This is a genomic window from Helicobacter pylori (genome assembly GCF_014496965.1).
Taxonomy (GTDB): domain Bacteria; phylum Campylobacterota; class Campylobacteria; order Campylobacterales; family Helicobacteraceae; genus Helicobacter; species Helicobacter pylori_CZ.
Map to the genome: position 1 here is coordinate 1 of NZ_JACTCR010000004.1, position 57,084 is coordinate 57,084.

The following is a 57,084-nucleotide window of genomic DNA, read 5'->3' on the forward strand; positions in this document are numbered from 1 at the left end:
TTGCTTAGTTTTCAAAGATCGTTTGCTTTATCAGCTATCCTTGTAAGGTATCAAGCGGCTTTTTAAAAGCCCTTGCTGAAACAAGGAAATGAAAGTATAGTCATATAAAGCTTAAGGTTTGCTTAAATCTAGGGAATGTTTGGGAAAATATTTTGATTTTTTAGAGCGCTTAAAAATTGCACGATCTTTTCTTTAGGGATAATCACTAAACTTTCGTGGTTTTCTAAAGTGCTGCTAGCCATTCCCATAAACTCCCCCACTTCGCTAAAATAAGGTCTCCCTCCCCACAACACGCTCCCCTTTTTAAAAGAACTATCAAGCGAAAGAAACTTTTTAGATTTCAAAAGTTCAGCCACAGAAATGTCCGTTGTCTGTATAGAAAAAGAATTCCCCTCATTTAACGCTGGGTAGTAGAGATCAGAGTTGGGTGTTTTTTGATTGGTATAAGGATTTGAACGAAAAGTTTGAGCGTATTTGGCATAAATCCTCGCATGATAGTAGCTCTCTTCTCTTTTATGGCAATAATCGTCTCTAAAATCGGCGGTTTTTAAGAGCGAAAGCCCTTGATCCCTATCTATCGCCTCAAGGTGCAAGCTGGCTATGCAAATCAGCTCTTTAGCGCTGCTGTCTTGCATTTTGGCTAAAATCATTTTAGGATACAAGCCATTAGAATAGAGCGTTTCAGAAGAAGCGATATAACGCCCGTTTTCTAGCAAAGTCGCATAGCCTTCTTTATAAGTCCCATCGCTAAAATACACTTTCAATAACGCAACAGAATAAACCCATGCAGGGAGCGTTGGATCAAGAGACGGATCGTCTCTGACGATTTGAATGCTATTAGCGTTCATCATGCATGAAAATAAAACGATACAACAACCAACCGCTAATCTTTTATGCCAACGCACCATTACCCAACTTACCGCTTAAATTTTAAAAGTATCCTACGACACTATCGGCTAAAATACCATTTGTTTTAATTTGTTGCTATAATAGAGCATTTGAATGACAAAAGCTTAATCGCAAAGGTTTATGATGAAACCAATTAAAATTTATGATATTAAAGAAGAAGAGCTTGCAAAAACCGCTTACGCTACGATCAAAACCAATAAAGGCAATATCACCCTAGAGCTTTTTTACAAAGACGCGCCCCAAGCGGTCAGTAACTTTGTAACTTTGGCTAAAGAGGGTTTTTATAACGGGCTTAACTTCCATCGTGTGATTGCCGGCTTTGTGGCTCAAGGAGGTTGCCCTTATGGCACAGGCACAGGCGGGCCAGAGCATCGTATTAAATGCGAAGTGGCCCACAACCCCAACAAGCACCAAAGAGGCTCTATCTCTATGGCGCATGCCGGGAGAGATACAGGAGGGAGTCAGTTTTTCTTGTGTTTTGTGGATTTGCCCCATTTAGATGGCGAACACACCGTATTTGGCAAAATCACTAGTGCAGAAGGCCTTAGCGTTTTGGATAAGATCAAGCAGGGCGATATTATAGAAAGCGTTGTGTTTAGCCCTTCTCTATAAGGAACAAGAGATCAGACATGCTCATACTCAGCCGCAAAGTTAATGAAGGGATTGTTATTGATGATAACATCCACATTAAAGTCATTTCCATAGATAGAGGGAGCGTGCGTTTGGGGTTTGAAGCGCCTGAAAGCACCCTTATTTTGCGCACTGAACTCAAAGAGGCCATTGTGAGCGAAAACCAAAAAGCTTCTGCGTCCGTAGATGAAAGCCTGTTAGAAAACATCAAAAAGGTTATTAAGCCTTGACGCATGTTTTTGAGGTTTATCCTAAAGTCAATGTTTTTTTAAAAATCCTTCACAAAGAAGGGGCTTACCATAAGCTCATTTCTCGCATGTGCTTAGTCAAAAATAAGCTCAAAGACATTATCAGCGTTAAAAACGCCTTATCTTTCTCATTAAAAGGGGATTTTGACTGCCCTTTAGAAGAAAACTCGCTCTTTAAAGCCCTCCAAGTTTTAAAAAAATTTTTAGCGCAAAAAAATTCCTCTCACTCTATCATCAAATCCCTAGACACCCTAGCGATTGAAGTGGAAAAAAACATCCCCACTCAAGCCGGGTTAGGCGGTGGGAGTGCTGATGCTGGGGGGCTGTTGTATCATTTGAATCAAATGTTTGATTGTCGTTTGAGTTTAAAAGAGCTTTATACTATGGGGTCTTTAGTGGGTGCGGACACCAACTTTTTCATCTCGCAATACAAAAGCGCTAACGCCACTTCTTATGGCGAAGTCATTGAAAATTTTGAAGAAGAGCCTTTAGAAGATCGCCTAGAAATCTATGTGCCAAATCATGTTTCTTGCAGCACCAAAGCCGTTTATCAAGCTTATAGGCCTGAAACTTGTTTTTCTCAAGCTAAAGAGTGGCTTAAAAAGCCGAGTTTGGAATGCCTAAAAACTTGCGACAGAAGCGAACTAAATGATCTTTTAAAGCCGGCTTTACGCACTAACCCTGCCCTCAAAGATATAGAAAGCCAACTCAGTAAGGAGTGGTTTTTTAGCGGGAGCGGGAGCGCGTTTTTTAGGCTCAAGCCTGTGCAAAAAGAGGGCGAATGAAACTCATTGCCAGCAATAAAAAAGCCTATTTTGATTATGAAATTTTGGAAACTTTAGAAGCAGGATTAGCGCTTTTAGGCTCTGAAGTGAAGGCTTTGAGGCAAACTAGGGTGAATTTAAAAGATAATTTTGTTAAAATAATCAAAGGAGAAGCTTTTTTATTTGGTGTTCATATATCATATTTAGATACAATCCATGCGTATTACAAGCCCAATGAAAGGCGAGAGCGTAAGTTGCTTTTACACAAAAAGCAATTATTGAAATGGCAGATTGAGACGTCTAAAGAACGCTTGAGTATTGTAGGATTGAAATTGTATTTTAACCAAAAAAATAGAGCTAAAATCCAAATTGCTTTAGTGAAAGGAAAAAGATTGCACGACAAAAGACAAAGTCTTAAAGAAAAAGCGCTCAATAAAGAAATTCTTGCTGATTTAAAACACCACTTTAAAGGATAATAATAATGAAAGAAATGGTAGATTATGGGATTATAGGGTTTTTGATCTTTTTATCAGTCATCGTTATAGCGATCGCAATAGAAAGATTGTGGTTTTTTGCCACTCTTCGTGTAGATGACTACACAGACAGGCGTAAACTGGAATTAGCCTTACACAAACGACTGACTTTAGTGGCCACGATTGGCTCAAACGCCCCTTATATCGGTCTTTTAGGAACGGTTATGGGGATCATGCTCACTTTTATGGATTTAGGCTCCGCTTCTGGCATTGACACTAAAGCGATCATGACTAATTTAGCCCTTGCTTTAAAAGCGACTGGCATGGGGCTATTGGTAGCGATCCCTGCGATTGTGATTTATAACTTGTTAGTGAGAAAAAGCGAGATTTTAGTTACCAAATGGGATATTTTCCACCACCCGGTTGACACGCAATCCCATGAGGTTTATAGCAAAGCCTAAGGATTGAGCGGTGAAAAAAGTAGAATCCATGAATGTGGTGCCTTTCATTGACATCATGCTTGTGTTGTTAGTGATCGTGCTTACAACGGCGTCTTTTGTGCAAACTTCAAAGCTTCCTATTAGCATTCCTCAAGTGGATAAGGATAGCACTGATTCTAAAGACGTGTTGGACAAGAAACAAGTTACGATCGCTATTTCTAATAAGGGTTCTTTTTATTTTGACGATAAAGAAATCAGCTTTGAAAATTTAAAACACAAGGTTTCCACTTTGGCTAAAGACACCCCTATTGTCTTGCAAGGCGATAAGAAAAGCAATTTGGATAACTTTATCAAAGTGGTGGATTTATTGCAAACGAACAATCTGAAGCAGCTTTACATTCTTGTTGAAGATAAAAAGAATCAAAAAAATTAGTTTTAGTCAATTTTTAGCATTCTTTAGCTAAAATCTGTGCTTATGTTTAATTTTTATCAAGGGAGTTTTAAATGAAACGCACTTACCAACCACACAACACACCAAGAAAGCGAACCCATGGCTTTCTTGTGAGAATGAAAACCAAAAACGGGCGCAAGGTGATTAATGCCAGACGAGCTAAGGGCAGAAAAAAGCTTTCCGTCTAAACCCTATGACTCTTTAAAAAACAAGAGCGAGTTTGATAGGGTTTATAGAAAAGGTTTTAAAAAACACAACCCTTTTTTTTCGCTCTTTGTTTTGGATTTGTCAAAAGATCCGCCAAAAGGAAAAGAGGGTTTTAAAGATCCGCTCTTTTGTAGGCTTAAAGACAAAAAAACGCTTTATTTATTAGGCTTGAGCGTGTCCAAAAAAGTCGGCAACGCCGTGAAACGAAACCTTATCAAACGCCGTTTGCGTTCGCTTACATCAAAGCATGCCGCTCTTTGTCAAGGGCTTGCTTTGGTGTTTGTGCCTAGAAGCGATTGTTACCATTTGGATTTTTGGGCTTTAGAAAAACATTTTTTAGAAATGCTAACTTCCATTAAAAACTATATGAACAAAGCCTTAAAAGACTTGAAAAAAGGAATAATTCATACCTATGCGAAACAATAAAACGCCTTTTTTGAGCGCGATTTTTACGGCATCAATTAGGGGTTACCAACGCTTTTTTTCGGCTTTCACCTTTTCAAGCTGTCGGTTTTACCCCACTTGCTCCAACTACGCTCTGTGGTTGCTTTATTTTGAAAGCCCTTTGAGCGCTATGGGTAAAATCGCTATAAGGATACTCTCATGCAACCCTTTTTGCTCTGGGGGCATTGCTTACCCTACTACTCGCTTGAAACGCCCAAGCTTGATCCAATCTCATAAAGATTCTAATCGCAATTTTAAAACCATCACTTTTTGGCTCGTTCCTACTACAAAAAGCCGCACAACTTACTACATCATTAAGGTTTAATCACAATGGATAGAAACAACAATAATAATCTCCGCTTGATTTTAGCGATCGCTCTGTCTTTCTTGTTTATCGCTCTTTATAGCTATTTTTTCCAAAAACCAAACAAAACAACAACCCAAACCACAAAGCAAGAAACAACCAACAACCACACAACAACAAGTCCTAACGCACCCAACGCCCAACATTTTGGCACCACTCAAACAACCCCACAAGAGAATTTGTTAAGCACGATTTCTTTTGAGCATGCCAGGATTGAAATTGACTTTTTAGGGCGCATCAAACAGGTTTATCTCAAGGATAAAAAGTATCTAACCCCCAAACAAAAGGGCTTTTTAGAGCATGTGGGCCATCTTTTTAGCTCCAAAGAAAACGCGCAACCCCCCCTAAAAGAGCTCCCCCTTTTAGCAGCCGATAAACTCAAGCCTTTAGAAGTGCGTTTTTTAGACCCCACGCTCAATAACAAAGCGTTCAACACCCCTTATAGCGCTTCAAAAACCACTCTTGGGCCTAATGAACAGCTCGTTTTAACCCAAGATTTAGGCGCTCTTACTATCATTAAAACCCTGACTTTCTATGATGATTTGCATTATGATTTAAAAATCGCATTCAAATCGCCCAATAACCTTATCCCTAGCTATGTGATCACCAATGGTTACAGGCCGGTGGCTGATTTAGACAGCTACACCTTTTCAGGCGTGCTTTTAGAAAATAACGACAAAAAAATTGAAAAAATTGAAGATAAAGACGCTAAAGAGATCAAACGCTTTTCTAACACCCTCTTTTTATCCAGCGTGGATAGGTATTTCACCACCTTGCTTTTCACTAAAGATCCTCAAGGTTTTGAAGCCTTAATCGATTCAGAAATCGGGACTAAAAACCCCTTAGGCTTCATTTCCCTTAAAAACGAAGCGAATTTGCATGGCTATATTGGCCCTAAAGATTACCGCTCTTTGAAAGCGATTTCACCCATGCTCACTGATGTGATAGAGTATGGCTTGATCACTTTCTTCGCTAAAGGCGTGTTTGTTTTACTGGATTATTTGTATCAATTCGTGGGTAATTGGGGTTGGGCTATCATTTTTTTAACGATTATCGTGCGCATCATCCTTTACCCCTTAAGCTATAAAGGCATGGTGAGCATGCAAAAGCTCAAAGAATTAGCCCCCAAAATGAAAGAACTCCAAGAAAAATACAAGGGCGAACCCCAAAAGTTGCAAGCCCACATGATGCAGCTTTACAAAAAACATGGGGCTAACCCGCTAGGGGGTTGTCTGCCCTTGATCTTACAAATCCCGGTATTTTTTGCGATTTATAGAGTGCTTTATAACGCCGTGGAATTGAAAAGTTCAGAGTGGGTTTTATGGATCCATGATTTATCCATCATGGATCCGTATTTTATTTTACCGCTTCTTATGGGAGTGTCTATGTATTGGCACCAGAGCGTTACGCCAAACACCATGACCGATCCCATGCAAGCAAAGATTTTTAAACTCTTGCCCCTATTATTCACGATCTTTTTAATCACTTTCCCTGCAGGGTTAGTTTTGTATTGGACCACAAACAACATCCTTTCGGTGTTACAGCAACTCATCATTAATAAAGTCTTAGAAAACAAAAAACGCGCGCATGCTCAAAACATAAAGGAATAATAAAGGAAAATTGATGCAAAATCCTATTGAAATCAAAGCCAAAACCTTAGAAGAAGCCCTCATTCAAGCTTCTATCGCCTTGAATTGCCCCATCATTAATTTGCAATATGAAGTCGTTCAAACGCCCTCTAAAGGTTTTTTAAATATAGGTAAAAAAGAAGCCATTATTTTAGCGAGCGTTAAAGAAAGCGTTAAAGAGGTTAAAGAAGAAAGCGTTAAAGAGGTTAAAGAAGAAAGCGTTAAAGAAATTGACACGAAAGGAATCCATCAAAGCGCAGAAGAAAAAAAACAAAACTTAGAAACAGAAACACCGCAAGAAGAAAGAATCACCCCTAAACCCCCTAAAAAAACCCTTAAAGAAGAATCTCATGGCGGAGACAAGCTCCATGAGATTAAGCAAGAATTGAAAGACTTATTCTCCCACTTGCCTTATAAAATCAACAAAGTGGAAGTGAGTCTTTACGAACCGGGAGTTTTATTGATTGATATTGATGGCGAAGATTCCGCCCTTTTGATTGGCGAAAAAGGCTATCGTTACAAAGCCCTTTCTTACTTGCTCTTTAACTGGATCCACCCTGCTTATGGCTATAGTATCCGCTTAGAAATTTCCACTTTTTTACAAAACCAAGAAAAGGTCATGGAAGCACAACTCCGAAGCACGATCATGACCGTGCATGAAGTGGGTAAGGGGCAGATGAAAGCCCCTGATGGCGTTTTAACCTATATCGCTTTAAAGAAACTACGAAAAGCGTTCCCTAATAAGTATGTTTCTATCAAAACCAATTTAAACGATGAAAAATACATCGTCATCAACGACTTTAACAATGAATGACACCATCGCCGCTATCGCTACCCCTTTAGGCAAGGGAGCGATTAGCATCATTAAAATCAGCGGCCATAACGCCCTAAACATCCTCAAACAACTCACCCAAAAACAAGACTTCACCCCCAGATACGCTTACGTGTGCGACATTTTTTCTAATGGCGTTTTATTGGACAAAGCGTTAGTCATTTATTTCAAAGCCCCCTATAGTTTCACCGGTGAAGATGTGTGCGAAATCCAATGTCATGGAAGCCCCCTTTTAGCGCAAAATATCCTTCAAGCTTGCTTGAATTTAGGGGCTAGGCTCGCTAAAGCGGGGGAATTTAGCAAAAAAGCCTTTTTAAACCATAAAATGGATTTGAGCGAGATTGAAGCGAGCGTTCAGCTCATCCTTTGTGAAGATGAAAGCGTTTTAAACGCTCTAGCCAGGCAGCTTAAGGGCGAGTTAAAAATCTTTATTGAAGAGGCGAGAAATAATCTTTTAAAGCTTTTGGCGAGCTCAGAAGTTTTGATTGATTATAGCGAAGAAGACATCCCTAGCGATTTTTTAAAGGAAGTGTCTTTTAATTTAGAAAAACAAATCGCCTCTTTTAAGGATTTATTAGACTTTTCTAACGCGCAAAAACAAAGGAATAAAGGGCATGCTTTAAGCATTGTTGGCAAACCCAATGCCGGCAAAAGCTCCCTATTAAACGCCATGCTTTTAGAAGAAAGGGCTTTGGTGAGCGATATTAAAGGCACGACAAGAGACACCATAGAAGAAGTCATTGAACTAAAAGGGCATAAGGTGCGCCTGATTGACACCGCTGGCATTAGAGAGAGCGCGGATGAAATAGAGCGCTTAGGGATTGAAAAAAGCCTTAAAAGTTTAGAAAATTGCGACATTATTTTAGGCGTGTTTGATCTTTCTAAACCCCTAGAAAAAGAAGATTTTAACCTTATGGACACCCTTAATCGCGCCAAAAAGCCTTGCATTGTCGTTTTGAATAAAAACGATTTAGCCCCCAAACTAGAGCTTGAAATTTTAAAATCTTATCTTAAAATCCCTTATTCTATCCTAGAAACCAACACCCTAAATTCTAAGGCTTGCTTGAAAGATTTGAGCCAAAAAATCAGTGCCTTTTTCCCCAAACTAGACACCCAAAACAAGCTCTTGCTCACTTCCCTAGCCCAAACAACCGCCCTAGAAAACGCCATTACTGAATTGCAAAACGCTAAAAGCCATTTAGACACTTTGGAGCTTTTTTCTTATCATATTTTAAGCGCGATAGAAAACTTGAACTTGCTCACCCGCCCTTATGAAACCAGCCAGATGCTTGATAGCATGTTCAGCGAATTTTGCTTAGGCAAATGAAATCGCTTAAAGCATGGATTAAAACCCCTTTAGCGCTACTTTTTAAGACTTTTTTACCCATTAGCACCGTTTAGTATCCGTATTTGCAAAAACCATACTGCCATTTTTCAAAAAGGGGTAAAATAGGCTAGTTTAAAATATATACATGCTATCAACTACTTTTGAGTAAAAATGTTAAAAAAGACCATTAAGGAGATTCCATGCTAAAACTCGCCAGTAAAACGATTTGTTTGTCCCTAATCAGCTCATTCACCGCTGTAGAAGCCTTTCAAAAACACCAAAAAGACGGCTTTTTTATAGAAGCCGGGTTTGAAACCGGGCTATTACAAGGCACACAAACTCAAGAACAAACCATCGCCACCACTCAAGAAAAACCCAAACCCAAACCAAAACCCATTACCCCTCAAAGCACCTATGGGAAATACTACATCTCCCAAAGCACCATTTTAAAGAATGCGACTGAGTTGTTTGCAGAGGATAATATCACCAACTTAACCTTTTACTCTCAAAACCCTGTGTATGTAACCGCTTATAACCAAGAAAGCGCTGAGGAAGCAGGCTATGGTAATAACAGCTTGATTATGATACAAAACTTCTTGCCTTATAACTTGAACAACATTGAGCTGAGTTACACGGACGATCAAGGCAATGTAGTCAGTTTGGGCGTGATAGAGACTATCCCTAAACAATCTCAAATCATTCTGCCCGCAAGCTTGTTTAACGACCCGCAACTTAACGCCGATGGCTTCCAACAACTCCAAACCGCCACCACACGATTTTCTGATGCCAGCACGCAGAATCTGTTTAACAAGCTCAGTAAGGTTACAACCAATCTTCAAATGACTTATATCAATTACAACCAATTTTCTAGCGGTAACGGCACTGGTTCTAAACCCCCATGCCCCCCATACGAAAACCAAGAAAATTGCGTGGCTAAAGTGCCGCCTTTCACCTCTCAAGACGCTAAAAATTTGACCAATTTAATGCTGAACATGATGGCGGTGTTTGATTCTAAATCTTGGGAAGACGCCGTCTTAAACGCTCCTTTCCAATTTAGCGACAACAACCTTTCAGCGCCATGTTATTCTGATTATTCTACATGCGTGAACCCTTACAACGATGGGCTTGTTGATCCTAAATTGATCGCTAAAAATAAAGGAGATGAATACAATATAGAAAACGGGCAAACAGGCTCAGTGATATTGACGCCGCAAGATGTTATCTATAGCTATAGAGTCGCTAATAATATTTATGTGAATCTCTTGCCCACAAGAGGAGGGGATTTAGGGTTAGGGTCTCAATATGGTGGCCCGAATGGCCCAGGCGATGATGGCACCAATTTTGGCGCTTTAGGGATATTGTCTCCTTTCTTAGACCCTGAAATACTATTTGGCAAAGAATTGAATAAAGTCGCCATCATGCAATTAAGAGACATCATCCATGAATACGGGCATACTTTAGGCTATACGCATAACGGGAACATGACTTATCAAAGAGTGCGCATGTGCGAAGAAAACAATGGGCCAGAAGAGCGCTGTCAGGGCGGGAGGATAGAGCAAGTGGATGGGAAAGAAGTGCAAGTGTTTGACAACGGGCATGAAGTGCGAGACACCGATGGCTCTACCTATGACGTGTGTTCTCGTTTTAAAGATAAGCCCTATACAGCGGGCAGCTATCCTAATTCCATTTATACCGATTGCTCTCAAGTCCCCGCCGGGCTTATAGGCGTTACCAGCGCTGTTTGGCAACAACTCATTGATCAAAACGCCCTACCGGTGGATTTTACTAATTTGAGCAGCCAAACCAACTATTTGAACGCCAGCTTGAACACGCAAGACTTTGCGACCACCATGCTTAGCGCGATCAGCCAAAGCCTTTCATCTTCTAAATCTAGCGTTACAACCTATCGCACTTCAAAAACCTCACGGCCCTTTGGAGCCCCCCTATTAGGCGTTAATCTTAAAATGGGCTATCAAAAATACTTTAATGATTATCTAGGGTTATCTTCTTATGGCATCATCAAATACAACTACGCTCAAGCCAACAACGAAAAAATCCAGCAATTAAGCTATGGCGTGGGAATGGATGTGTTATTTGATTTTATCACCAATTACACTAACGAAAAGAACCCTAAAAACAATTTAACCAAGAAAGTTTTCACTTCATCTCTTGGGGTGTTTGGGGGGTTAAGGGGCTTATACAACAGCTATTATTTGTTGAACCAATACAAAGGGAGCGGTAATTTAAATGTAACCGGCGGATTGAATTACCGCTACAAGCATTCTAAATATTCTGTAGGCATTAGCGTTCCTTTAGTCCAGTTGAAATCTAGGGTCGTTTCTAGCGATGGTGCAACCACCAATTCTATCACCCTCAATGAAGGGGGCAGCCATTTTAAAGTGTTTTTTAATTATGGGTGGATTTTCTAGGAGTTAAAAATTGGCTTTAGCTCCCTATTGACTCTAAAACGCTCTTTTTAGCGTCTGTTATATTGCTAGGCGGTTTTAGTTCTGTTTTGTGCGCTGTTTTAAGCGTGGGCGTTAGTGTTCGCTCTTTTTGTTCTTGTATCGCTTGCGTGATTTCTTTAAGCTCGTTGAAGCTTTTTTGCATCTCGTTTGTTTGTTTTCTGTTTTCTTTTTCCTTTCGTATTGAAACGCCCTTTTTTAGGAAGTTACAAAAATTAAAATTGCGTTAGCTTTTAAAAATGTTCGTTAGATTTGGGACAAATAAGTGAGCTAGGGGGTTTGAGGATTTGAACGCCCAAAATCATTCGGTTTTTTCAAATAAGCTCGCTTGCGTAAGCTCCTAAAAAAAGATTTTAGTTTTTGCGGGTTTTAGTTTTTAGTGGGTTTAGTTTTAGATGAGTGTGTGGGATAAAGAGCATTGAATAATGTGTTTTAGTTTATTTGGCGAGAACAAAAGCCATGAACTTTTAGGGGATTATTTTAATAGGTGCAAAAACGCCACACCAAACAAAACAATAACGCTACAAAACTGAATGAATAAGCGCAAAGCAAGATTAATACCCTGCTTATAGCCCCGTATTGCCTTGCCCTTCTTTATTGGCATAATCTTTCAATTCTTTATAAAGCAAAGATTGCAAGCGCGTGATAGCAAAATTCTTATTCTTTTCATCCACTTCAAGGCTTCTATTCAATACAGGCGTGCCTTGACAATCGCTCGCGCTAACAACCACTCTAATGCGCGTGATGCCATTAGCGCTGTCTGTGAAAACTTCATTTTTGATTTGATAGAGTTTTTCTTCATCGCTAGGGGTTAGCACTCTGGCATAAGCGCTTATGAGAGCGTTTTTAATCTCTGCATCGCTGTTGTTATCAAAAGTGATTTGCACTTTAGGTTTGAAAGCGTTTTGGTAATAGATTTTTTCATAATTTTCTAACGAACCCACCGGGACAGAATACGCTTTTAAAATCCTTCCTATAGGCATCGCTTTAGCCAATAAATCCCCCATGCTCTTGGATTGCTGTAAAAAAACCCCTTTGCAAACCTTAGGCATTAAGGTGGAAAACTGCCCATAAAGAGCGTTATACTTATCCCTTAAACCCTGCAAAAACAAGTTTTGATTAATCCTTACTCTGGTGTAGTAGATCCCTTTTTGCGCTTCTTGATTGACAATTTCTACATTATTCAATTCCAAGTCATCGGTTTTCAAGTTGATCGTTTGCGAATCGCTGGATTTTAACTTATTATCCACACGACTTTTTTGAATGTGGATTTGTGAATTAACCACCACGCTAATAGACGCCACTAAATCCGCTAACGCTTTTTGTTTAGAAGCCTCTTTAGAAGTGGCTGAACCACTCCCATAAAGATAGCCTTTTTGGGTGTTTGTTTTGTTGTAGGCCTTGCTATACCACTTAGGCTCTGCGCTTAAATTGGCACCCACAAAAGCCACAAGGCATGCAAGAATAATCTTTTTCATTATCAATCCTCACTCATTCATTAAAGCGACATGCTTCTTAGTAATCCTTAAAAGCACATAAACTTTATCCGTATCAATAAAAGTGGCCTTTAGCTCACTAGCCTTAATCTCTATTTTATCCCCCTTGAAAGCTTCCATCACTTTCTCTAAGGCGTTTTGTCTGGCTGAGGACAAGCTATAATCCATATCTGAAAGCAATATATCGCTCATCCCACACACTAAAATTTTTTCATCTTTGGTTTGGGTCTTTTCAATCTGCATCTCTTTTGAGCAATCTTTTGCCCACTTAGGCAAGGATTTCCCCCACACAAACCCCAACACCAAAACAAGCACAATAGCAAGGCGTTTCATTAAAACCCTACTTTTTAACCATGCCTAACTCTTCGCGCACTTTATCCACAATTTGCTTATCCAAGCCCACTAAAACAAAAACCCTATCTTTACCGACATAGCGGGCAAGCATTTTAGAAGCGATCAATTCCTTATCCACTAATTGAGAAATTTTTTCAGTATCAGTGCCGCTTATGGACCTTTTACCAGAAGCATCTACCGTTCTAGTTTTTTCATTTTCCAAATCTTTTTGTAAAGTGGATTTTAGATTCGCCGCTAAATTAGCCCTAGCTTTCGCTGTAGCCTGATTCGTAGAGTAATCCACATCGTTATTGGTAATCAAATCTTCAGCCCTTCCTAAAAAGACCCCTGAATATTTTTCATACTTCGCCACTTTTTCCAAATCCCCTACAACCCAATCAGGAGCGCCTTTAGTCGCTTCTTTGTAAGCCTTATTGCTTTTACTGATACCTGATTTTGGGGCATGGCTACAACCTACGATCACCATCGCTGCTATCACACTCATCCCTAAAATTTTTTTAACTTGATTTTTCATCGCTCATCCTTTCAAATATAAATTTAAAACATACGCTTATTGCTGGCATTTTTCACAATAGGCTTAACATCGCTCCATACCTCTTCACCCGTTTTCCTATTGGTAAGGCTTAGGGTGAAGTCGTAGTCTAAGCGCTGCCTAGAACTACTAATAGAGGCTGCGATACTGGATACTTTACCACTTAAAGATAAATCGGCGGCTTTTAAAGTGCCTTTTTCTACAGTGGTGTCTTGATTATACTCTTCGCTCTCTCGTTCTTTTTCGCGCTGTTTCACCATTCTGCTGTCTGCTTCAATACCACTCCCTCCACTCGCCCTTGTGATATTGAACCTCCCATTAGATCGCAATCGCAACTGCCGTGCGATTTCAGTCGTGAGAAGATTCATGTCCAAATTGGGCTGAGTGGTGTCGTTAATCACATCTGAAACTTCAATCAAATGCTTGCCCTTGAGTTGCTCAAAATTAGGGTCGCTAAACATGGAATCTAACATCGCGTTAGCGGTTAGCAATAAATCCGTGCTATTGATACTTGCAGTCGTATTTTTAGTGGCATCATTCACATTTTGATAAGTTGCCATTTCGCTTGAGCAACCCACCCACAATAAAGTACTCAAAATCACCGAGCTTATAATTTTTAATTTTGTTTTCAATACCATAATGATAGAAACTCCCTATTCAAAATTTAAAACAGATACTTCCGTTCCTAATTTTAAACTTCTAATCTAAACACACAGTGTTTTTGCGGATTTTAGCATTTTATGTGTCTTTTTTTTCACATTTTACAAGTTTTAGCCCTACAAATTTCACACTGTAAGCATTAATACCACAAATCCGCTCATTTTTAGCTTAATTAAAGAAACTTTTTTAACAAACATACTGATTTAAAAACGATAAAAACGATTTTTTGAGATAAAGAAACAATATAAAAGCTATTTGAAGTTAGCCCCTATCAAAAAGGGGGCTAAAAAGATTCTGTGAACTCTTATTTTTACAATAAGGCTCTTTAATAACGCCCTTTATGATACCCCTTACAATAACGCTTTTAGAGCGTCTTCAATCGGTTTTTGAGAGCTAGGTTCTACAAGCCTTTCACCCACTTCTTTGGCGTTTTTATAAAAAATCAAAGTAGGGATCTTGCGGATGCCTAAGCTCTCTTTGAGATCCTGGCTCTCATCAAAAGAAACCTTAAAAAATTCCACCTTGCCTTTGTAAGTTTTGGCTAAATTTTCCATAATCGGCTCAATCTTCCTGCAATCCGGGCACCAATTCGCCCCCACATTAACCACTACTGCTTGATGAGCAATTTTTTCTGCGTAATTCTTTCCGTTAATCACTTCTAACATGATAATCCTTAATTTTTATTTCCCCCAACCGCCGAAGTATAGCATATTTCAAGCGCTAATCCCCTTTAACATTAACCCTATTAGCCATAAACGCATGCAACTCATTGTATTCTTGGCGGTTTAAAAAACGCATTTTCCCTACCGGCAAAGCATTCAAATTCACAAAACCATAACGAACGCGCCTTAAATCCAACACTCCAGCGTTAAAAAACGCAAAAAAACGCCTCAATTCTCTGTTTTTCCCCTCATTGATAATAACTCTCAGTTTAGAGTATTTGGCATGGTTTTTGATGATTTCATAACCAATAAAGGGGGCAAATTCCATGCTTTTAATGGGGGTTTTTTGGTGCGCTCCTTTAGTGGCGTTTTTTAATTTCAAACCCTCTTGCATGGCGTTTTCCATCTCTCTTGTAACAAAGCCTTGAATTTTGACAAGATATTCTTTTTCTAAATTCGCATGCATTAAAGCGCTCACCACCGCTTTACTATCGCTTAATAATAGCACCCCCTCGCTCGCAAAATCCAAACGCCCCACCGGCGCGAAATGGGCGTATTTTTTCTCCAAGCTTTCATAAATCACGCGCCGTTTTAAGGGATCGGCTTTACTCACCAATTCGCCCTTTGGCTTGTGATAAACCAGCACGCTGAATTTTTTGTTTTTTAAGGGCTTGATGAGTCGTTTGTCTAAAAACACCTTGTCGTTTTCTTTAACCACGCTAGCGAGTTTGGCATGCTCATGGTTGATTTTCACCCGCCCTTCTAAAACCAATTTTTCAGCCTCTCTTCTAGAGTGCTTGGCGTAATGGGCTAAAAACTGGTTGATCCTCAAGCTAAATCCCTCCACTCTAATTCTTTAAAATCGTCCTTAATCTTTTCATTTACCATTAGATCGCTTTGGATTTTGAATTGCTTATCCTTATCTTTGATGATCAGATACAAGGGGCGTTTGCCCTGGTGTTTTAGAGCGCTCTCTTTGATTTGTCTTAAAAACTCTTTTTTCACGTCATTTTCTAACACGATCGCTAAAGAGCAAGAACTAGAAGCGAGTATTTCCATGGGGGGGATTTCACGCACGTCTTCTTTTTGCTTTTCAGGGTCTTTATAACGGGCTTTAGGGATTTTAACCTCCCTAGCGCTCTCTAAATCCAAGATTTCAAAAAGCCTTAATCGCACCACTTCTTCTTGCTCTTCAATCTTGCATTTAAACACTAAAGGCTTATTGATATCCAACTCTTCTAAAGCGCTCAATTGCTTTTCAAACAGCATGAGTTCAAACTTGCCGTATCTGTCCAAAATGTCCGCTGTGCCGTAAGGCTTACCGCTTCGTTTGCCAATTTTCTTTTTAACTTCCATGATTTTACCGAGCAAATAAGCTTGCGAGCCGATCTCTAACTCTTCAATATCAATGCTTTTGACTAAATTTTTAAAGCCCTTAATTTCTTCTTTAAACTCATCTAAGGGATTGCCTGAAACATGAATCCCTAAAGTCTCGTATTCGCATTCTAAAAGCGTTTTAGCGTCATGTTCGCCCAAATCAACCATGTCCAAAACAACCTGCTCTTTGGTTCCGCCTTCCATGGCTCCAAAAAGGGAGTTACCCCCTTGCATCATTTCATTAGCCTTGTCTTTAGCGCGCCCAGCATCACAGATCAGATCCAAGTTAGCGAGCATGGTTTTTCTAGTGTAGCCTAAATTATCCAAGCTCCCTGATTTCACTAATGGCTCTAAAGATTTTTTAGTGAGTTTAGAAAAATCCACCCGTGAAATAAAATCTTCCAAACTCTTATAATCCCCTTTAGCCCTTTCTTCAATGATGTTTTTAATCGGCTCACCCCCAACCCCTTTGATCGCTCCCAAACCAAACACGATTTTCTTTTCTAATTCGCCCTTTTGATTTTTAAACTCCGCTACGCTGAAATCTTGCATGGAAGAATTGATGTGCGGAGGCATCACTTCAATTTCTAAAGCCCTGACCTCATCAATATAGCGCGCCACGGATTCAATCTTATTGGATTCGCTAGTGAGCATCGCCGCCATGAACTCATGCTTGTAATAAGTCTTTAAATACGCCGTTTGGAAAGTGATCATCGCATAAGCGGCCGAATGCGATTTGTTGAAACCATAACCAGCAAATTTAACGATCAAATCCCACAAATTAGCCGCTTTTTGGCCGTCATGCCCTAAATTTTTAGCGCCTTCTACAAACTTAGCCTTATTGTCCGCCATGATTTGAGCGTCTTTTTTCCCCATAGCACGGCGGATCAAATCCGCTTCACCCAAACTAAAACCGCCGATAGTTTGCACGATTTGCATCACTTGCTCCTGATAGACGATCGTGCCGTAAGTGGGCTTTAAAATCGGCTCTAATTCTTTAAACGCATAAGCGATAGGCTCAACGCCATGCTTTCTATTGACAAAATCATCTACCATGCCTGATTCCATAGGCCCCGGTCTGCCTAACGCAATAATGGCGATAATGTCTTCAAAGCTTGAAGGCCTTAAGCGTTTGTTAAGCCCCTGAAACATTCCGGATTCAATCTGGAAGATCCCCACCGTATCCCCGCTTTGGATCGTTTTATACACTTTCGGATCGTCCATATCCAACGATAAAAAATCCACATCAATGTTATGTTGCGTTTTAATGATTTTAAGCGCATCATCAATCACGGTCAAGGTTTTAAGCCCCAAGAAGTCAAACTTAATCAAATCCACCGGCTCTAAATACTTCATGGAATATTGCGTAACGATACCGCCGGTTTTTTCAGAGGCAAACAAAGGGGTTTTGTGCCACAACTCTTTTTGGCTATCCACCACTAAAGCTGCCGCATGCACGCCTGCATTGCGATTCAAATTCTCTAAATTGAGCGAATACTCCCACACTTGTTTGGCTAATTCATTGCTCTCTACTAATTCCTTGATTTTAGGCTCTAATTCCCACGCCCCCTCGATGAACTCGCCATTTTTTTCATAGCCTTTAAGCGTGATGCCTAAGCGGTTGGGTATAAGTTTGGCAAAATCATCGGCTTCTTTATAGGGCATGTCCAAAACCCTTGCGACATCTCTGATCACGCCCTTAGCCAACATCTTATTAAAGGTGATGACTTGAGCCACATTGTATTTGCCGTATTTTTCAATCATGTATTCTATGATTTCCTTACGCCGGCGTTGGCAAAAATCCGTATCAATATCAGGCATGCTGACTCGTTCAGGGTTTAAAAACCTTTCAAAGAGCAAATCGTATTTCAAAGGGTCAATATCCGTGATTTTTAAAGCAAAAGCCACCAAACTCCCGGCTGCACTCCCCCTACCAGGCCCCACAGGAATGCCCATTTCTTTAGCGTAACGGATAAAATCCCACACAATCAGCATATACCCCGGGAATTTCATGTTCGTAATGACTTCAATTTCTTTTTCTAAGCGTTCTTGGTATTGATCATGCTTTTCTTTTGGCACTAAAATTAAGCGCTCTTTCAAGCCCTCTCTGGCCTTATGGGCAAAATAAGAAGCGTCATCTTCAAAATCCAGCCCCTCATTTTTGGCGTAAGCTTTAGTGAATTTGAAACTTGGGGGGGTTGGGGGGTTCTTTTTATCGTCTTTTAAATCGATCTCTAAAACGCATTTATCCGCGATTTCTTGGGTGTTTTCTAAAGCTTCTGGAATGTCTGCAAAGAGCTTTGCCATTTCTTCAGGGGACTTAATGTAAAACTCATGCACGGAGTGTTTCAAGCGCCCCTTATCGTTTAGGGTTTTACCCATCGCTACGCACATCGCCACTTCTTGAGCCTTAGCGTCATTAGGCATGGTGTAGTGGGTGTCGTTGGTGGCAATGATTTTTAACCCTGTCTCTAAGGACATTTTAATGACTTGCTCATCAATGAATCGCTGATCTAAAATGCCATGACGCATGATTTCTAAATAAAAATCGTCTTCAAAAATCTCCTGGTATTCGCAAGCGATTCTTTTAGCTTCATCATAGCCTTTAGCCCCATACTTGCGGTTTCTCTCATTATTGGTATTCAAATGGTAATTGACTTCCCCTTGCAAACACGCGCTAGAAGCGATAATGCCATTAGAATGCTCCCTTAGAAGCTTTTTATTGATGCGCGGGAAATAATAAAACCCTTCTAAATACGCCATAGAGCTTAAAAACATCAAGTTTTCATAGCCCTCTTGGTTTTTAGCGAACAGGCACAAATGGAAGCGTTGCTTAGTCTCTTTGCTAGAGAGGTTGTCATCGTTATGGATATACGCTTCCATGCCGATAATAGGCTTAATGCCTTCTTTTTTCATGCTCGTGTAAAAATCAATCGCTCCAAACATGTTCCCATGGTCGGTTACGCTCACGCTTTTCATGCCCAATTCTTTAATGCGTTTGGCTAAGATTTTAATCTTGTTCGCCCCGTCTAAAAGCGAATATTCTGTGTGCAAGTGCAAATGCGTGAAGGCTTTATTCTCTTTCATTGTCTAACCCCTATTTGGATTTAACGCCATTATACCTATCGCTCTTTAAAAAACTCTTTATCGGATCGTTTAGTGGTGAATTATTTTAAAATGGTGGTTATAATAAGAAAGTTTTGTCTTATTTTTAATACTATTTTAGGAGTTCATCATGAAAAAATCCATTTTATTGGGCGTTTGCTTGGCTTTTTCTTGCGTTTATGCTTTAAGCGATATGGATTTGATTAAAAAAGCGAAGGAAAGCCAATTAGAACCCATGCCTATGGGCAAAGCGCTCAAAGAATACCAGATCAAAAAAACCAGAGATGTGGGCATTGGCGCTAAAAACAGCGAAATCATGACCTCCGCTCAAGTGGAATTAGGCAAAATGCTCTATTTTGACCCTAGGATTTCCACTTCCTATCTTGTGTCTTGCAACACATGCCATAATCTGGGCTTAGGCGGGGTGGATCTAATCCCAAGTGCTATAGGCTCTCAATGGAAGAAAAACCCCCACCTTTTAAGCTCCCCAACGGTGTATAATTCCGTGTTTAACGATGTGCAGTTTTGGGATGGTAGGGTTACGCATTTAAACGAGCAAGCGCAAGGGCCGATCCAGTCTTCTTTTGAAATGGGGGCTGATCCTAAAGTCGTGGTAGAAAAAATCAATTCCATACCAGGCTATGTCAAGCTCTTTAGAAAAGCTTATGGCTCTAAAGTCAAAATTGATTTTAAATTGATCGCTGATAGTATCGCTATGTTTGAAGCCACGCTCATCACCCCAAGCCGTTACGATGATTTTTTAAGGGGCAATCCTAAAGCGCTCAGCAAAGCCGAAAAAGAAGGGCTGGATTTATTCATTTCTAAAGGCTGTGTGGCTTGCCATAATGGCATCAATCTTGGGGGGACGATGCAGCCTTTTGGGGTGGTCAAACCTTATAAATTCGCTAATGTGGGCGATTTCAAGGGCGATAAAAACGGGCTTGTGAAAGTGCCTACTTTAAGGAATATCACCGAAACGATGCCTTATTTCCATAACGGGCAGTTTTGGGATGTCAAAGATGCGATTAAAGAAATGGGCTCTATCCAGTTAGGCATTGAAATCAGCGATGCAGAAGCGAAAAAGATTGAAACCTTCTTTGAAGCCTTAAAGGGTAAAAAACCTAAGATAATCTATCCAGAACTCCCTGTGATGACAGACAAAACCCCTAAACCCTCTTTTTGATTTCAAAAAGTCCTTTTAGGGGGATTTGATTATGAAAACTTAAAAAATACTTTTAGCGCTTTTGCAACCAATAAATAAGAGAGAGCTTGACTTTAGTCAAGCGATAATTTCTTAAAAAGCGATCTTTATGGGGTTTAGAGGGATTTAGTTGGAGGGTTGTAGGGGGAGGATTGTTTCAAAATACCCCCTATCCCCTTAAAAGAATGAGTTTTACTCCTATTTTTAAAAATTTTTTAATCCCTTTATCATTTAGAATGTTTTTTGATTTTAGATCGTATTACAACACAAAACATAAACTCATGGCGTTTTCAAATAAATTTTCATTTTTTGGTTGTCTAAAATGAGCGTGTCCTTGCCCTTAGTTACCGCAAAATTACCCTTAAAATTCTCCATAAATTCCAATTCAAACGCCATTAAATGCTCATCTTTACACACTTTTCTTGAAATCCCGCTATCTTCAATCCCAATGTGCCTATCGCCCTGCCATACATAGCTGGCAAAATACCGGTTGCAATAGCCTTTGCCATAAATACGATTTTCTTTTTGATCAAACACAAACTCTCCCATAGAGCTTTTGGGCTTTGGTTTCTTTTTAAAAAGCTCATACCAGCGTTTTCTTTTTTCTTTTTGCTCTTGCTCTTTGGCTTCAATCGCTGTTTTATCTTCAGGCAAAGCGGTATTTAGAGAGGAATCTTGCTCTTCTTCATGCTCTCTAAAAGCGCTATCAGCGAGCATGGTTTCAATGTCATAGACTTGATGGTTCATTTCCACTTTTTGGATATGCCAATCGTTACTAGAAAGTTTTTTATCAAACATTTTTAAAAAAAAACACCCCGAAAAGACACAAGCCGTTAAAACGCTTGCTCCAGCCAATCGTAAATTCAAACAATTCCTCCTTATTTTTTTAATGGGCTTACGCTTTGCGCTTCAATGGCTTTTTTAATCAAAGAAATCGCTTCTTGCATCGCTTGCGTGCTGACATGTTGGAGGGATTGTATCGCGCTTTCTTGAAAATCTTGATTGCCATTTTTACTCGTTTTGGTCGTTTTATTTTCCAAGCTAGAAATATTTTCATGCTTAATGATCACTCCAGAATGCGAATCGCCTTTCACACTAATGTCATAGCCTAGCGCGAATTCCGCCCTATAGGTAGAATTTTCTTTTTCTAAAAGAGAAAACGATAAAATCGTAAAACGAACCGCATAAGTGGGCGCGCCCGCGCCATAAGGGGGCAAAGCCACGCCTAAGCATGCTTTTTGCGCTTCTTGCATGAACATGGTTTTTAACATGTTGCGAGGCAAGTCTATCCATTTTTGGTGCTTCCCATGCGTGATCTGCCCGTCTTGCGCTTTAAAAACGATCTCTTTAGTGTTGAATAAATCCGCGCTCAAAATGCTAATGAGCCTCACTTCAGTCAAAGGTTTAGGGCATTGCGTGATTTCAAAAGAACTCGCATTCAAATCATAAGTTCTGATCTCTGGCAGCATTTGTTTTAAATTGATGCTCAAGCAACCCTGAAGCAATAGGGCTAATGCTGATGAGAGTGAAAAGATTTTTATCGCCGTAGCTCTCATGATTATTTCCTTTCTCCAAAAATCGTTTTATAGGGGTTAGCGTCAAATTTGTCTATCAAAGCAGAGCCTTTTTCCACAAAATTATCAATGTTTCTTAAGCTCAACTGCGCTTGCATGATTAAGGGAGTGAACATCGCCTTAAAGTCGTATTGCCCCTGTTTGACGCGTTTATCCACATCTAAAGCCACATTATTGACATTAGAAACAAGGTTGTTAGCGTTGTTAATCAAGGAATCAAATTGAGTCTTTCTTGAATCCAAGTTAGCGATGAGATCATCTACTGAGGCGAGAATGTGCTTGAATTTTTCCACGTTTTCATCGTCTAAAATCCTATTCACATTCCTAATCGCTTTCATCACTTCTTGCACCACTTGATTAGCATCACCGCTCAAGCGATCCATAAGCCCTTCTTTAAAGATTAAAATCCGCTCCCCTTTATCGCCGCTACCATAAAATTCTTCATTGTGGCTTTGCTCTAAGGCTAAAAATTTTAACCCCATAAACCCTCTAGAAGAAACCGCCACTTTGGAGTCTTTACGGATCTTAACGCTGGATTTGATCATCAAATCCAAACGGACCACCCCCACTTTATCCTTTGCAAAACCTACCTTAATGACATTACCCACTTGAATCCCCTTGTAATTTATGGGCGAGTTGGTCGCAATGCCTCCCAAGTCTTTGTCCGTATAGACCACATATTCATAATACTTCCCATCATCTAATCCCAAATGGCCTAGCCATAAAATAAAACCCACCATGCAAACCAAGCATAAAAAGAAGAGCCCGCCGATTAAAGTGTAATTCACATGCCTTTCCAAAATTTCTCTCCTCGTGTTGAATTGAATAAATTGCCTTCATCTAGCCCTTGAGTTTGAGCCTTTTTAATAAAATCCTTTAAATCCCCATTAAATTCTAATAGCCCGTCTTTGAGCATGATGAATCGATCCACGCAATCATGCACGGAGTCTAAATCATGCGTGATCATCACCACCGTAAGCTGTAAGCTCTCTTTAAGCGTCATGATGAGTTCGTCAAATTTGCCCGCGCTATAAGGATCTAGTCCGCTTGTTGGCTCATCTAAAAATAAGATTTCCGGGTTAGTCGCCATAGCCCTAGCTATACCCACGCGCTTTTTCATCCCCCCACTCAATTCATAGGGGTAAAGGTGGTAAGCCCTAGGGGGCAAACCCACTCTTTCAATCCACATTTTAGAAATTTCTTCAACAATTTTTTTAGAATAAGCGCCGTATTGCTCTAGCATCACGCCCACATTTTCTAAAACGGTTAAAGAGCTATAGAGCGCGCCAAACTGGAAGCAAATCCCACAGCGGTTAAAAATCTTTTGCTGCTCTCTTTCTTTGAGTTTCCATATATCTTCCCCAAAAAGCAACACTTCCCCTTTTGTAGGGCGATTGAGCAAGATCATGCACCTTAAAAGCGTGCTTTTACCGCTCCCTGAACCCCCTAAAATCGCCATCACTTCGCCCTTATGCACGCTAAAACTCACGCCCCTATGAATAATGGTGCTTCCAAAAGCGCTATGGAGATCCTTCACTTCAATTAAGACTTGATTGCTAATAGCGTCCATTATATATTCAACTTAGAAAAGATGATAGAAAAAACAGCGTCTAAGAAAATGATCCAAAACAACGCATTCACGACGCTAATAGTGGTCAAGCGCCCAATGCTCTCAGTATCCCCCTTGACTTCAAACCCGCGCATGCACCCTACCATCGCAATCGCAAACCCCCAAAAAGGGGCTTTGACAATCCCTACCAAAAAATGATTCCAACCCACTGTGTCATGCAATCTGTCTATATAACTCGGAAAGCCCAAATCCAATTGGTATTTAATCGCAAACATGCCCCCAAGAATGGCGAACGCATCGGCAATAAACACCAATAAAGGCAAAACAATCACTAAGGCTAACACCCTAGGCAACACTAAAAATTCAAAAGGGTTAAAGCCCATGGTTTTCATCGCGTCTAATTCTTCAGTGATCTTCATCACCCCAATTTGCGCAGTAAAACTGCTCGCGCTCCTCCCAGCAACTACAAGGGTTAAAATAAAAGGACCAATCTCTCTTAAAGCGAGTTTAGCCGTCATTTCCACCGACATTAAAGGCGCGCCCAGGTCTTGCAATTGCAAAGCCCCTTGCAAAGCAACGGCAAACCCCACGATAAATACCGTTAAAATGCTCACGGGCAAAACCTTAAACCCGGATTCATTGATATGATAGAGCAAAGGAGTGATGCAAAAGCGTTTGGGGTTGAAAACGCTTTTAATGAAGTAAAATAAAATCATGCCGCAAAAATTGAACGCGTTTAAAAAGGTGTTGTAAGTTTCTACGATGCTCTTACCCAATTTAGTGATCATGAGTTCGTATTTTTTGCCCGCTTTTTTAGACTCTAAATCCTCTTCTTTTTCAAGCCAGTCTTTAACCACTTTCAAAGCGCATGCGTTATTCTCGCTCACATTGCACAATTCAATGTTTAAAGAACGCTCCCTAACCAAATCAAATAAAAACATGCCAAAAACAAAATCTACTTTTTGGCATCCTGAAAAATCCACTTTTAAAGACCCTTGATGATCTAATAATTTTTTTTTCAACTCATCTAAACGAAACACGCTCGTTTTAAAATCCCAATCCCCTCTTAAAATCAGCACAGAGTTCGCCCCATCTTTACGCATCTCTAAAAATTTTTGTTTCTCTGTCTTCATTAAAATATATTCTCTCTTAGATTAGGTAAAATCTATTAACAAAATTTTGTTTGTTAAAACGACTATTTTAACACAATGATAAAACAAAAAGTTAAACGATATTCTATTTGATAAAGGATTAATTATTTTTAAAATGTTTAAAAAAATCATTTTTTTTTGTGTTTTCTTAATGGGGGGTTTTGTTGTCTTTCCCCTTGATGCAATGCCTATTTTGCACGATAAAACCCCTAAAAAAAATTACCAAGAAGCCCATGAAAAGCTCTATAGAAGCATCATTAACCGCCAAAAGCTCACGCGTAAAAAAAGCGGGTGGTATTTTTTGGGAGGGTTTGGTGCTGTAGAGGCCATTAAGGACTATCAAGGCAAAGAAATGAAAGATTGGATTGCAACGCTCAATTTAAAAACCGGCGTGCAAAGTTTTTTTAAAAAATATATCGGGATTAGGGGGGTTTTTGCATGGGATCTTGGGTCAGGAACAGTGAATTACCAAAGCCATAAAGATCCTACAAACTCTTTTTTTACCATGCTTGCGGTGGGTTTAGATGTTATTATGGAATTTCCTTTAGGGAGTTATAAGCATTATTTAGGGGCGTTTGGGGGAGCTAGGGGGGCTTTAGTCGCTTATACAGACAAGCAAAATTTCAAGTTTTTTAAACATTCTGTGGTTTCAGGGGGTTTAGCGATTAATGGGGGGGTTATGCTCACGCTTTTTTTAAGACACCGCATTGAATTAGGGTTTAAAATCTTACCCACCGCCAGATTGCTTTCTAGCTCCAAACGCTTTGAGACTTCGCCCTTATTTTATGCGGCATACAGCTATAAATTTTAACCTTTTAGCCAACTTCAAAAATCCAATCTTTAGGGGCTTCTTGTTCGCCTTGCTGGATGGATAAAAGCAAATCATAGAGTTGTTTAGTGGTGTTGCCCGGTGCTTCAAAAAAATAAGACTTGTCACTGTGTGCGATTTCTTTAATGGGCGTAATGATCGCAGCTGTCCCGCATGCTCCAGCTTCCTTAAACGCGCCCAACTCATCCATTAGGATTTCCCTCTCTTCTACTTTGAGGTTCAAATATTCTTTAGCCAAAACCATCAAGCTTTTTTTTGTAATGCTTGGCAGAATGCTTGGCGAATGCGGGGTGATAAAGGCACTATCATGCGTGATGCCAAAAAAATTCGCCGCCCCCACTTCTTCAATTTTAGTGTGCGTGGCAGGGTCTAAATAAATGCAATCATCATAGCCTTGCTCTGTGGCTATTTTGTGGGCTAACAGGCTTGCAGCGTAATTCCCCCCCACTTTCACCCCCCCGGTGCCTTTGGGCGCGGCCCTATCAAAAATCGTAGTGATAAACCTAGCCCCCCCTTTTTCTATACCCCCCTTAAAATACGCCCCCACCGGTGCGCAAAACACGATAAAAAGGTATTCATTAGCCGGCTTTACCCCCAAATTATCCCCCACGCCTATGACAAAAGGGCGCAAATACAAACTCGCCCCGCTTTTGTAAGGAGCGAGCCATTTTTGATTCGCTTTGACTACTTCAGCGCATGCTTTTAAAAACAGCTCTTCGCTCACTTTGGGCATGAGCAGTCTTTCGCATGAAGTTTGCAAGCGTTTGGCGTTTTCTAAAGGGCGAAAGAGTAACGCTTTCCCCTTTTGAGAGCGGTAAGCTTTCAAGCCTTCAAAACAAGCCTGCCCATAGTGTAGGACCGGCGAGCCTTCGCTGAGTTGCAACACATTTTCGCTAACCAATTCGCCTTGCGACCAAGAGCCGTTTTTATAAGTGGCGATGAAGCGAAAATCCGTTTTAATGTAGCTAAAGCCTAAATTTTTCCAGTCTAAATTTTCTAAATTTGCCATTTCACACCTTTAAATGGATAGTTTCAGGCGTGATTGTATCTAAAAAGGGGTTAAAAATCCCTCAAATAACTGATTTGAAACGCATAAACTCTACGCACATCAGCCTGTAAGGTGTATCCCTTTTCGTTGGTGATGGAGAAAAGCCGGTGCGTGATCGTAGGCACTTTAATCCCTAATTCCAAACTATTGTGTTTAGCAATATGGGTGCGGACCCCAAACTTCCATAAAAACTGGAAATTGGCCGGGCTATAACTGGAATTGCTGTGGTGTTTTGCATAATGAGCGATCTCTTTACTGATGCTCGTTGCCCAACTATCCCCAGCCAATTGGATCCCCACCACAAAACCAAAAACCATGTTTTCTTTATTCACAAAATTCCACAGCGTATCCAACCCCACGCCATAAGTGAACAAATTGACATAGTATTGCCCCTGATAGGAATCCCTCTCCGTTAAAGTCGTCCCCCCAAAACTAAAACTATTGTAAATAAACCCGCTCTCGCCCACCGGGATACCCTTTTTCATCACGCCAAAGCGGTTGTGTGCGTAGTCAAAAAACCCATAATAACGCGCACCAAACCATTTTTTCTTACCAAAAAATTGCTTATAGCCCACTTCAAAACCCGCTCCTGCATAAGGCGGGAACTTTATCAAAGGCTTTTGCAAGCCGTTGTCATTCACCATTTTAGTCTGATTTTGTATCATGCTCACCTGGTAATTGACTCCCACAAAAGCCGCACTCTCTTCAGCGCTCGCTAAAACACCCAAAGCCCCTAACAATATAATTCTTTTCAACATTCAGTCTCTTCCCTTTATTTTTTGATAATCGCTCTATATTATATTAGCTTAAAATGGCTAAGTATTACTTATAAAGAAATAATAATATATTTTTTCTTAAACTCAATTAAAAAACTAACCTTTTAGTTCATTCCAACGATTCGCCACAAACGCACTCGTCTCTAGAGGCACCCTTAAAGGATAAACTTCATCATTAAGAATGCGTTGGATTTCTTGCTGCAACTCTGGGGCGTTTTTTTCTTCAATCTCAAAAATCAATTCGTCATGCACTTGCAAAAGCAGCCTCACCGAAGGGTTATTTTTGAAACGCTCGCTCACTTTGAGCATGCCCAATTTCAATAAATCGCTGGCACTCCCTTGAAAAATCGCATTCACGCCCTCTCGCAAATAATTGCCCTTAACATAGTCATTCACTCCATTAAAATCAAACACCCGATAACGCCCAAGCAAAGTAAAGGCTTTAGAAGTTTTTAAAATCTCTTCTTTCATGCGGTTTAAATAATCTTTAATGCTAGGGAATCGTTTGAAATACGCTTCTATGTAGCTTTTAGCCTCACTTAAAGGGATGTTTAAAGTTTCGCTCAATTTCTTACTCCCCATGCCATACACCAGCCCAAAATTAATGCTTTTAGCGATGGATCGTTTTTCTTTGGCTAAATCTCCACCAAACAACGCCTTAGAAGTTTCTAAATGAATGTCTCGCCCCTTTAAAAACGCCTCCATTAAATCCTTATCCTGGCTGAAATGGGCTAACAGGCGCAATTCAATCTGCGAATAATCCACCCCTAGCAAACAATATTCTTTAGAGCTAGCGATAAAGCCCTTACGAATGAGTAAGCCTTTAGGCGATCGCACCGGGATATTTTGCAAATTAGGCGAATGCGAGCTTAAACGCCCAGTAGCTGTGCCGGTTTGGATGAAAGTGGTATGGATTTTATCGTCTTTGTCTTTTAGGCGCAATAAGGGGGTGGTATAAGTGTTAAAAAGCTTGTTCAATTCTCTGTATTCCAAAATCAAAGCGATGCTTGGGTGCTTGTCTAGGATTTTTAACAAATTTTTTTCATCGGTAGAATGGCTTTTATTTTTAGGAAGCCCTAATTTTTCATACAAGACTTCGCCAAGTTGCTTGGGCGAATTGAGGTTAAAATCCACGCCAATTAGTTCCAAGATTTGGCACTCTAAAACATGCAATTCATTCTTAAACTCCTGCTCTAAGCGCTTGAAATAAGGCGCATCAATCTTAAAACCTTGAAATTCCATGCCCATTAAAACTTTCATAAACGGCGTTTCAACTTCTCTGGCCAAAGCAAGCAAGTTTTCTTCCAATCCCCCTTTTTCAAAATACTCGCACAAACGCTTTAAAGCGTTTAATTCCACGCTTAAAAGTTCTAATTTCTCCGCTTTAGTCTTAAAATCTTTAATTTTTTCATGCGGGATTAAATCTTCTTTTAAATATTCCTTTAAAACTTCATCAAACCCCACTCTTTCCGGATTTTTTAAAAACGCTAAAATTTGAGTGTCCTGGATGCGGATATTTTCTAAAGGCACCTGATATTTGGCTTTTAAAAAGCTCAATAAGGGTTTTAAATCATGCCCAATGATACACGCATGCTGTAAGATTTGAGAAAAAGCGTTTTCTAAAAACTCTAAAGAAAAGGGCGAAAATAACGCCTCTTCTAAGGGTAAAAAATAGCCTTGATCTTGTAATAAAAACGCTAGGGCCAGAATTTTTTTGTCTTTATCCAAAACCAAACGCATAAAAATCCTTGCGTTAGGATTTTTTAATTTTCCTAAAAACATGCTCAAAGGCTCAGCACTTTCTAAAATAATCATGCGCGATTTTTTAGGGGCATTGTCTAATAGGGGCGTGTTGTCTAATAGGGGCGTGTTGTCTAAAATTAAAGGCTTAGGGGAATTTTCTAAATCCCTTAAGGTAGAAATAAAACCATATTCTTTCAATTCATCTTTGATTTTCAATAAGGGGTTTTCGCTAGGAAAAGCGCAACTTAAAAAATCAAATTCCTTAATACACCCTCTTTCTAAAGTGGCTAATTCTTTGCTTAAAAACGCGCTTCCTTTGTCTTGTATCAAGGCTTGATACATTTTAGGGCTGAGTAAATTTTTCGCCAAGTCTAAATTTTCATAGATTTTTTCCAAGCTCCCCAATCGCTGTAACAATTCCTTAGCGTTCTTGCTCCCAATGCCTTTAATCCCCTTGTAATTATCGCTGCTATCCCCTACAATGCCCTGATAATCCGTGAATTGACTCGGCAAAATCCCGTATTTTTCCACGCAATCCTTCACCAAAAACTCCGTTTTGCCATCAAAAAGCACGATTTTATCGCTCAAAAGCTGGTTAAAATCCTTATCTTTAGAATAAATACGCGTTTTATAAGGGCTTAGCGTGGCCAGAGTGGCGATCACGTCATCGGCTTCAAACCCGCTTATTTCCACGCAAGTAAAACCCATTTTTTGCAACCATTCTAAAGCGATAGGGATTTGTAAAAGCATTTCTTTAGGGGCGTCTTTACGGTTTTGTTTGTATTCGCCTAATTTTTCGGCTCTTTTCGTTTTAGTCTGGCTTTCTAGAGCGAACACGATAAAAGGCATGTTTTTTCTGTCTTTATAAAATTTTTTAACCATGCCCACAAGCCCCGTTAAAAGCCCTGTAGGAAAGCCCTTATCGTTGGTTAAAGGCTTATTTTTAGCACTCATGTAATAGCTTCTAAACAAATACGCAAAAGTATCAATTAAAGCTAAAGTCCCTTCTTTAATGACTGGCTGCTCCATGGTTCAACCCTTTTTAATCAAGCGAATTTTAAATTTATTGTAACACAAGCTAGCGCGCTTAAAACCCCTTTTAAAATAACGAGTCTTTTTGAACGGGCGTTTCTTGGCTGATAACCTCTTTTGTAGCCTGTATTTTAGCGTCGCAGTATTGAGCCACGCCTTGAATGGTTTGTTTCATCAGGGCGTTGATAAGGGTGCGCATGAAGTTAAAATCAATACCGCCATCTTGGGTGGTGGGGAGTGAAATCGTTAAATTTGGAAGTTTATTTGTTGCGTTTGAAGAATAATCTAAAAACATAATCTGATTTTTATTAATACAAGTTGTAAAAAATAATCTAGTTTTTTTATCTTGCTCGCCATTTTTAAATACTAATGCTTTTACTCGTGTTCCTATGTGGAAATCTTTATTCTGTGTTGTCGCTAAAAATACGCCCCTATCTGCCAGAGCAATGGTTTGTTTATAGTTAAATATGGTTCTATTGTGTATTTCTTTTATTGTTTTTGTTATCCCATTGTTTTCATGCTGATGACTAACTAAAGGAATATCACCTTGTTGTGTTTGCCCTATAATTATATCTCGCCCTGTGTATATTTCAAACAAATCCCCTAATTTGAAGCTTTGCCATGTTAAGCCGCATGGGGTATTACCCCCCCCCCCCAGAATTGTTGCCATTGAAAACGTTAAGGGCGTTTTCTTCTTCGCTAGAAAGGGTGGTGTTTTCTAGCCCTGTAGCTTTTAAATAAGCCTCAAGTTCGGCGAGCCGACACTGCTCAAGTTCGGCTATGAATTTTTCCATGAAATCAAAATCAATATCCTCAAGGGTTTGAGCGTTAGCGGTGGGTTTTAGGGGTAGAATGACCTTATCGTTTTTAATTTTTGCCCATGAACACATGTTTTCATAGCCGAATTTTTTAGGGTAATCAAAAAATAGCGTGGATAAAAACAAGCCGATTTTATGGTTGATTTCAAATTTGGGTTTGAGAGAAAATACCCTAGCGTGTGTTACCATTTTATAATGAAAACTGCGATAAAACGCGCAACCAAACATGTCAATAGTGATAGTATGGCTTTCAAAAACTTTTGTTTTTATATCGCTTTGCCCTAAAACGCCATTATTGCTAAGCCCTGCAGTGATGACAAATTCGCCCTTATGATTGATGTGGCGTTTTTGAATGTCAAACCTACAATAAATCTTATGATGTTTTAGTATAATCGTTTTCATGAACAGAATGACTAGTATTGAACTTTTTGCAGGAGCTGGAGGGTTAGCTCTTGGCTTAGAGTTTGCGGGATTTAATCATATAGGCTTAGTTGAAATAGATAAATTTGCTTGTTCAACCTTAAAGAAAAATCGCCCCTTATGGAATGTTTTAGAAAAAGATATTACAACACTAACAGAACAAGATTTAAAAACAGCTTTTAATGTTGAGTATGGAGATTTGGATTTGTTAAGTGGAGGGTGTCCGTGTCAAAGTTTTAGTTATGCAGGCAAAAAACTAGGATTAGAAGATACACGAGGCACGATGTTTTATTACTATGCTAAATTTTTAAAAACACTAAAACCAAAGATGTTTTTATTTGAAAATGTCAGAGGACTTATCTCGCATAATAAAGGCAAAACTTTTAAAATTATTTGTGAAACGCTTGAAAATTGCGGGTATTCTTTGCATTATAAAGTTTTAAACGCTTTAAATTATGGCGTAGCACAAAAGCGAGAACGCTTATTCATTATCGGTATAAGAAAAGATTTAAACTATTTTTTTAATTTTCCTAAACCCCTAAAAAATAAAAAAGTTTTAAAAGACATTCTTTTAGATGTGCCAAAAAGCTTGGGGGCTGAATATTCGCCTAAGAAAAAAGAGATTTTTAATCTCGTGCCAGCTGGAGGCTATTGGCGTGATATTGATCCACAAATCGCTAAAGAATACATGAAAAGTTCATGGGGGAATAATAAAGGTGGACGGACAGGGATTTTAAGGCGTTTGAGTTTAGATGAGCCAAGCTTAACCATTTTAACCACCCCACAGATGAAACAAACCGATAGATGCCACCCTTTAGAAGTGCGTCCCTTTAATATTAGAGAAAGTGCACGCATTCAATCTTTTCCCGATGAATGGGAGTTTGTTGGAAGTGTTGCACAACAATATAAACAAATTGGCAATGCTGTGCCACCACTATTAGCTGAAGCTGTGGGAAAAGAAATAGTAAAAACTCTCAATAAGGATACCCATGCAACAAGATTTCTCTTTGACCTTTATTAAACAAAAAGATTTTGAAGAACATGTCTTTAACACGATTAAAGAATACAAAGACACGCTTAAAAGTATTGACTTAACTAAGTTTAATGCTAATATCATTGACCCTATTAAGCTGTGTTTTGACAAAAATATTTTTAATCTACCCTATGAAAAAATTATTCAAAAAGAGATAGAACGCCAAAGAGATAAAAGCAATAATAACAGCATAGGGTATTTTCATCAAAATATTTTTAAGTATATCAAAAATTGTGAAGTGCCTAAAAATGGTTGGGATATTATCGTGCATAAAAATAATATCAATTATTATGTAGAAATGAAAAACAAGCACAACACCATGAATAGCTCAGCGAGTAGCAAAACTTATATGCGTATGCAAAACGCATTATTGAATGAACCAAATTGTATATGTGTACTTGTAGAAGTTATCGCTAAAACTTCTAGCAATAAGGAATGGGTCATTACATTAGATGGCGAAAAGCAAAGAGAAAATCCTAGATTACGCCGTATCTCAATAGATAAATTTTATCATTTAGTTACAGATGATAACTTAGCTTTTAAAAAATTATGCCTACAATTACCCATTACCTTAAAAGCTCTATTACATTCTGAGAATATTGCTCCAAAAGATAGCGTTTTAGAAGAATTGCAAACCTTGCACCCTAACATGCTCTTTGCTCTTTATAAACTAGCATTTAGAAGTTATGATGGTTTTGAGAATTTAGACATTCAGTAAAACCTGCATAAATCGCATTAGCGTAATGTAAAGCCCCATTTAGGGCGTATTCTTTGATGTTTTTATAATGAGGCTCATGGTTTTTAAAATTTTCTACCAGTTTGTTTTTGTCTAATTTAATGAGCTTGTCTTTTAGCCCTTTGTATTCTATTAAAATGGGGACTCTTCTGTTAGGGTCTTGTGTGTTTAATAAAAGTTTCACATCAGGGCGGTTACCCCCTAAACCCCCACTTTTAGAAGCGTAATTTTTTAAAGCTTCATCAATTTCTGTATTCAGGCTTTCTTGCTCTAGTTTATAGTCTAGGTTATAACTTCTTAACTCGTTATTGAACTTATCAGCGATTAAAGGCTCAATGGATGGAACTTTATTCATGGTTTTATCCTTTTTAAAAAAACAAAATTATAACTCATTCATCCGCGCTGCAAAGCGCGATCGCAAAGTGCGCTTTAATGTTTAAAGCTTTAAGGTATTTTAGGGCTTCTTTTAGGGTGGTACCGGTGGTGATAATGTCATCTAATAAAAAATAATCTAAATTTTTATCGCCTTTGAAGGTGAAATCCCGTGGGTGGTTAGCGCGAAATTCCAGGCTTTTCCCGGCATATTTGATAGTATTAGTGGCCCTTAAAGTCCCGTAAGTGGGCTTTAAATTCCCTTGACAAAAGCCTTTTAAAAGCGCGGCTGAATGCGAGTAAGAGGATTTGATCTTATCATCAATGGCGATGCCATAAAGGGGGATATTCAAACCTTGTTCTTGTAAGATTTTCACAAATTCTTTGCCGGCTTTTTGAGAAAGCAAGGGCAAAATGCGAGAGCCAATCAGCGCGTATTTGCTTTTAATGAGTTCTTCTATTTCGCTATAAGCGTAAAAACTATACACGCTCACGCCCTCTAAAACCCTTATTCTTAAGCTTAAGGGCAAATCGTTCAAACAATTTGGGCAAAGAGGCTTGAAAGAAAGCTTCAAACAAGTTAAACAACGCATTCAATAAAAGCGGTGATTTGTTCGTGCAAGTTTTTAACGCTTTCTTTAGCGTTTAATTCCAAAACTTCGCACCCGAATTTTTCTTTTAGCGCGTAAGCGTGGGTTTTGATCTTTTGCTGGATGGTGAGCAATTTTTTTATGCCTTGGTTTTCTATTTTGTCTAAACTTTTAAGGCTTAAGCGCTGTTTTAAGCCCTCTTCATCTATGAGTAAAAGAACGATTTTTGCAGGCAAGATGCTTTGAGTGGCGAGTAGGTTTAATTCTAAGCTTGAAAATTCGCTATAAGCCATGCCAGAAATCAAACTCCTATCGCTAATGATGAGTCTTTTTTCTTTTAAAGCCGGTTTTATCACGCTTTCTGTATGCTCAGCCCTATCGCTTAAGAATAAAAACGCTCGGGCTAATTCGCTGATGTTTTCATTTAAAGCGATACGCCTTAAACTCTCGCCCATTCTCGTCCCCCCTGGCTCTTTGGTAAAAAGGGCGTTTTTAAACCGGTCTTTTAATAATCCTACTTGAGTGCTTTTGCCCACGCCATCAACGCCTTCTAACACCACATACATTTTAAGCCTTTGAAATCAAAGGATAAATTTCTTTAGGCACTAAATGGCTCGCATCGCCCTTATGCGCGATAATGGATCGCACGATAGAAGAGCTAATAAACGCATTTTGTAAAGTGGGCATGAAATACAAGGTTTCTAATTCGTGGTTTAAGGATTTGTTCGCATAGCCCATTTGCAATTCGTATTCAAAATCGCTCACCACCCTTAAACCTCTCACTAGCACCTTACAATGGTATTCTTTAGCCAGGTTGGCTAATAGCCCTTCAAACGCCACGCATTCTACATTTTTAAAACTTTTAGTGGCGAGTTGCATCATTTTTAAGCGCTCATCTAAACTAAACATGGGGTTTTTAGCGCTTGAGTGCGCCACAGCCACAATGAGCTTTTCAAACAATTCGCTAGAGCGGTGGATAATGTCTATATGCCCATTAGTGACCGGATCAAAAGTGCCCGGGTAAATGCCGATTTTTTGCATCAGTTCATTCCCCATCGTGGGTATAAGTCATTTTCTATCCCTAAGCTGTCAAACCACTTCCCCACTAAAAAATCTTGCATCGCTTCTAAAGTCTTGCTCTGGGTGTAATAAGTCATCATCGGCGGTGCAATGATTGCATTAGAATGGGCGAGTTTGAGCAAATTTTCTAACATGATAGCGCTTAAAGGCATTTCTCTAGGGGCAATGAGTAAGGGGCGCTTTTCTTTCAGCATGACAGAGGCGCTCCTAGAGATCAAATCCCCCCCAAAGCCATGCGCGATTTTAGCCACCATGTCCATGCTCGCTGGAATGATCGCCATTTTATGGATACCATAACTCCCTGAAGCGATGCTCGCATGAATGTCTTGCTCGTTGAAAAAAGTAGCGCCAGGCCGTAAATCTTTCATGGCGTTTTTAAGGTTGATATTAGATTCTTCTAACGCCACGACATGCGCGTTTTTAGACGCCACGACAAAAACTTCAATTTCTTTGGGTAATTTCTCTAAAAACCGCAAGGCTAGGGGTATCCCGCTCGCCCCGCTGATGCCTAAAACTAATTTCATGAATATCCTTTATAAGATTTGCGCTTTAGAACTGCTCAACACTTTTGCTTTTAAGATTTTATTGCTTTCTAAATTTTTGGCTTGAATGATTTGATTAAGCGCGCCATTTTCTAGGGCTTTTAGGCTTATTTCTATGCTGATTTGCCCCTCTTCATACACCCCGGTGATGATGTCGTTTTTACGCACGATGATTAAGGTTTGGGTTTTATCTGCGCTTAAAAGCGTGTCAGGGGGGATAAAATGTTTCGCGCTCACTTTATCGATCGCGCCCTCTAATAAAGGATTAGAAAGCGCGCCAAAAGGAATGCGTTCTTTTTGGGTGTTGTTAGCGGTGATGTTTTCGTCTTTTTTAATCGCGCTAGCGCTTTTAAAAGCCTGCATGCTGCCTATCACGCTATAACGCACCGGTAGGCGTAAATTAGGCTCATTTTCCAATCTTAAAAACACGACCCCATCTTTTTTAAGCTTGTTAGAAGCATTCAATTCATAGCTTAAAATGGAAGCGTGAGAAAAACGCTCTGGGATTTCTAATTTAATGGTTTCAATTTCCAATTTTAAGTCTTGGTATTCTTTGAGGTAAATTGCTTTAATTTCTGCTTTAAGCATGTTGGTATCCATAGCTAGTAGCGTGCGTAAAACCATGAAAAAAAGGGTTAAAATTTTCAAAACTCGTTATCCACTTTTTCTACAAATTTTTCTGAGATTTTATCATAGACATTCCCTCCGCAATTGATTTTCAAGCACAAACCGCTCAAACCTTTTTCTACGCCTAAAACCCTACCGGTGCCAAAAATCTTATGCCTGATCAAATCCCCCACTTTAATGGGTGCGTCTTTTTTGTGATCCTGTTTAGGGAGGTTGTCTTGCTTGAGTAACTTGGCTTCTTCTAAAAACACAGAGGGCGAGCAAGAGATTTTCCTCCCAAAATACGAACGCTCTTGAACATAAGAGAGCTGCAATCCTTCTTTAGCCCTAGTGATCGCTACGTAAGCCAAGCGCCTTTCTTCTTCTAAATCGCTTTCTTGATTGAACCCCCTATGCGGAAAAAACCCTTCTTCTAACCCGATCACAAACACATGCTTAAACTCTAACCCCTTACTCATATGCACGCTCATGCAACTCACTTTTTGCACGTTTTCTGTATTATGGGTATCTAGAACGCTTTCATTCAAAAAATCCAGTAAAGAATGCGTGGGGTTAGTTTTAAAATGCTCTTTCACTAAACTTAAAAGCTCTTTAACAAAACCCTCTCTTTCTTCGTAATTGTCTTCTTTTTCATAGCTTTTTAAAAGGTTAGTTTCTTCTAAAAACCGCTCGCAAAACTTCTCTACTGAAATTCCAAAAGCCTCCCTCAAACGCCCTATCATGGCCATGAATTTCTTTAAAGCGTATTCGTTTTTAGGGTTGAGTTTGTCTTTAAACGCCCCAATTTTTAGCGCTTCTTCTAAATCCAAACCCTCTTCATCTAAAAGAGAAAAAATCCATTCTTGAGTGATCTTGCCAAGGCCTCTTGGGGGCTTGTTTAAAACGCGCTTAATAAAAAAGCGATCGTCTTTTTTCGCCACTACATGCATGAACGCCAAAGCGTCTTTAACCTCAGCTCTTTCATAAAAACTCACTGCACCAATGAGCCTATAAGGGATATTCAAAGCGTTCAAGCTCTCTTCAATGCTACGGCTAAGCCCGTTTAAGCGGTACAAGATAGCGATATTTTCTAAATTCTCGCCTTTCTTTAAAAGGGCTTTGATCTGATAAGCCACATCCAAGCTCTCTTCTTTTTGCGTGGGGTATTCTTTACAAATCACGCTTTTGTGCGAGCCTTTGAAACTTTGAAGCGTTTTAATGTGGCGGTGTTGGTTATGGCTGATGAGAGAGTTAGCGCACGCTAAGATTTCAGCGCTAGAGCGGTAGTTGGTCTCTAATTTCACTATTTTAGCCCCTTTAAAATGCTTGGAAAAATTTAAAATGTTAGAAATATCAGCCCCTCTAAAACCATAAATGCTCTGATCGTCATCGCCCACCACGCACAAATTATGGTGCGCGCAACTCAATTGTTTTAAAAATTCCAGTTGCAAGGCGTTCGTGTCTTGATACTCATCTACCATAATGTAATAATAGCGCTCGCTAATCTCTTTGGCGAGTTTTTCATTATCTTGTAAAATCTTAAGGCTCAAACAAAGCAGATCGTCAAAATCCACTAAATTGTCTTTTTTGAGCGCGTTTTGATAAAGTTCATACGCTTTATAACATTCGCTATCTTGCATGCTCAAATCCACCATGCCGTTTTTGATCTGAGAAATACTGGCTCTAAAGCTTGAAATTTTGAGCTGTTTGCACAGCGTTTTTACTTCATCGCTATCTAACACCGAAAAATCGCACGCTCTTTTTAAAAGATTCATGCGTTGCCTTAAAAACAGCAAACCAAAACGATGGAAAGTGCAAAGCAAGGGGGGGATAAGGGTTTGGTTTTTCAACAATTTCAAAGCCCTTTCTTGCATTTCTTTGCTCGCTTTATTGGTGAAAGTGAGCGTTAAAGTGTTCTCGCTAGGCACACCACAAGCGCCAATCAAATACGCTAAACGGCTCGTTAAAGTTTTAGTCTTACCGCTCCCAGCTCCCGCTAAAATCAGCAAAGGCCCTTGAATATGGCTTGCGGCGATTTTTTGCGCTTCGTTCAAATTGTCTAAAATGCTTTTTTCAAAATCCATTATTCTAAAAACTCACCCTTTTTTTCTTGGTTCAAACGCTCTTTTAAAAGGTTGGTGTCAATTTCAAAATCAAAATAAGGCGAAGAAAAATCAGAGGTTTTAATGGCTAAAAAATGGTTTAGCGCTGATTTCAAGTCCCCTTTTCTTTGATACAACAACCCTAAAGCGTAACGGATATTTTCATTATTAGGATCGTCTAGTTTCCCAAGCTCTAGCCATAAAGCGGCGTTATTGTAATTATTTTGCGCGATATAGGTTAAACCCGCTAGGATTTTTAAACGCGCCTCATTGTCCTTAAGCCCATCAATTAAGTTTTGATACAACGCGCTCGCTTTTTCATACTGGCCTTGAAACAAGCTCACTAGCGCTAAATTTTCTAACCAATCGTTAGGGGCTTGGCCCTCTTCTAAACTGGCGATTTTTTGCTCTAATAATTTTTCTTGATGATCTAAATCATTGACCATAAATCCCATGTAAGTGTAGAAATGACGCCCTAAAATTGGCCCTTGCATGGTTTGATCCCAACTGATTTTATGCGAATCTAAAAGGGTGTAAATGCTTAAAGTGTGGCGGATGCTCGCATCATAATACGAGACGATTTCATAAAAGATATTAGAGATGAGATCTTTAGGGAGCATTTTTTTTAAATTCCCAAAAGCTTGCACCATCAATTTTTTATCCTTGCTCTCTTTAGCGAACACCGCTTCTAGCGCGTAATAAAAAGGGAGTTTTTTAGGGGCGTTTTTAAGCCAGTCCATATCCCAATTCGTGCGGTAATTCAAATAAGCGATGAGCGAAGAGAGTAAGGCTTTTTGCGTGGGGCTAGAAAAATCATGACTATAAAAATTCTCGGTGATTTCTCTTAAAAACTCCGTGGTGTCTTCATGGGTGAAATGCGAGGCTAAAACCGCAAAAATCGCGCTCAAATAATCCGCAGAGTTCAAATGGAAAGCCCTTAAAAAATGGAAATAAGCTTTGTGGTAATTTTCCAATTGCGCATAAATCAAACCCACATTATAATGCAAAAGCGCGTTATTGGGGCTATTTTTTAAAGACAAATCAAAAAAAGAAAGGGCTTTTTTTAGGCGCTTCTTTTCTAATTCTTTCAACCCTTTGAGCGCGTTTTTATCCGCTATCGCCATCAAACGCCCCCTTTTAAAAGCAAGGCTTGCCCCCTCTAAATCCTTTTGCGTGTCAGAATCCAAAAGAAACAGCCCCTCTTCAATCACGCCTAAGGTTTCTTTAGAGTCTAAAACCTTAAAAGGGGCGTAATAAAACAGCAAGCGGTAGATAAAATCCCTTTTGCCTTCAAAATATTGCGTGTTCCAAAAACGCTCTTTGGCCCTTTCTTTGTCTAAAAACATAGGGTTTATAGTGGGCTTGATGGGGTAAAAAGAGTTGGCTAATAGCGTGTCTTCTTGTGTGTGGCTGGCTAATTTTAAGGCTTCGCTCGCTTTAAGGGTATCACCCATTTTCAAACTCACCAATTCCAAAGCCATTAAAGCGTTTAAATCTTTAGGGTAGTTGTGCAAATAATGCTGCAAATGCTCCAAAGCCTGCTTGTAATGACCCAAACGAGCCTGCAAAAGCCCTAAAGCAAGCGCATCTTGAATGTCCGCGCTTTTTTGTAATTGCTTATAGGCGTTCGTTTCATCTTTAAACATCAAAAACAATTTAGACGCTAAGCGCGCGCTAGGCTTTAAAAAGGCGTTGGAATTAGGGTGCATTAAAGGCGAAAGGGCTTCAAAATACTCTCCAGCGTAATAGGATTTGAGCGCGTAAGCGTAGGAATAAAAAGACTTTTTGTAATCTTTATACAGAGTGTCTCTCACAATTTTTAGATAATGATAATATAAATCCGCATCTTGCAAATGATAAGCCGTAACTAACGCATCAATCGCGCTCACGCTCGCGTTTTCTTTAGAGGCGATACTGGAATCAAACAAATCCAACGCCCCGTTAAAGTCCTTTTCTTTGAATTTAATCACCCCTAGATTATGGCTCGCAATCCCTTGCGAGAAAGAGGCGATCTTATCAAACAAGTGTAAGGCTTCATCTTTTTGCCCTTGCTCATACAAAAGGCTCGCTTTTTGCATCATCGCATCCACTTGGCTTTCATCGTTTCTTTTCAAAGAGTCTTTGCCAATTAAATCAGGCAAGTCTAAATTTTCTATTTGCCCCTCGGCTTCTGCGTTATTGGCGTTATTGGTGTCGTTAGGCGTTTCGTTATTGGCGGTGGCGGTATTAGTTTGTAAAGAAGTTTGTTGGTTTTCTTTTTTATGCCCTAGTAACAAGCCCAAAATTACAATGAGTGCGATGAGTGAAAGCAATATCCCAAGCGCGATATAAAGCTTTTTTTTATTGCGTGAAAGCTGTTTGAAAAACTCTTTAGAGCTTTTGATTTTACTGATCGTCTGCTCTAAAGCCTGCTTCAAAGAGGGGATTTTAGAATGAATGCCCTTTAAGGGGGTTTCTTTTTCGTTTTTGTTTTCGCCCCCTTTTTCTTCTAATGAATTTTGCTCTTCATTCAGCACGAACTAGCCTTAAAGGTATTTTTCTAACGCCTTAGGAATGTGGATGCTCCCATCCGCTTGCTGGTGGTTTTCCATCAAAGCGACCATCGTCCTGCCTACCGCTAAAGAAGAGCCGTTTAAGGTGTGTACTAATTGGTTTTTTTGATTTTCTTTGAAGCGGATTTTGGCGCGCCTAGCCTGAAAGTCCCTCGTGTTAGACACGGAGCTGATTTCTCTGTAACAATTTTGCCCAGGCAGCCACACTTCAATATCTATCGTGTTGCTCGCGCTAAAGCCTAAATCCGCGCTGCACAATTGCACAAACCGGTGCGGCAATTCTAAAGCCCTTAAAATCTCGCTCGCGCTCTCTAGCATATATTCTTGCATCGCATCGCTTTCTTTAGGGTGCGTGATAGCCACAAGCTCTACTTTATCAAACTGGTGTTGTCTTATCATCCCCCTTGTATCCTTGCCCGCGCTCCCTGCTTCGCTCCTGAAACAAGGCGTGTGCGCGGTCATTTTAATGGGGAGGTTTTCAACGCTGATAATGGTGTCGTTGTATAAATTGGTGAGCGTTACTTCAGCGGTGGGGATCAAATACAAATTTTCATTTTCTATTTTGAAAACATCTTCTTTGAATTTGGGTAATTGCCCGGTCCCAAAAAGCATTTTTTCATTCACTAACGCCGGCGTGTAGATGATTTCAAAGCCATTTTTTTCATTAAAATCCAACATTAAATGGATGAGCGCGCGATAAATTTTCGCCCCAAAACCCCTAATGACCGAAAAACGGCTTTTGGCGAGTTTCACGCCGCTTTCAAAATCAATCCAGCCGTTTTGTTGGGCGAGTTCAAAATGCTCTTTGGGTTTGAAAGTAAAAACCCTTGGGGTTAAGATTTTTTTAATCTCTATATTGTCTTCTTCATTCGCGCCTAAAGGGGTTTTTTCATCCACTAAATTAGGGATTATGGAAAGCTTTAAATCCATTTCTTGTTCTGCTTCGCCCACGCTTTTGGAAAGCTCATTCAGTTTGATTTTATTGTTTTCTAGCTCTTTTTTAAGATCGCTTGTATCCATTTTTTGAGCCATTTTAATACCAAATTCTTTAGAAACCTTGTTTTGAAAGGCCTGCAAGCCTTCTAATTCAATGAGTTGCTTTTTATAATGCGTGATGGCTTCGCGCAAACGCTCCAACTCATCACCCATCGCATGGTTACGCTTTTTTAAAGAAAGAGCCACCTTGTCAAAATCTTGCAATAAAAGTTTTCTATCAATCATTCAACCCTCTTTAATCGTTCTAAAATGCCACAATTTAGCCCATTCGTCTATATCGTTTTTATCTATTTGAGCGCTCAAAGCCCCCATTTTACCCTCTAAAGAATCTTCAATAGCGCCATTAGGCAAAGCCACAAAACTATCCCCATAAAATTTCCACAAGAATTCGTTTTTTTGATCTCCTTCTACAAGGATTTGGCGATACGCTCCGATCCTATTAGCCCTAACCACCACGCAAGAAGCACAAAAAGCGCGCATCTGGCACAAAAGCCGCCACCTTTCATTGGATTCAAAGGTGGCCACGCTGCTTAAAAGCACCACATCCACGCCCTGATTTTTAGCCTGAACCCATATTTCATCAAAATGCGCTTCAAAGCCAAACAAAGGGGCGATTCTTAAGCCGTCTCTTTCAAACACGAGCAATTCTTTAAAAGCGCTTTTTTCATTGTCAAAAAAGCTCTCTTCATCCCAGTGAGGATAGGGGATTAGGCGTTGTTGCGTGTAATACTTCACGCTTTCTTTAGAAATGAGGGCGATTTTTTTATAGATTTTAGAATCTTCTTCTAAAAGCACCGGGGCTGAAATGATCAAGTCTGATTCTTCGCATTTTTGCGACAAAAACCCAATCGCTCGCGCAGACTGCGCGTTAATCTCATTCAAATCCAATCCCATGTTATGGTGGAAAAAGGGGTTGATCACGTATTCAGGCAACACCACCACGCTTTTCTTGGGTATGGAGTTGAATAGGGATTGCATGAGGTTTTCTTCAAAAGACTCTAGCTGTAAGGCAAACACTCGCATGCTTTAAGCCTTTTTGTCTGTCGTTTGGAGTTTTTCATGCTCTAAATAAGCGTTTTCTAGAAGCTTTTGAGCCAAAAACAACTCTTGCATAGCCGTTTTATACAAATCCATCCCGTCTTTTAAGGATAAATTAGGATCATTCAAGCGATCTATGGCTCGCTCTAGGGCATAAACATGCTCTTCAAAGTTTTTTTTAGGGGCGTTTTTAGCGTTTTTAGCGTTTTTAGCGTTTTTTTGAGGGGCTTTTTCGGTTTCAAATAATTCATCTTGCATGACATTCCTTTAGCTTTTTTTAACAAGCATGGTCGTTGAAATTTGAGCGATAGAATCTTCAGTTTTTATAATCTCAAACCCTGCGTTTTTTAATTCAAATTTCAAACCCTCCAAACTCAAAAACCCCTCAATGGACTGCGGCAAATAAGAATAAGCACCATAATTCTTACTGATAGCCCCTCCCACCAAAGGCAAAACCTTATTCGTGTAAAACCCTGAGATTTTATCCAACCATGTGGGGTTGTCTTTTTTTAAAAATTCTAAAATCACTAAAACGCCCCTAGGCTTTAACACCCTAAAAAACTCTTTTAAAGCCTCTTGTCTTTCCACGATATTACGCAAGCCATACGCAATGGAAAGGATATCCACGCTGTTATTTTCAACGCCCTTTAAATCTTTGGCTTGAGCTTGGATGAAAGAAGCTTTGTTTTCAAGCTCTTCACATTTTTTAATGGCCAATTCAAGCATGTTATTAGAGGGGTCAATCCCCAAACATTCCTTAAACTCTATACCGCAATTCAGAGCGCTTTTTTGCCAAGCCACAAGCATATCCCCCGTCCCGCATGCCACATCCACAAGCCTTAACGCTTTCTTGTTTTCCAAAAACAAAAACGCATGCTCGCAAGCCCTTTGGCGCCATTTAACGTCTAAACCAAAACTCATCAAGCGGTTGGCTTGATCGTAAGAGCTGGCTATATCATCAAACATGTTGATGATTTTTTCTTGCTTGAGGCGATTTTCTTTTTTCATGATTTGTCTTTAAAAAGGTTTGACAACCACTAAGATCACAATGAGGATCATTAAAATCGTGGGTATTTCATTAAACACACGATAAAACCTTGCGTTTTTCCCTGTAGGGTCTTTTTCTAAATCGCGCATGCATTTTTTGCAATAAAAATGATAGGCTAAAAACAATGCCACTAAAGCCAACTTAGCATGCAACCAACCCCCACTTTTAAAGAGTGTTGGCTCTATCAACAACATTAAAATCCCTGTAATAATGGTAAAACCCATCGCCGGTGAAGCGATAAAGGAATAGAGCTTTTTTTCTTGGATTTGAACCACTCCTACAAACTCTTTTTTATGGGCGTTTTCTGCATGATAGACAAAAAGGCGCGGCAAATAAAATAACGCCGCCATCCACGAAATGACCGCTATCACATGGAAAGCCTTGATCCATAAAAAATACCCGCTCAAAAATTCCATTCATTCTCCCTAATTTATCTTATTTTGTTGTAAAAACGCTTGCAAATTTTCTCTTTCGCCGCTGATTTCCACTTCCACGCTTTGGTTTGAAAAATTCTTTTTGCTTAATTGTAAGCTAAATTTCTTAATTTCACGCTGAAGAGCGTCTAATTCTTTGTAAGAATAATGAGCGCTTAAAGTTTCCAACTCCACAAAATCCTTCAAAGCGTCCTCTTTTTGAGCGTTTTCTACGCACAATAACGCGCTTTTAGCATAAGCTTTCATCAAGCCCCCCACCCCTAAAAGCGTGCCTCCAAAATAACGCACGCTCACTAATCCTATATTGATCAAATCTTCTCGCCTTAAAACGCTAAGCACAGGCATGCCTGAACTCCCTTTAGGCTCGCCATCGTCGCTAAAACCCTCCGTGATTTTGCCCTCTAAAGAATAGCGGAACGCCGTTACAAAATGCGCGGCTTTAAAATGCTCTTTTTTCAATTGTAAAAGGGTTTTTTCAAAATCATCAAAAGGCATAAGATACCCTAAAAAGCGAGACGCTTTAATCTGGTGCTTGGAAGCGATGAGGTTTTTAAGCGTTTTCACAAGCTTTCTTTAAAGAGCTGAGTTTGAACACGCACCCTATAAAACTCACGATAAAAATCGCAATAAGCGCGTAAAAATGGATGGACACATCCACAAATTCCGCATGCATTTGATTCAATCGCCCGAGCAAACTGATCCCATGATAAGCAGGCACTATTTGAACGAAGATCTGTAAATAAGAGGGCAAGGATTCAAAAGGCCACACAAAACCCATCATAAAAATCAAGGGCAAAGAAGAGATTAAAACGATTTGAGTGGTGTGGGCTTCATTTTTAATCCATGCGCCTAAAAACGACCCCAAACTCAAAGCCGCAAGCATGAAAATCAAGCTATTCAAAAACACCATTAAAGCACTCCCATGCCGTTCGATCCCATAAAAAGAAAACAGCGCCCCAAAATACCATAAAATAAAAACGCTAAACGCCCCCATGAACACCAAGAGTCTTGCGCACAGCCTTAAAGCGATTTCTTTTTTGTCTAAAAGGGCCAATTCCAAACGCCTGGAGCTAACAAACATGCTGCTTGCAATGAGCATCACCTGGTGCAAGATGAAAATAAACACGCTAGAGAGCGCGTAATTCAAATACCCCTCACTAGGGTTATACAAAGCGATAGGCTTAATCTTAATCCCGTCTGTCCCTAATTCAGCTTCTTCTATTTGAGCGTTGCGTTTGAACCTTATTTCATCGTTTAAAGCGTTGATACTCCCCACTACCGCATTCGCTAAGGCACCATAAATCAAAAAGTAATTGGCGTTCGCATAAAAATCTATCGTTACCGGCACCTGCTTATGGATATTGGCTTCAAAATGCGAAGGGATATGCAAAATCCCATAAATTTTTTCTTCTTTTAAAAGCTTTTTGGCTTCCAGCATAGAGGGGCTAAAAAAAGCGATTTCTAACTCGTTGGAGCTTTGCGCCATGAAGGCTAATTGCCTAGAAAGAAATGAATTGTCTTCATCTACAAGGGCGATTTTTTGCTGCGTTACGATGTCTTTCAAATAAGGCAAGGGATAAAGCAAGCCATAGATTAAAGGAGCGCCTATAAGGATCAATAAAACGCCCTTATGAGAAACAATGGCTCTTAACTCCATTAAAAGGATTTTAAAAAAATTCATGCACTAGCCTTGTCTTTTTTAAAAGAAAAATAAAAAACCAAAAGCCCTAAGGCTAAAAAGATTAAAAAGAACAAAAGGGGCATTAAAGAATTTAAAGATTCTGTTAAATCCGTCTTATAATAGGCCTCTTGTAAAAAGAATCTCATAAAATGGCTAATGGGCAAGCAATGGCTCCAAAAACTCCCAAAAATTTCCATGTTGTTTTGCGGGTAAGTCACCCCAGCAAACGCAAAGCTTGGAGCGGTATAGACCCCAATCGCACCAGCGGTTTCAATAGCGCTTTTTGAAACGCCATAAACCAACACCACAAACCCGCTCATAATGAGCGTCATCAAGACTACCGCTAAAAAGACCAATGACAAGTGTGCATAATGCCCCTCCATGCCAATGAGATTAAAATAAAACGCCATGCCCATCCCCCAAAAGCTAAACACGCACGCATTCGCTAAAATACTGATTAAAAGCTCTCGCATGTTAGAGATTTTTTGAATGAAATTGAGCATGCCAATCGCAATAAAAATGAGCCACATGCAAGGCAGCATCACGCTTAAAAGGTATTGCGTGTAATTGTTTTCTTCATTGTATAGGGCATGCAATTGCAAAACAATAGGCATCGCTTGGGCTTTAGCGGAAATCAAATTGGAATCTCGCACTAAAGCTTTGGTGGCTAAGGTTTTAGCGTCTAAGGTCAAAGCGGTTTGTAAAAAGGCGTTTTTGAGCGTTTTACCCACTAAAACGTATTCAGCGTTATAATAAAAGGGCAAATCCACTTTTCGCCCCATTTTGATTTTTCTCTCCAAATCCTTAGGCAAAACTAACGCCCCATACACTTCAGCGGAGTTTAAAAAGCGTTTGGCTTCTAAAAGGCTAGTAACCTGGTGTTTGATTTCAACCGCGCTCGTTGCGCCTAATTCAAACGCCACTTGATGGCTTGTAGTGGTCTTATCCAAATCCACCACCACGATAGGGAGCTGTCTTGGGGTCTCTTGTTTAAAGATTTGCGTGCCTAAAACCCCTAAACAAAAAGGCAATATAAAACACACGACAAACAAGAACTTGTCTTGTAAAACCCATGCGCTTATCAATCTGAACAAAACAATCCCTTTTAAGGTTTAATGGTAACCAACACGCTCATCCCCACCCTAAAGTTTTCCAACTCTTCTAAGGGTATGGCCTCCACTTCATAGCTTTTCATGTCATAAGTGTTGGAATTATTCGTCGCTTTCCAGGTCGCAAAATCCCCCATCACGCTCAAATATTTGACCCTGAATTTCGCGCTTCTTTTCAACGCTGGGATATACCCTTCAAATTCCTTGCCCACTTTAAACTCGTTCAAATACTTTTCAGGCACGCTGATTTTTAACCAACTATCCTTTAAATCTATCATGAGCACCACAGGAAAGCCCTTAGGGCTAAGCTCGCCACCGCTTAAAAGCACGTTACTCACTTCCCCATCAATAGGGGCTAGGGCTTTGACATCTTTTAAGTAGGATTCCACTTCATTCACTTGCCCTAAAGCCGCGCTCTCTTTAGCCTTAGCGGCAATCTTACTTTCAGAGCTCGCCCCCCCTAAAGCCATTTTATACTTTTGGTAAGCCGCACTCTCGTTGTATTTGGTGCTTTCATAAGCCGCATAGGCTTCATCGCGCTTTTGCAAGCTCGCCACGCCGTTATCATACAAATCTTGAACGCGCTTATAAGTCTCTTTGGCTAGAGTCGCTTGGGATTTGGCTGCTTGCCAAACGTCTCTTGCAGAATTGATCGTTTCATCTCTTGAGCCTCTTTTGACTTCATCGCTAAGCGCTTTAGCGGCTTTATGCCCGGCTTCAGCTTGAGCGAGCTTGGCTTCTAATTCAGGGCTAGAAATGCTAAAAACCAAATCGCCCTTTTTAATGTGATCGCCTTTTTTAACAAACACCTTTTCAATGCGGCCAGGGACTTTGGAACTCACGCTGTATTCTCTGGCTTCCAAAAACCCTTGCAACACTTCAGCCTTAGGGCGATAAGCCAAATAAAAAAGCACGATTAGCCCTAACAATAAAGCCCCACCCCCTGTAAGAATCGCTTTATTTTTATCCAACATGCTATTTGACATGATTTTTTCCTTTAATAAACAAATTCATAAAATAAATCAATATGATCGCTTAACGCCATTAAATTCGCTAATGAAACAATGTATTTATAAGCCACGCTTTTTTGCTCCACAATGATAGAAGAAAGCGTGTTCCTCGCATCAATGACTTGAGCGTTCGTGCTTAAGCCTTGTAAAAAAGCCTGCTCTTGGAGTTTTAAATTTTCTTTGGCTAATTCCACGCTAGAAAGCAAGCTTTTGTATTCTTTCAAATAAGAAAGCGTCTCTTTATAAGTCTTATTCACTAATAATTCCATGTTTTTTTTAGCTTGGATTTGCTCGCTACTCACTTGCAACTCCGCTAATTTGCTCGCTTGGTATTTTTGGATACGCCCTGTGGGAGAAAGAATAGGCATGCGCCCGGCTACGCCCACAAACCAACTAGGGATCATGTCTTCAAACACCGAATTGTTTTGTTTCATGAGATAAGAGCCAAAAAAATGCACTTGGGGCAAGAATTTAGCGATCTGTAGTTTCGTGTTTTCTTTAGAAATTTGAACCTGATTTTCTAAAGTCTTTAAAGCCGGGTAGGAATTGAGCGTGGAAGAAACAAAAAAGCTCAAATCGGGCAGATTTTTCTCGGTGTGGATCTCTAATTTGCTTGAAGGCGCTAGATCGTCTTTGCTAGACAAAATAGAATTGAACGAGAGTTGCGAAACTTCTAACACGTCTTTAGCCTTAACGCTAGCGATATGGGCCTTATCATAAGCCACTTGAGCGCCTAAGGTTTCTACCCTAGCGATTTGCCCTACTTTTTGCATTTTCAAAGCGTTTTGGAAATGCTTATAATGGCCTTTTTCCACTTCTTCTAAAGTTTCAGCCACTTCTGCGTTTAACACCATGCCATAATACACGCTCACAAGCTCTTGAAAAGTGGAAAGCTTTTTCAAACGATACACTTCATTGGCGTCTTTTTGCATCAAATCCGCAATGCGTACCATCGTGAATCTTGCCCCACCCATATAAAGGGGATAAATAATGCTCAAAGCCCCAATCACCACATTTTGCTTAGAAAACAATAAGGGGGCTTCTAAAGTGCTGCTCAAAGCCCCAAAACCTTGCATCACCCCTTGCATGCCCGCTTGGATTTGAGGGGTTAATACTTGAGGGGGGATATTTTGCTGGATGTTTTGCAAGCCTTGATGGATCTGGTTGGTGGCTTTTTGCACGCCCGCTTGTTTTTGGCTGGCAAAATCCATTTTAATAGGGTTAGAAAGATACACGTAAAACGCGCTCAAATCAATTTGGGGCAAAAAAGAAAGCTTGGCCGCTAATTTCATTTTACTCGCTCGCTTAATGGCGTATTCTTGCGCATGCAAGCCTTCATGATTAGACAACACCCTATTCCATGCGTTTTTTAAAGAGAGTTTTTGGGCGTTAGAATGGTTCAAAGGCAGGCTGTCTTCAGCCAAATTCAAAGAAGAAGGCTCGGTTTGAGAAATCCCATCAACAGCGCTTAAAGAGCTATTGAATAATAAGCCCAATACAAAGAGGGTTGTTTTTTTCATGCTTCATTTTCTCCCTGATCTTGTTTAACCGCTTTCAAGCGTTTTATCCTAGCCCCATCCACGCTTAAGACTTCAAAAGCATACCCATGCGAAACGATTGTATCCCCCTCCATAGGCATGCGCTCTAACAAGCTGAAAACATACCCTCCAAGCGTTACCTGCTCGCATTCTTTGTCAAATTGGATATGAAGCACTTCTTCTACGCTTTCTAAATCCAGCATGCCCTCTAATTCAAACACGCCTTCTTCAAGCTTGTTCACGCCCTCTTGTTTCAAGTCGTATTCGTCGCTAATCTCTCCCATGATTTCTTCAATAATATCTTCCATAGTGAGCAACCCGGCCGTGCCGCCGTATTCATCAATCACCAAAGCGGTATGGATTTGCTCTTTTTTCATTTTGATAAGGATTTGAGAAATAGACGCGCTTTCAGGGACGATGATCATTTTCCTAACGATTTGCTTGAAATCATGCATTTTGGGGGTAAAAATAGAGCGAGAAAGCAAGTCTCTGATATGCACCATGCCGATAATGTTGTCTTTAGAGCCTTTACAATAAGGGTAGCGCGTGAAGTGGCTTTTTAAAACAATGTCTATATTTTCTTCATAGCTGTTTTCTTCGTCCAAACACACCATGTCTTTTCGTGGAGTCATGATTTCTTTAGCGCTCGTGTCAGAAAAATCCACTGCGTTTTTAATGATTTCGCCCTCCACCGAATCAATAATGCCCTCTCTCAAACTCTCGCCCACAATGATTTTTAACTCTTCTTCAGAATGCGTGCCATCATGCTCTTTAGGATTGATGCCCACTTTTTTTAAAAAGAAATGAGCGATCACATCAAACAGGCGCACCACCGGATAAAACACCACCCAAAACACATGCAAAGGGCGTGCGGCAAAAAGAGCGGCTTTTTCAGATTTAGCGATCGCTAAAGATTTAGGCACAATCTCGCCCAACACGACATGCAAAAAAGTGATGCTTAAAAACGCTATAACCACGCTCATTGAATGGATAAAAATAGGATTTTCTCTCAAATCCATAGACTCAAACAGCGCGGCTAACAATTTTGCGATAGCAGGCTCACCCACCCAACCTAAAGCTAATGAAGAAAGGGTGATGCCTAACTGCGTCGCGCTCAAATAAGTGTCTAGTCTTTGACTCATCTTTAAAGCGAGTTTAGCGTTGGAATTACCGATTTTAACCAGCTCTTCTAAGCGGGTTTTACGCACTTTCACAAGGGCAAACTCCGAAAGCACAAAAAAAGCGTTCAACAGCACCAATAAAAAAGCAACCATCAACATCAAAATCGACTCAGACGGATCCAAATAAGCTCCTTGATTCCTCCCCATGATTTAAACCTAAAACCTAACGATAAATATAAAATATATAAAATCTTAGAATTTTAACATAAAAGATTAAGCCTAACTTTAAAAATCAAGCCTTTAAAAACCCTAGAAATACTTTTCTATAAAACCAAGAGCCACAAAAAGAAGCGCCCCTAAAAGCGCAGAAACCGGCACGGTTACCAACCAAGCGGTAACAATCTTTTTTAAAATGGAGCGTTTGATCACTTCTTCTTTATACACTTTTTTAAGCGACTTTTTTTCTTTCTTTTTCAATTCCAAAGCGATAGCGGTGTTCTTGCTTTTTTTCAAGCTCTCTAGCATGAGCGATTTTTCTTTCAAATTGGCTTTATCAAAGCGCTCTAAAAAGCCTTCAATTTCTTCTAAATCTTCCCCAAAGTGCGCCGCTACAATGTTGTCTCTGATTCTAGCAAAACGCCTTCTGGATTGCTCCCTCAAACGCTCCCTTAAAAAGCCCACCCCAAACACCGCGCCCACCACAATATGCGTAGAGCTTACCGGCAAGCCTAATTGAGAGGCTAAAAGCACGGTGATGACTGCAGAAAGCGCAATGCAAAAGGCTTGCATTTTGTCTAATTCTGTGATTTCAGACCCCACCGTTTTAATGAGTTTTGGCCCATACAAACTCAAGCCTAAAGCGATCCCAGCTGCCCCTACTACCATGATCCACAACGGCACAGAGTTTAAAGTATTCCCCATAGGGCTACTCGCATCTTCTAAAGTTTGACTGATAGCGGCTAGTGGGCCAATAGCGTTAGCCACATCATTAGCCCCATGCGCAAAGCTTAAAAGCGCGGCGGCAAAAATCAAAGGGACATTAAAAAGCTCATTGACGCTTTCGTGGCTATTTTCTAATTGCGGGGCTTTTTTTAACACAAATCTTTTAAAAAGGATAAAAATCAAAAGCGCAAGGACACAACCGCAAGCGAGCTGGATTTCAAAACCCACCGCATAGAGGCGTTTTAAAACCTTCACGATCAAATACCAGCTAAAGGCTAAGCTCATCAACGCCACCAAATAAGGCACGACCTTTAAAGCCGCGCTCTTTTTATCTTCTTTATAAGCGATAGTCTTTTTAATGAGCATTAAAAAAAACATGGCTATCAAAGCCCCCATTAAAGGCGAGATTACCCAACTCGCCACAATGCCGGATAAAAAATGCCAATTGATAGCAGACATTCCAGCTGCTGCCATTCCAGCCCCCATAATCCCCCCCACTACGGAGTGTGAAGTGGAAACGGGAGCGCCTATTAAAGTCGCCACATGCAACCATAACGCCCCACTGAGCAAGCTAGCCAACATGACATTAATGAAAACATGCGCATCGTTAATAAATTCAGGCGAAACGATACGGCCCTTAATCGTAGAAACCACTTCCCCCCCAGCAATGATCGCTCCAAGCATTTCACAAACCGCAGCGATCAAAATCGCCCCACCCATGCTAATGGCTTTAGAGCCTACGGCAGGGCCGACATTATTAGACACATCGTTCGCGCCAATATTCATCGCCATATACCCCCCAATCACAGCCGCAAAGATGAGCAACAATCCCTTAGAATTAGCCTGCCCAAAAATGAGAGCGAGCAAAGCAGCGCCAATGAGGAACAAAAGAGCGAGAGCGATCTTTAAAGTGTCTTTTTGGAGTTTTTTGGAAGCTTTTTCAAACTCTTTGATGTTTTTAATTTCCATATCGTCATAAAAACCTTATCCTAATAGTGAGTCCATTCTATCCAATTAGCCCTTGAGCCACTCTTAAAAAGCGTTGTTTGATAAAAATGGCTCATTATATGGTATCTTAAAGTAAAATTTTAAAAATAAGGTTTTTAAAAATGATAGAATTTAGCGATGAAGATTTACAAAAACCGGTGCGTATTGTAATAGAAAAAATCCGCCCTCACTTGCTCAAAGATGGCGGTAATATTGAAGTGCTAGGGGTGAAAAGCATGAAAATTTATGTGGCTTTAGAGGGAGCGTGCAAGACTTGCTCTAGCAGTAAAATCACTTTAAAAAATGTCATTGAAAGGCAGCTTAAAATGGACATTCACCCCAATTTAGAAGTGGTGTGCTTAGAAAACGCTAAGGAGTTTGATAAGCTTTAAGGATTATAGGCATGCAGAAGTTTGATTATGAATTTAAAAAGCGCACGTTGATTAAAGATGGCTTTTTAGCGTTCAAGCAAGCCCATTACGCTGAAGCGTTGCGCCTTTTTTCTGAAGTTTTGTTTTTGGATAAAGACAACCAAAAAGCCAAAGTGGGGGCGTTATTAAGCGACATCGCTAAAGATTTCCCTAAAGAAGCCCATAGCTTTTATGAATTGTATCAAAGCTTGATCGCTATGCAAAAACGGAGTTTAAAAAACCAGGCTGAAGAGCAGATCACCGCTTTGATCGCTTCTTTTGATGAGGGATTGAACCAAATGGCTGAAAAGATTGATGCGCAAATTTCTCAAAAAGGCGAGGAATTGAATGGCATTTTGTATGCGGATTTCAAACGCTTGAGCTTGGAGCGCGGCTTTAAGGAAGCGTTTGAGGATTTGATGTTCAGCTCTAGGGTGATTTTTGACAATAAAGAGGATTTTTATGAATTTTTGAAAGAATTGAACCACTATGGCTATTACGAATTAGCAATAAATTACATTGAAAACATGCATGAAGATTCTTTTATTTATGATGAATTTTTGCGTTCTCTTTTAGAAGACGCTCTCAAATCCAATAAGGCTTAAAGAATGAAACTCAAAAAAACCCTAACTTATCAAAACCGCGCCTATTCTTTTTTAAGCGATAACACGAATGAAGTTTTAGAAAACCCTGAAGAAATCCTTTTTGTCAAAACGCCTTTAAACGAAAAATACGCCCCTTTAATCGCAGAAAAAAACCTGGCTATTTTGGATTCTAACGAGCTTAAAAATTACTTTGATTTTAAGATTAAGATTGTAGGGATTACAGGCACTAATGGTAAAACGACCACAGCGAGTTTGATGTATTCCTTGCTCTTAGATTTGAATAAAAAGACCGCTCTTTTAGGCACAAGAGGGTTTTTTATCAACGACAAACGAATCAAAGAAAAGGGCTTGACTACGCCCACTCTTTTAGAGCTTTATAGCGATTTAGAAGAAGCGATGCGTTTAAAATGCGAATACTTTATTATGGAAGTGAGCTCCCATGCGATTGTCCAAAAGCGCATTGCCGGGCTTGATTTTGCCCTTAAAATCCTTACCAACATCACAAGCGATCATTTAGATTTCCACGAAAGCATAGAAAATTACAAAGACGCTAAAAACAGCTTTTTTAAAGATGAGGGCTTGAAAGTGATTAACAGAGATGAAACAAACGCCCTTTTTAACCCCATTAACGCGCACACTTACGCGCTGGATAAAAAAGCACATTTAAACATTCAAGCCTTTTCGCTCACCCCCTCCATTAGCGCGTCTTTATGCTACCAACACGATTTAAGAGATCCTAATGTTAAAGAAACCGCCCTGATACATTCCCCCCTTTTAGGGCGTTACAACCTTTATAATATCTTAGCGGGCGTTTTAGGGGTCAAATTACTCACCCAATTAGCGCTAGAAGCGATTGCGCCGTTATTAGAAAACTTTTATGGGGTTAAGGGGCGTTTGGAAATTGTGCATCCTCAACCTTTAGTGATCGTGGATTTTGCCCACACCATAGACGGCATGCAACAAGTCTTTGAAAGCTTTAAAAACCAAAAAATCACCGCTCTTTTTGGAGCAGGAGGCGATAGGGATAAGACTAAGCGCCCTAAAATGGGAGAAGTAGCGAGCTATTACGCTCATAAAATTATCTTAACTTCAGACAACCCCAGAAGCGAAAACGAAGAAGACATTATTAAGGATATTTTAAAAGGCATCAGCGATTCTTCTAAAGTGGTTATAGAAAAAGACCGAAAGAAAGCCATTTTAAACGCTTTAGAAAATTTAAAAGACGATGAGGTGTTATTGATTTTGGGCAAGGGCGATGAAAACACTCAGATTTTCAAAGACAAAACGATTTTTTTTAGCGACCAGGAAGTCGTTAAAAGTTATTACCAACATTTAAAACAAGGATAAAACATGCAAGAATTCAGTTTGTGGTGCGATTTTATAGAAAGGGATTTTTTAGAAAACGATTTTTTAAAACTCATTAATAAGGGGGCTATTTGTGGGGCGACGAGTAACCCTAGTTTGTTTTGTGAAGCGATCACAAAAAGCGCGTTTTATCAAGATGAAATCGCTAAACTCAAGGGCCAAAAAGCTAAAGAAATTTATGAAACTCTGGCGCTAAAGGATATTGTACAAGCTTCTAGCGCGTTAATGCCTTTATATGAAAAAGACCCTAATAACGGCTACATTAGCCTAGAAATTGATCCCTTTTTAGAAGACGATGCCATTAAAAGCATTGATGAGGCCAAGCGGTTATTCAAAGCATTAAACCGCCCTAATGTGATGATTAAAGTCCCGGCGAGTGAAAGCGCTTTTGAAGTCATTAGCGCTTTAACTCAAGCCTCTATCCCCATTAATGTAACTTTAGTCTTTTCGCCTAAAATTGCCGGTGAAATCGCTCAAATCTTAGCCAAAGAAGCGCGAAAAAGAGCGGTCATTAGCGTGTTTGTCTCACGATTTGACAAAGAAATAGACCCACTAGCACCAAAAAACTTGCAAGCTCAAAGCGGGATCATTAACGCCACAGAGTGCTATCATCAAATCAACCAGCATGCTAATAAGCTAATAAGCACCCTTTTTGCATCCACCGGCGTTAAATCTAATTCTTTAGCTAAAGATTATTACATTAAAGCGCTGTGTTTTAAAAACTCTATCAACACAGCCCCCCTAGAGGCTTTAAATGCTTATTTGCTTGACCCAAACACCGAGTGTCAAACCCCTTTAAAAATCACAGAAATTGAAGCGTTCAAAAAAGAATTGAAAAACCAAAACATTGATTTAGAAAACACCGCTCAAAAACTCCTTAAAGAAGGCTTGATAGCGTTCAAACAATCCTTTGAAAAGCTTTTAAGCAGTTTTTGATTTTTAAGGGTTTTTTGGATAGAATAAGCCCTTATTTTATTTTAAAGGATTGACATGTTAGAGGGCGTTATTAGAGAGAGTATTACTAAAGCTAACGCTAAAGCTTTAAAAAAAGATGGCTATCTAATCGCAAATGTTTATGGGAAGGGTGTTGAAAACGTGAATTGCGCGTTCAAACTAAACCCTTTCATTAAATACCTTAAGGAAAAAAAGCATTTGATTTTCCCGGTGAAATTAGGGGATAAGACTTTTGAAGTCGTGGTTCAAGAATACCAAAAAAACCCCGTTACTAATGAGCTTATCCATGTGGATTTACTCGCTGTTACTAAGGGCGTGAAGTCCAAGTTTAAAGTCCCCGTCAAACACCAAGGCACTCCAGTGGGCTTGAAAAATAAAGGGATTTTGATGCTCTCTAAAAAGCGTATCAGCGTGGAATGCGCTCCAGAGCATCTGCCCGATCACTATTTAGTGGATGTAGCCCCTTTAGATGTGAATGAGTCTATTTTGGTGCGCGATTTAGAAAAACACGAGAATGTGAAGATCTTAGATCATGATTCTATCGCTGTGATCGGCGTGATTAAAGCGAAGTGATTTGAAGTTATGACGCTTTTAGTGGGTTTAGGCAACCCTACTTTGCGTTACGCTCACACCAGACACAACGCTGGTTTTGATATTTTAGATTCACTTGTTAGCGAGTTGGATCTTTCTTTCACTTTTTCTT

59 protein-coding genes and 2 pseudogenes (1 of these 61 only partly in view) are annotated in these 57,084 nt (G+C 39.8%); 23 read left to right on the top strand and 38 right to left on the bottom strand.

The window, feature by feature from the left end; genetic code table 11:
- Positions 1-128: 128 nt before the first annotated feature.
- Positions 129-908, bottom strand: a complete 780-nt coding sequence (locus H7O61_RS02315) for a hypothetical protein (RefSeq protein ID WP_187875028.1) — start codon at positions 906-908, stop codon at positions 129-131.
- A gap of 124 nt (positions 909-1,032) precedes the next feature.
- Here H7O61_RS02315 and H7O61_RS02320 point away from each other — a divergent pair, with 124 nt between their 5' ends.
- The 13 genes from H7O61_RS02320 to H7O61_RS02380 all read left to right on the top strand — a co-directional run bounded on the left by H7O61_RS02320 (position 1,033) and on the right by H7O61_RS02380 (position 11,146).
- Complete coding sequence (locus tag H7O61_RS02320; protein ID WP_001878990.1) at positions 1,033-1,521, top strand: peptidylprolyl isomerase; 489 nt, start codon at positions 1,033-1,035, stop codon at positions 1,519-1,521.
- A gap of 17 nt (positions 1,522-1,538) precedes the next feature.
- Positions 1,539-1,769 (top strand): carbon storage regulator, encoded by a 231-nt coding sequence (locus tag H7O61_RS02325; protein ID WP_000906455.1) that lies wholly within the window; start codon positions 1,539-1,541, stop codon positions 1,767-1,769.
- On the top strand, positions 1,766-2,572 hold the full coding sequence (locus H7O61_RS02330) for a 4-(cytidine 5'-diphospho)-2-C-methyl-D-erythritol kinase (RefSeq protein WP_187875029.1): 807 nt from the start codon (positions 1,766-1,768) through the stop codon (positions 2,570-2,572). The genes H7O61_RS02325 and H7O61_RS02330 overlap by 4 nt, the downstream gene beginning before the upstream one ends.
- Positions 2,569-3,027: an SsrA-binding protein gene (gene smpB, locus H7O61_RS02335; protein ID WP_187875030.1), complete on the top strand. Its 459-nt coding sequence runs from the start codon at positions 2,569-2,571 to the stop codon at positions 3,025-3,027. Before H7O61_RS02330 ends, smpB begins: the two co-directional genes overlap by 4 nt.
- A 5-nt stretch (positions 3,028-3,032) precedes the next feature.
- Positions 3,033-3,485 (top strand): TonB-system energizer ExbB, encoded by a 453-nt coding sequence (gene exbB / locus H7O61_RS02340; protein ID WP_000661842.1) that lies wholly within the window; start codon positions 3,033-3,035, stop codon positions 3,483-3,485.
- 10 nt (positions 3,486-3,495) lie between these two features.
- Entirely contained in the window at positions 3,496-3,897 is a 402-nt protein-coding gene (locus H7O61_RS02345) for an ExbD/TolR family protein (protein WP_000755082.1), read from the top strand.
- 71 nt (positions 3,898-3,968) lie between these two features.
- A complete protein-coding gene (gene rpmH / locus H7O61_RS02350; protein ID WP_001847286.1) occupies positions 3,969-4,103 on the top strand; it encodes a 50S ribosomal protein L34 in 135 nt (44 codons plus the stop codon).
- On the top strand, positions 4,063-4,548 hold the full coding sequence (rnpA, locus tag H7O61_RS02355) for a ribonuclease P protein component (protein WP_165510649.1): 486 nt from the start codon (positions 4,063-4,065) through the stop codon (positions 4,546-4,548). The genes rpmH and rnpA overlap by 41 nt, the downstream gene beginning before the upstream one ends.
- Positions 4,535-4,891: a membrane protein insertion efficiency factor YidD gene (gene yidD, locus H7O61_RS02360; protein WP_187875031.1), complete on the top strand. Its 357-nt coding sequence runs from the start codon at positions 4,535-4,537 to the stop codon at positions 4,889-4,891. The genes rnpA and yidD overlap by 14 nt, the downstream gene beginning before the upstream one ends.
- A 5-nt stretch (positions 4,892-4,896) precedes the next feature.
- Complete coding sequence (gene yidC / locus H7O61_RS02365) at positions 4,897-6,540, top strand: membrane protein insertase YidC (protein WP_187875032.1); 1,644 nt, start codon at positions 4,897-4,899, stop codon at positions 6,538-6,540.
- Between the two features lie 13 nt (positions 6,541-6,553).
- A complete protein-coding gene (locus H7O61_RS02370; RefSeq protein WP_187875033.1) occupies positions 6,554-7,372 on the top strand; it encodes a Jag N-terminal domain-containing protein in 819 nt (272 codons plus the stop codon).
- The gene (mnmE, locus tag H7O61_RS02375) at positions 7,365-8,717 is read left to right on the top strand and encodes a tRNA uridine-5-carboxymethylaminomethyl(34) synthesis GTPase MnmE (protein WP_165508665.1); all 1,353 of its coding nucleotides are present in this window, start codon (positions 7,365-7,367) and stop codon (positions 8,715-8,717) included. Before H7O61_RS02370 ends, mnmE begins: the two co-directional genes overlap by 8 nt.
- A 200-nt stretch (positions 8,718-8,917) precedes the next feature.
- Entirely contained in the window at positions 8,918-11,146 is a 2,229-nt protein-coding gene (locus H7O61_RS02380) for an outer membrane beta-barrel protein (protein ID WP_187875034.1), read from the top strand.
- A 16-nt stretch (positions 11,147-11,162) separates the two neighbouring features.
- Here H7O61_RS02380 and H7O61_RS02385 read toward each other — a convergent pair whose 3' ends face one another.
- The 8 genes from H7O61_RS02385 to dnaE all read right to left on the bottom strand — a co-directional run bounded on the left by H7O61_RS02385 (position 11,163) and on the right by dnaE (position 19,350).
- Positions 11,163-11,327, bottom strand: coding sequence for a hypothetical protein (locus tag H7O61_RS02385; RefSeq protein ID WP_187875035.1), 165 nt, complete (start codon positions 11,325-11,327; stop codon positions 11,163-11,165).
- A 421-nt stretch (positions 11,328-11,748) separates the two neighbouring features.
- Positions 11,749-12,660, bottom strand: coding sequence for an LPP20 family lipoprotein (locus H7O61_RS02390; protein ID WP_187875036.1), 912 nt, complete (start codon positions 12,658-12,660; stop codon positions 11,749-11,751).
- A 9-nt stretch (positions 12,661-12,669) separates the two neighbouring features.
- On the bottom strand, positions 12,670-13,011 hold the full coding sequence (locus tag H7O61_RS02395; protein ID WP_187875037.1) for a hypothetical protein: 342 nt from the start codon (positions 13,009-13,011) through the stop codon (positions 12,670-12,672).
- Positions 13,012-13,018: 7 nt separating this feature from the next.
- A complete protein-coding gene (locus tag H7O61_RS02400) occupies positions 13,019-13,546 on the bottom strand; it encodes an LPP20 family lipoprotein (protein ID WP_000795968.1) in 528 nt (175 codons plus the stop codon).
- A 23-nt stretch (positions 13,547-13,569) separates the two neighbouring features.
- Positions 13,570-14,202: a penicillin-binding protein activator LpoB gene (gene lpoB, locus H7O61_RS02405; protein ID WP_000243404.1), complete on the bottom strand. Its 633-nt coding sequence runs from the start codon at positions 14,200-14,202 to the stop codon at positions 13,570-13,572.
- A gap of 372 nt (positions 14,203-14,574) precedes the next feature.
- Positions 14,575-14,889, bottom strand: coding sequence for a thioredoxin family protein (locus H7O61_RS02410; protein WP_000895142.1), 315 nt, complete (start codon positions 14,887-14,889; stop codon positions 14,575-14,577).
- Positions 14,890-14,944: 55 nt separating this feature from the next.
- Positions 14,945-15,733: a pseudouridine synthase gene (locus H7O61_RS02415; RefSeq protein WP_187875038.1), complete on the bottom strand. Its 789-nt coding sequence runs from the start codon at positions 15,731-15,733 to the stop codon at positions 14,945-14,947.
- Positions 15,715-19,350, bottom strand: coding sequence for a DNA polymerase III subunit alpha (dnaE, locus tag H7O61_RS02420; RefSeq protein WP_187875039.1), 3,636 nt, complete (start codon positions 19,348-19,350; stop codon positions 15,715-15,717). Before dnaE ends, H7O61_RS02415 begins: the two co-directional genes overlap by 19 nt.
- Positions 19,351-19,498: 148 nt before the next feature.
- Here dnaE and H7O61_RS02425 point away from each other — a divergent pair, with 148 nt between their 5' ends.
- Complete coding sequence (locus H7O61_RS02425; RefSeq protein WP_000748352.1) at positions 19,499-20,551, top strand: cytochrome-c peroxidase; 1,053 nt, start codon at positions 19,499-19,501, stop codon at positions 20,549-20,551.
- Between the two features lie 297 nt (positions 20,552-20,848).
- Here H7O61_RS02425 and H7O61_RS02430 read toward each other — a convergent pair whose 3' ends face one another.
- The 5 genes from H7O61_RS02430 to H7O61_RS02450 are packed head-to-tail and all read right to left on the bottom strand — an operon-like array spanning position 20,849 to position 24,846.
- Positions 20,849-21,436: an META domain-containing protein gene (locus H7O61_RS02430; protein WP_165539599.1), complete on the bottom strand. Its 588-nt coding sequence runs from the start codon at positions 21,434-21,436 to the stop codon at positions 20,849-20,851.
- An 11-nt stretch (positions 21,437-21,447) separates the two neighbouring features.
- Positions 21,448-22,125: a hypothetical protein gene (locus H7O61_RS02435; RefSeq protein WP_001202842.1), complete on the bottom strand. Its 678-nt coding sequence runs from the start codon at positions 22,123-22,125 to the stop codon at positions 21,448-21,450.
- Positions 22,126-22,127: 2 nt separating this feature from the next.
- Complete coding sequence (locus H7O61_RS02440) at positions 22,128-22,943, bottom strand: MlaD family protein (protein ID WP_000439506.1); 816 nt, start codon at positions 22,941-22,943, stop codon at positions 22,128-22,130.
- Entirely contained in the window at positions 22,928-23,713 is a 786-nt protein-coding gene (locus H7O61_RS02445) for an ABC transporter ATP-binding protein (protein ID WP_187875040.1), read from the bottom strand. The genes H7O61_RS02440 and H7O61_RS02445 overlap by 16 nt, the downstream gene beginning before the upstream one ends.
- Complete coding sequence (locus H7O61_RS02450; RefSeq protein ID WP_187875041.1) at positions 23,713-24,846, bottom strand: ABC transporter permease; 1,134 nt, start codon at positions 24,844-24,846, stop codon at positions 23,713-23,715. The genes H7O61_RS02445 and H7O61_RS02450 overlap by 1 nt, the downstream gene beginning before the upstream one ends.
- Before the next feature lie 133 nt (positions 24,847-24,979).
- Here H7O61_RS02450 and H7O61_RS02455 point away from each other — a divergent pair, with 133 nt between their 5' ends.
- A complete protein-coding gene (locus H7O61_RS02455) occupies positions 24,980-25,675 on the top strand; it encodes an outer membrane protein (protein WP_187875042.1) in 696 nt (231 codons plus the stop codon).
- A gap of 4 nt (positions 25,676-25,679) precedes the next feature.
- Here the strand turns inward: H7O61_RS02455 and ilvE are convergent, their stop codons facing one another.
- The 4 genes and pseudogenes from ilvE to H7O61_RS02475 all read right to left on the bottom strand — a co-directional run bounded on the left by ilvE (position 25,680) and on the right by H7O61_RS02475 (position 31,512).
- Positions 25,680-26,702 (bottom strand): branched-chain-amino-acid transaminase, encoded by a 1,023-nt coding sequence (ilvE, locus tag H7O61_RS02460; protein WP_187875043.1) that lies wholly within the window; start codon positions 26,700-26,702, stop codon positions 25,680-25,682.
- 50 nt (positions 26,703-26,752) lie between these two features.
- Positions 26,753-27,499 (bottom strand): outer membrane protein, encoded by a 747-nt coding sequence (locus H7O61_RS02465; protein WP_079338561.1) that lies wholly within the window; start codon positions 27,497-27,499, stop codon positions 26,753-26,755.
- A 114-nt stretch (positions 27,500-27,613) separates the two neighbouring features.
- On the bottom strand, positions 27,614-30,289 hold the full coding sequence (polA, locus tag H7O61_RS02470; protein ID WP_187875044.1) for a DNA polymerase I: 2,676 nt from the start codon (positions 30,287-30,289) through the stop codon (positions 27,614-27,616).
- Between the two features lie 70 nt (positions 30,290-30,359).
- A pseudogene (locus H7O61_RS02475) lies at positions 30,360-31,512 on the bottom strand (restriction endonuclease subunit S).
- Between the two features lie 7 nt (positions 31,513-31,519).
- Here H7O61_RS02475 and H7O61_RS02480 point away from each other — a divergent pair.
- Both H7O61_RS02480 and H7O61_RS02485 read left to right on the top strand, forming a co-directional pair.
- The gene (locus H7O61_RS02480; protein WP_001913423.1) at positions 31,520-32,551 is read left to right on the top strand and encodes a DNA cytosine methyltransferase; all 1,032 of its coding nucleotides are present in this window, start codon (positions 31,520-31,522) and stop codon (positions 32,549-32,551) included.
- A complete protein-coding gene (locus H7O61_RS02485) occupies positions 32,520-33,281 on the top strand; it encodes an Eco47II family restriction endonuclease (protein ID WP_001183567.1) in 762 nt (253 codons plus the stop codon). The genes H7O61_RS02480 and H7O61_RS02485 overlap by 32 nt, the downstream gene beginning before the upstream one ends.
- Here the strand turns inward: H7O61_RS02485 and H7O61_RS02490 are convergent.
- The 20 genes and pseudogenes from H7O61_RS02490 to H7O61_RS02585 form a co-directional block, all read right to left on the bottom strand.
- Positions 33,268-33,654 (bottom strand): annotated as a pseudogene (locus tag H7O61_RS02490) (VRR-NUC domain-containing protein); the annotation flags it as partial. The gene H7O61_RS02485 and the pseudogene H7O61_RS02490 overlap by 14 nt on opposite strands.
- Before the next feature lie 34 nt (positions 33,655-33,688).
- A complete protein-coding gene (locus H7O61_RS02495) occupies positions 33,689-34,264 on the bottom strand; it encodes a ComF family protein (RefSeq protein ID WP_187875046.1) in 576 nt (191 codons plus the stop codon).
- Positions 34,252-34,827, bottom strand: coding sequence for a dTMP kinase (gene tmk / locus H7O61_RS02500; protein ID WP_187875047.1), 576 nt, complete (start codon positions 34,825-34,827; stop codon positions 34,252-34,254). Before tmk ends, H7O61_RS02495 begins: the two co-directional genes overlap by 13 nt.
- Before the next feature lies 1 nt (position 34,828).
- Positions 34,829-35,302 (bottom strand): pantetheine-phosphate adenylyltransferase, encoded by a 474-nt coding sequence (gene coaD / locus H7O61_RS02505; protein WP_001169242.1) that lies wholly within the window; start codon positions 35,300-35,302, stop codon positions 34,829-34,831.
- Entirely contained in the window at positions 35,302-35,865 is a 564-nt protein-coding gene (locus H7O61_RS02510) for a UbiX family flavin prenyltransferase (RefSeq protein WP_000780095.1), read from the bottom strand. The genes coaD and H7O61_RS02510 overlap by 1 nt, the downstream gene beginning before the upstream one ends.
- 9 nt (positions 35,866-35,874) lie before the next feature.
- A complete protein-coding gene (gene flgA / locus H7O61_RS02515; RefSeq protein WP_414736104.1) occupies positions 35,875-36,507 on the bottom strand; it encodes a flagellar basal body P-ring formation chaperone FlgA in 633 nt (210 codons plus the stop codon).
- A gap of 20 nt (positions 36,508-36,527) precedes the next feature.
- Positions 36,528-38,573: a DNA helicase UvrD gene (gene uvrD / locus H7O61_RS02520; RefSeq protein WP_187875049.1), complete on the bottom strand. Its 2,046-nt coding sequence runs from the start codon at positions 38,571-38,573 to the stop codon at positions 36,528-36,530.
- Positions 38,573-41,107: a tetratricopeptide repeat protein gene (locus H7O61_RS02525; protein ID WP_187875050.1), complete on the bottom strand. Its 2,535-nt coding sequence runs from the start codon at positions 41,105-41,107 to the stop codon at positions 38,573-38,575. The genes uvrD and H7O61_RS02525 overlap by 1 nt, the downstream gene beginning before the upstream one ends.
- A gap of 9 nt (positions 41,108-41,116) precedes the next feature.
- The gene (gene serS, locus H7O61_RS02530) at positions 41,117-42,364 is read right to left on the bottom strand and encodes a serine--tRNA ligase (RefSeq protein ID WP_187875051.1); all 1,248 of its coding nucleotides are present in this window, start codon (positions 42,362-42,364) and stop codon (positions 41,117-41,119) included.
- Positions 42,365-43,162 (bottom strand): carbon-nitrogen hydrolase family protein, encoded by a 798-nt coding sequence (locus H7O61_RS02535; protein ID WP_187875052.1) that lies wholly within the window; start codon positions 43,160-43,162, stop codon positions 42,365-42,367. It lies immediately after the preceding gene.
- A gap of 3 nt (positions 43,163-43,165) precedes the next feature.
- On the bottom strand, positions 43,166-43,435 hold the full coding sequence (locus H7O61_RS02540; RefSeq protein WP_079295772.1) for an exodeoxyribonuclease VII small subunit: 270 nt from the start codon (positions 43,433-43,435) through the stop codon (positions 43,166-43,168).
- 9 nt (positions 43,436-43,444) lie between these two features.
- Positions 43,445-44,185, bottom strand: a complete 741-nt coding sequence (gene ubiE, locus H7O61_RS02545; protein ID WP_187875053.1) for a bifunctional demethylmenaquinone methyltransferase/2-methoxy-6-polyprenyl-1,4-benzoquinol methylase UbiE — start codon at positions 44,183-44,185, stop codon at positions 43,445-43,447.
- A gap of 9 nt (positions 44,186-44,194) precedes the next feature.
- On the bottom strand, positions 44,195-44,641 hold the full coding sequence (hemJ, locus tag H7O61_RS02550; protein ID WP_187875054.1) for a protoporphyrinogen oxidase HemJ: 447 nt from the start codon (positions 44,639-44,641) through the stop codon (positions 44,195-44,197).
- A gap of 9 nt (positions 44,642-44,650) precedes the next feature.
- Positions 44,651-45,223 carry a YigZ family protein gene (locus H7O61_RS02555; RefSeq protein WP_079295769.1) on the bottom strand — a complete coding sequence of 191 codons (573 nt, stop codon included), beginning with the start codon at positions 45,221-45,223 and terminating at the stop codon, positions 44,651-44,653.
- Positions 45,210-46,340 (bottom strand): ABC transporter permease, encoded by a 1,131-nt coding sequence (locus H7O61_RS02560; RefSeq protein ID WP_187875055.1) that lies wholly within the window; start codon positions 46,338-46,340, stop codon positions 45,210-45,212. Before H7O61_RS02560 ends, H7O61_RS02555 begins: the two co-directional genes overlap by 14 nt.
- Complete coding sequence (locus H7O61_RS02565; protein ID WP_187875074.1) at positions 46,337-47,425, bottom strand: ABC transporter permease; 1,089 nt, start codon at positions 47,423-47,425, stop codon at positions 46,337-46,339. The genes H7O61_RS02560 and H7O61_RS02565 overlap by 4 nt, the downstream gene beginning before the upstream one ends.
- 20 nt (positions 47,426-47,445) lie before the next feature.
- Positions 47,446-48,435: an HlyD family secretion protein gene (locus tag H7O61_RS02570; protein WP_077644128.1), complete on the bottom strand. Its 990-nt coding sequence runs from the start codon at positions 48,433-48,435 to the stop codon at positions 47,446-47,448.
- 11 nt (positions 48,436-48,446) lie between these two features.
- Complete coding sequence (locus tag H7O61_RS02575) at positions 48,447-49,979, bottom strand: TolC family protein (RefSeq protein WP_187875056.1); 1,533 nt, start codon at positions 49,977-49,979, stop codon at positions 48,447-48,449.
- Complete coding sequence (locus H7O61_RS02580; RefSeq protein WP_077653822.1) at positions 49,976-51,325, bottom strand: hemolysin family protein; 1,350 nt, start codon at positions 51,323-51,325, stop codon at positions 49,976-49,978. The genes H7O61_RS02575 and H7O61_RS02580 overlap by 4 nt, the downstream gene beginning before the upstream one ends.
- A 102-nt stretch (positions 51,326-51,427) precedes the next feature.
- Positions 51,428-53,029 carry an inorganic phosphate transporter gene (locus H7O61_RS02585; RefSeq protein ID WP_000403672.1) on the bottom strand — a complete coding sequence of 534 codons (1,602 nt, stop codon included), beginning with the start codon at positions 53,027-53,029 and terminating at the stop codon, positions 51,428-51,430.
- Positions 53,030-53,169: 140 nt separating this feature from the next.
- Here H7O61_RS02585 and H7O61_RS02590 point away from each other — a divergent pair, with 140 nt between their 5' ends.
- The 6 genes in view from H7O61_RS02590 to pth are tightly spaced (at most 54 nt apart) and all read left to right on the top strand, a layout consistent with a single transcriptional unit that may run on beyond the window.
- Positions 53,170-53,439 carry a NifU family protein gene (locus H7O61_RS02590; RefSeq protein WP_079295765.1) on the top strand — a complete coding sequence of 90 codons (270 nt, stop codon included), beginning with the start codon at positions 53,170-53,172 and terminating at the stop codon, positions 53,437-53,439.
- An 11-nt stretch (positions 53,440-53,450) separates the two neighbouring features.
- Positions 53,451-54,062 (top strand): histidine kinase, encoded by a 612-nt coding sequence (locus H7O61_RS02595; RefSeq protein WP_079295764.1) that lies wholly within the window; start codon positions 53,451-53,453, stop codon positions 54,060-54,062.
- A 3-nt stretch (positions 54,063-54,065) separates the two neighbouring features.
- Positions 54,066-55,409, top strand: a complete 1,344-nt coding sequence (locus tag H7O61_RS02600) for a UDP-N-acetylmuramoyl-L-alanyl-D-glutamate--2,6-diaminopimelate ligase (protein WP_187875057.1) — start codon at positions 54,066-54,068, stop codon at positions 55,407-55,409.
- 3 nt (positions 55,410-55,412) lie between these two features.
- Entirely contained in the window at positions 55,413-56,363 is a 951-nt protein-coding gene (gene tal, locus H7O61_RS02605) for a transaldolase (RefSeq protein ID WP_187875058.1), read from the top strand.
- 54 nt (positions 56,364-56,417) lie between these two features.
- Positions 56,418-56,954 carry a 50S ribosomal protein L25/general stress protein Ctc gene (locus H7O61_RS02610; protein WP_000889347.1) on the top strand — a complete coding sequence of 179 codons (537 nt, stop codon included), beginning with the start codon at positions 56,418-56,420 and terminating at the stop codon, positions 56,952-56,954.
- A gap of 9 nt (positions 56,955-56,963) precedes the next feature.
- A protein-coding gene (gene pth, locus H7O61_RS02615) for an aminoacyl-tRNA hydrolase (RefSeq protein WP_001929856.1) crosses the window boundary here: on the top strand, positions 56,964-57,084 show its start. It continues 440 nt past the right edge of the window; 121 of the gene's 561 nt are visible here — the first part of the coding sequence; it begins with the start codon at positions 56,964-56,966; its stop codon lies beyond the right edge, outside the window.

Excerpts from the sequence above, each read along its gene's own strand:
- H7O61_RS02465 (WP_079338561.1), bottom strand. The coding sequence starts at position 27,499 with ATGTTGAAAAGAATTATATTGTTAGGGGCTTTGGGTGTTTTAGCGAGC.
- H7O61_RS02455 (WP_187875042.1), top strand. The coding sequence starts at position 24,980 with ATGTTTAAAAAAATCATTTTTTTTTGTGTTTTCTTAATGGGGGGTTTT.
- H7O61_RS02575 (WP_187875056.1), bottom strand. The coding sequence starts at position 49,979 with ATGAAAAAAACAACCCTCTTTGTATTGGGCTTATTATTCAATAGCTCT.
- H7O61_RS02450 (WP_187875041.1), bottom strand. The coding sequence starts at position 24,846 with ATGAAGACAGAGAAACAAAAATTTTTAGAGATGCGTAAAGATGGGGCG.
- flgA (WP_414736104.1), bottom strand. The coding sequence starts at position 36,507 with ATGGTTTTACGCACGCTACTAGCTATGGATACCAACATGCTTAAAGCA.
- smpB (WP_187875030.1), top strand. The coding sequence starts at position 2,569 with ATGAAACTCATTGCCAGCAATAAAAAAGCCTATTTTGATTATGAAATT.
- H7O61_RS02600 (WP_187875057.1), top strand. The coding sequence starts at position 54,066 with ATGAAACTCAAAAAAACCCTAACTTATCAAAACCGCGCCTATTCTTTT.
- H7O61_RS02385 (WP_187875035.1), bottom strand. The coding sequence starts at position 11,327 with ATGCAAAAAAGCTTCAACGAGCTTAAAGAAATCACGCAAGCGATACAA.
- hemJ (WP_187875054.1), bottom strand. The coding sequence starts at position 44,641 with ATGGAATTTTTGAGCGGGTATTTTTTATGGATCAAGGCTTTCCATGTG.
- tmk (WP_187875047.1), bottom strand. The coding sequence starts at position 34,827 with ATGTATGTGGTGTTAGAAGGCGTTGATGGCGTGGGCAAAAGCACTCAA.
- H7O61_RS02320 (WP_001878990.1), top strand. The coding sequence starts at position 1,033 with ATGAAACCAATTAAAATTTATGATATTAAAGAAGAAGAGCTTGCAAAA.
- exbB (WP_000661842.1), top strand. The coding sequence starts at position 3,033 with ATGAAAGAAATGGTAGATTATGGGATTATAGGGTTTTTGATCTTTTTA.
- yidD (WP_187875031.1), top strand. The coding sequence starts at position 4,535 with ATGCGAAACAATAAAACGCCTTTTTTGAGCGCGATTTTTACGGCATCA.
- serS (WP_187875051.1), bottom strand. The coding sequence starts at position 42,364 with ATGATTGATAGAAAACTTTTATTGCAAGATTTTGACAAGGTGGCTCTT.
- H7O61_RS02585 (WP_000403672.1), bottom strand. The coding sequence starts at position 53,029 with ATGGAAATTAAAAACATCAAAGAGTTTGAAAAAGCTTCCAAAAAACTC.
- H7O61_RS02485 (WP_001183567.1), top strand. The coding sequence starts at position 32,520 with ATGCAACAAGATTTCTCTTTGACCTTTATTAAACAAAAAGATTTTGAA.
- H7O61_RS02445 (WP_187875040.1), bottom strand. The coding sequence starts at position 23,713 with ATGGACGCTATTAGCAATCAAGTCTTAATTGAAGTGAAGGATCTCCAT.
- H7O61_RS02510 (WP_000780095.1), bottom strand. The coding sequence starts at position 35,865 with ATGAAATTAGTTTTAGGCATCAGCGGGGCGAGCGGGATACCCCTAGCC.
- H7O61_RS02595 (WP_079295764.1), top strand. The coding sequence starts at position 53,451 with ATGCAGAAGTTTGATTATGAATTTAAAAAGCGCACGTTGATTAAAGAT.
- H7O61_RS02480 (WP_001913423.1), top strand. The coding sequence starts at position 31,520 with ATGACTAGTATTGAACTTTTTGCAGGAGCTGGAGGGTTAGCTCTTGGC.
- H7O61_RS02580 (WP_077653822.1), bottom strand. The coding sequence starts at position 51,325 with ATGGGGAGGAATCAAGGAGCTTATTTGGATCCGTCTGAGTCGATTTTG.
- polA (WP_187875044.1), bottom strand. The coding sequence starts at position 30,289 with ATGGAGCAGCCAGTCATTAAAGAAGGGACTTTAGCTTTAATTGATACT.
- H7O61_RS02610 (WP_000889347.1), top strand. The coding sequence starts at position 56,418 with ATGTTAGAGGGCGTTATTAGAGAGAGTATTACTAAAGCTAACGCTAAA.
- H7O61_RS02390 (WP_187875036.1), bottom strand. The coding sequence starts at position 12,660 with ATGAAAAAGATTATTCTTGCATGCCTTGTGGCTTTTGTGGGTGCCAAT.
- rpmH (WP_001847286.1), top strand. The coding sequence starts at position 3,969 with ATGAAACGCACTTACCAACCACACAACACACCAAGAAAGCGAACCCAT.
- lpoB (WP_000243404.1), bottom strand. The coding sequence starts at position 14,202 with ATGGTATTGAAAACAAAATTAAAAATTATAAGCTCGGTGATTTTGAGT.
- H7O61_RS02410 (WP_000895142.1), bottom strand. The coding sequence starts at position 14,889 with ATGTTAGAAGTGATTAACGGAAAGAATTACGCAGAAAAAATTGCTCAT.
- uvrD (WP_187875049.1), bottom strand. The coding sequence starts at position 38,573 with ATGGATTTTGAAAAAAGCATTTTAGACAATTTGAACGAAGCGCAAAAA.
- ubiE (WP_187875053.1), bottom strand. The coding sequence starts at position 44,185 with ATGAAAAAAGAAAATCGCCTCAAGCAAGAAAAAATCATCAACATGTTT.
- ilvE (WP_187875043.1), bottom strand. The coding sequence starts at position 26,702 with ATGGCAAATTTAGAAAATTTAGACTGGAAAAATTTAGGCTTTAGCTAC.
- H7O61_RS02495 (WP_187875046.1), bottom strand. The coding sequence starts at position 34,264 with ATGCGTTGTTTAACTTGTTTGAAGCTTTCTTTCAAGCCTCTTTGCCCA.
- coaD (WP_001169242.1), bottom strand. The coding sequence starts at position 35,302 with ATGCAAAAAATCGGCATTTACCCGGGCACTTTTGATCCGGTCACTAAT.
- H7O61_RS02395 (WP_187875037.1), bottom strand. The coding sequence starts at position 13,011 with ATGAAACGCCTTGCTATTGTGCTTGTTTTGGTGTTGGGGTTTGTGTGG.
- H7O61_RS02315 (WP_187875028.1), bottom strand. The coding sequence starts at position 908 with ATGGTGCGTTGGCATAAAAGATTAGCGGTTGGTTGTTGTATCGTTTTA.
- H7O61_RS02540 (WP_079295772.1), bottom strand. The coding sequence starts at position 43,435 with ATGCAAGATGAATTATTTGAAACCGAAAAAGCCCCTCAAAAAAACGCT.
- H7O61_RS02590 (WP_079295765.1), top strand. The coding sequence starts at position 53,170 with ATGATAGAATTTAGCGATGAAGATTTACAAAAACCGGTGCGTATTGTA.
- H7O61_RS02435 (WP_001202842.1), bottom strand. The coding sequence starts at position 22,125 with ATGAGAGCTACGGCGATAAAAATCTTTTCACTCTCATCAGCATTAGCC.
- H7O61_RS02370 (WP_187875033.1), top strand. The coding sequence starts at position 6,554 with ATGCAAAATCCTATTGAAATCAAAGCCAAAACCTTAGAAGAAGCCCTC.
- H7O61_RS02325 (WP_000906455.1), top strand. The coding sequence starts at position 1,539 with ATGCTCATACTCAGCCGCAAAGTTAATGAAGGGATTGTTATTGATGAT.
- H7O61_RS02425 (WP_000748352.1), top strand. The coding sequence starts at position 19,499 with ATGAAAAAATCCATTTTATTGGGCGTTTGCTTGGCTTTTTCTTGCGTT.
- H7O61_RS02535 (WP_187875052.1), bottom strand. The coding sequence starts at position 43,162 with ATGCGAGTGTTTGCCTTACAGCTAGAGTCTTTTGAAGAAAACCTCATG.
- H7O61_RS02400 (WP_000795968.1), bottom strand. The coding sequence starts at position 13,546 with ATGAAAAATCAAGTTAAAAAAATTTTAGGGATGAGTGTGATAGCAGCG.
- yidC (WP_187875032.1), top strand. The coding sequence starts at position 4,897 with ATGGATAGAAACAACAATAATAATCTCCGCTTGATTTTAGCGATCGCT.
- H7O61_RS02570 (WP_077644128.1), bottom strand. The coding sequence starts at position 48,435 with ATGTCAAATAGCATGTTGGATAAAAATAAAGCGATTCTTACAGGGGGT.
- mnmE (WP_165508665.1), top strand. The coding sequence starts at position 7,365 with ATGAATGACACCATCGCCGCTATCGCTACCCCTTTAGGCAAGGGAGCG.
- tal (WP_187875058.1), top strand. The coding sequence starts at position 55,413 with ATGCAAGAATTCAGTTTGTGGTGCGATTTTATAGAAAGGGATTTTTTA.
- dnaE (WP_187875039.1), bottom strand. The coding sequence starts at position 19,350 with ATGAAAGAGAATAAAGCCTTCACGCATTTGCACTTGCACACAGAATAT.
- rnpA (WP_165510649.1), top strand. The coding sequence starts at position 4,063 with ATGCCAGACGAGCTAAGGGCAGAAAAAAGCTTTCCGTCTAAACCCTAT.
- H7O61_RS02560 (WP_187875055.1), bottom strand. The coding sequence starts at position 46,340 with ATGAATTTTTTTAAAATCCTTTTAATGGAGTTAAGAGCCATTGTTTCT.
- H7O61_RS02380 (WP_187875034.1), top strand. The coding sequence starts at position 8,918 with ATGCTAAAACTCGCCAGTAAAACGATTTGTTTGTCCCTAATCAGCTCA.